Consider the following 57,671-nt stretch of genomic DNA (forward strand, 5'->3'; position numbering starts at 1 on the left):
TGAACTGACCGGCGTGATCCGTATGTCAGTCCCGACCATTTCAGGCGAATTGCTGCTAAGTGAGAGCGTGGCAGAATTCTGCGCCCGCCATCCCAACCTGAAGGTTGAGATGCGGCTCGAAAATCGCTTCGTCGATCTGGTCAATGAAGGGATTGATTTGGCAATCCGTACCGGTACCCTGCCAGACTCAAGCCTGATTGCCCGACCGATTCTGGATTCGCGCTGGGTGATCGTCTGCTCGCCAGGCTATTTGCAGCAACATCCCGAGCCTCACTCAGCCGATGACCTACTCCAGCATAATTGCCTGACCTACACCTATCAGGAAAGCGGTACCGACAACTGGTTGATGAAACAGCCAGGCAGCAGCAAAATTTATGAGTTGCAGGTTAATGGCAACCTGTCTGCCAATAATGCCAGAGCAATCCGTAAGGCCGTGATCGGCGGTTATGGTATTGCTATGGTGCCACGCTGCATGGTGTATGAGGATTTACAGGATGGAAAGCTGGTGGAAATTTTGGCTGGTCACTGCGGCAAAGTATTAGGCATTTACGCAGTCTATCCCTATACCCGTAATTTACCGCTAAAAACCCGACTGCTGATTGAACATATCATCGCGTCCTACCAAAGTATCAGCCACTATTTTTGAACCAGATCACATTATTATTCCGAACGGGCCCGTAGCGCCCGTCAGGGATTACGCCACTTTTGAATATAATCTATTGATGATTATTGTGTAATTAATGTGACCCAACACATTTATCATATAAAAAATAAAATTATCACTTTGATTTTTAATCAAATAATCAACCCATCAATACGAACACCGCCGCCAACAAAGTGACGATACCGCCCTACTTTTCAATACCGGATAATTGCCGAATGGAACATCGGCCAAGGTTGTGATTAGAATGAAAATGTTGCGGTAATTAACCTTTCGGCTACATACCTCTACAAATAACAATAATAACCCTGAGGCTTTTATGTCCCTGCTTTTCAGTATTGCGCCCATCGTCCTGCTGATCTGGATGATGACCAAAAAGAACGGTGTTCCTTCCTATATCGCGCTCCCGCTGACAGCGGCTGCCGTGTATGCCGTACAAATGTTTTGGTTCAATGGCCTGCCACTGTTGTTGCACGCCAATATCATTACCGCATTGGTTTCAGTTTTCACGCCAATTACCATCATCGCTGGCGCTATTTTGCTCAATAAACTGATGCAGATCAGCGGAGCAGAAAACGTTGTACGGAACTGGCTGGAAAATATCAGCCCTAACCCAGTCGCACAGTTGATGATCATCGGATGGGCATTTGCCTTTATGATTGAGGGAGCCAGTGGTTTTGGTACTCCCGCCGCCATTGCGGCCCCCATCCTCGTCGGGTTAGGTTTTAACCCACTGCGCGTGGCTCTGCTAACGCTGGTCATGAACTCTGTACCTGTGTCATTCGGTGCCGTCGGCACGCCCACCTGGTTCGGCTTCGCCAATCTGGGGCTTCCCGATGTCGACTTGCTGGACATTGGTCGTCAAACCGCGTTGATCCACTTTGTCGCTGGATTTGTTATTCCATTACTGGCACTCCGTTTTATCGTGTCCTGGCATGAGATTCGTCGCAACCTGCCCTTTATTTTGCTCAGCGTCTTGAGCTGCACTCTGCCTTACTTGCTGTTGGCACAGGTTAACTATGAATTTCCCGCTCTGGTTGGCGGTGCCATTGGCCTGATGCTGTCAGTACTCTTGGCACGCGCCGGAGTTGGTCTGACACGCAGCGAAAGCAAAACATCCTCTCAACCGGTGCCATTCGTTCACGTGATCAAAGCAATGACCCCAACTCTGCTGCTGATTGCTATTTTGATAGTAACGCGTATTCATCAACTGGGTATTAAAGCGCTGCTCAACAGCAATGCACCTTTATGGAATGGCAAACTCGGTGGTCTGGGCGAGCTGCGCATCAGTGATGCCCTGATCATTGAATTACAGCAGGTATTAGGCACGTCTGCTGCTGCGAGCTACAAAACGTTGTATGTGCCCGCACTGATCCCTTTTTTACTGGTGGTCTTGCTGTGTATTCCCCTGTTTCAGCTAAACCGCAAACAGGTAAAGCAGATGTTTACAGAAACCGGAGGGCGCATAGCTAAACCCTTTATCGCCCTTTTTGGCGCTTTAGTGATGGTCAATCTGATGATGCAAGGTGGCGACAATGCTCCGGTGATCCTCATTGGCAAAGCGCTGGCATCGCTCACCGGGGAAAGCTGGCTGCTGTTCTCTTCGTTCCTCGGTGCACTGGGTTCGTTCTTTTCAGGATCCAATACCGTTTCCAATCTGACATTTGGCGGCATTCAGCATTCTATCGCCTTGAGCAGCGGGCTAAACGTCAACCTGACGCTGGCTCTGCAATCCGTGGGCGGGGCCATGGGCAATATGGTGTGCCTGAATAATATTATCGCCGTCTGCTCAATCCTTGGGATCAGCAATGCTGAAGGAAAAATTATAAGAAAGACCGTGTTGCCCTTGCTGGTGTACGGGGGGATCGCCGCCGTTATGGCGCAGATCCTGACTTTATGAATGTAAAAGCACGTTATCGAAATAAGGTAAAAATATGATCATCTCCGCATCAACCGATTACCGGGCCGCAGCACAGGCTAAGCTTCCGCCTTTTCTGTTCCATTACATTGACGGCGGGGCCTACGCGGAGCATACGCTACGACGCAATACAGAAGATCTGGCAGGTATTGCCCTGCGCCAGCGCATACTGCGTAATATGTCAGACCTCAGCCTGGAAACCAGTCTGTTCGGTGAAAAACTGGCAATGCCAGTGATCCTCGGTCCCGTCGGTCTGACGGGGATGTACGCCCGCCGCGGTGAAGTGCAGGCAGCCAAAGCCGCTGCGCAGAAAGGCATCCCTTTTACCTTGTCTACGGTTTCAGTCTGCCCAATTGAAGAAGTGGCACCGGCAATCGATCGACCGATGTGGTTCCAGTTGTACGTACTGAAAGACCGGGGGTTTATGCGTAACGCGTTAGAACGCGCTAAAGCCGCTGGGGTAAAAACCTTGGTATTCACTGTCGATATGCCCGTGCCCGGTGCACGTTACCGTGATGCACACTCAGGTATGAGTGGCCCTAACGCTGCCGTGCGACGCATACTGCAAGCCGTGACACATCCACAATGGGCTTGGGACGTCGGGTTGTGCGGCAAACCGCATGATTTGGGCAATGTCTCGGCGTACCGTGGCAAACCGACCAACCTTGAAGATTATATTGGCTGGTTGGGCACCAACTTCGATCCCTCTATCTCTTGGAAAGATTTGGATTGGATCCGTGAATTCTGGCAAGGCCCAATGATCATCAAAGGCATTCTGGATCCGGAAGATGCCAAGGATGCGGTGCGATTCGGTGCCGATGGCATTGTGGTCTCCAACCACGGTGGCCGGCAACTCGACGGCGTGTTATCAACCGCCCATGCATTGCCGGCGATTGCCGACGCGGTGAAAGGTGACATTACCCTCCTCGCCGACTCTGGCATTCGCAATGGGCTGGACGTGGTGCGTATGATTGCGCTGGGTGCAGACGGTGTATTGCTGGGACGCGCCTTTGCCTATGCGCTCGCGGCAGCCGGGCAGGCTGGCGTCGCCAACCTGCTCGAACTGATTGATAAAGAAATGCGCGTCGCCATGACGCTGATCGGTGCGAAAACTATCGCGGACATCACCACCGACGCTCTGGTTAATAACCGCTGATTACAGGGGGTGTACCCCGTCGGGATAGGTGTTGTAACTCATCTTGTGAATGAAAGCGCCGGCGGGGGACACTAACACCTTGCCGGCAGCATCCAGTCCAAGAAATATCCCTGTACAGCGGCCAAGGGTAAAGTCGAAAAAGAACACCGAGCAAACCGGGATAATCTTTTCCCGGAAGGTGAATAAATACTGGTCCTCCGCAAATTTATAGTATGTGGCGTAATCCATATCACCGTGGCCAAACTGCTCACCGCGCAGGTTCTGCCAGGCATAACGTTCGGTATTAACGTAGAAATGTTCGTAATAATGATTAGGGCTGTAAATATTCAACGTGCGGTAGCCCAGCAGCTCACGGGTCAAGTGAGGAGCCAAGCCGCTCGGCGTAATACCCACCCTCTGACCAACATTGAATGTTTGCCCCAGGCGGGAGCCATTCGTCACCTGTTGTTCAGGCAACAGCGTGCTACGCACCATCAGTACTCGTCCGCTATCCACGTTGAGCACGAATGTCAGGCATTCATTGCCTGGTATCTGCAAAGGAATATTAAAGAAGTATTGTGAAGGAGAAGTACGGACCTCCTCGTACGCGTCTTCCCCCTGCTCTCCCTGCCAAGTCCAGTGCAGCCGTTGCTGATCAGCACTGAAACGCAACGTCATCTCTTCACCATGTTCAAACACCATCTGCAACGTTTTTCCGCGCCAGTCCTGGGTCGGCGGCAGGCGGTTAGTATCAATCCCCCTGGCAAAATCGTCATAGTTCTTCCACTCTGGCTCGGCGTTCTGATTCAATACTGACGGATTTAAAGACATGCTCGTTCTCCTTGAGTACATAGGGGTAAAAAACCGTTTCAGACGTCGGCGATACCCTGACTTTTCAACGTTTTTCGGCTAACCACTGCGGGGGCCGTTTCATCGAGAAAACAACTTAATACCACGGCACAAGCAGCTCCAATGGCTGCCAGCCACATCACACTGACCAAGCCGTAACGATCGGCGATAAAACCTGCGGTAAAAGGTGCCAGGCAGCCACCAATGACTTCACCAATGCCCATCACCAGTCCCAGCGCAGTGGCGATGCGGGCCTTCGATACGGTTTCTGAAGGAATTGTCGCCATAAACAATGTGAAACATCCCAAACCGGTATAAGACAGAAACACCAACCCGCCCAAAAGCCACAGGTTTTCGACGTAACTCAGAAACAGTGGGCAGCAAATCGCCAGCAGTGAGAAAAAAATCAATGTCGGTTTACGACCGATGCGATCTGAAATTGCCGGTACCGCAACCCCCCAGAAAACCCACGCCACACCTATAGCGCTCATGATGCCGCCCATTGACCGTTCGCTGAAGCCACGAGCGGTCACCAAAAAACTCGGTGTAAAGGTAATAATGACCATAAACCAGGTGACGAATACGCAAGAAATCAGGATGCAAAGCACCACATTTTTAATTTTGAATAGCTCGGTGTAAGCGGCCTTTTCCGACTGATTCTTTGCTGTTGGTTCCGCCGTAAAAGACGGATTCTTTTTGCCATCAACATATTTATAAATTAACCAGGCCAAAATAATCCCCGGTAAGGCTGTCAGATGGAAAGCCATGCTCCATCCCCACTTTTGTGCCAAGTAAATAATAAGCGGCGGCGCAATAATGCCCCCCAATAACCCTGGTGCGGCGCCTTGAATCAAGCCCATATTGAATCCACGCCGTTGTGGTTGCGATTTTTCCACCATTAATGACTGTGCAATCGGCAATACAGGCCCTTCAGCAATCCCCATCAACGCGCGGAATATCAGCAACATGGCGAAACCATTGACCCACCCCGACAAGGCAGAAAATAGAGAAAACACCACAATAGAGGCAATGAGCATGGGTTTACGGATATTAAAACGGTCGGCAATTGCCCCTAATCCTGCCCCCGACAATGCCCAGGTTAGCGCCAAGACGGCAGACAAGGTGCCAAGATGCACATTACTCAGTTGCAAATCGGCAGCTATCATGGGGAATAAGAAAGATATGGTTAAACGATCAACAAAAACGCAGCCAAAAACGAAAAAGAGAATCACCAGTAATCTGTTTTCCTCATTTACTGCCGAACCATATCCCGCCGATTTTTTCATAGTGTGATCTGCCTGTTAGTAAGCTCATCAATGACGATATCCTTGTTCACAACCCCTGGATGACAAGCCAAATTAGCGAGCCTTTCATTTCACCAGGATGTTATTAACATGTTAACGATTTAAATTTATCGTAAGCGAACAGGCTGTCAACTGGGCCGTAGCGGTCACCAGGAAATCTTGACATCGGGTACATTACAGGTGGGTTATTATTAACACTGCTTATTTTACTGCGCTGTTATTTATATATTAACTTCTTTCGCCAGGTACTCTTTACGCCATCAAATTGCTTTAATTTGTCATTTTCATAAATATATTAACGTTTCACATGTTAGATTTATTTATTATTGTATTTAACATATCGATATTTTGAAGCATTTTTATCCATTGAATTTATGCCATTTATCCAGAAATAACGTTACTTATTAACTCCATTGGGGAAGTCACTCTCTGACAATTACATTAACGCGACTGAATCGTAAAAATACGTGTAGCGTGATGTGAATCACAGCAATACACCAGACCACCCTGCTTTGAATAACGATCGGGACGGTTTATCGCGCCCTATAAATATTCAACCACCCGCAAAACCGCAAATCGTGGTTAGATTATCAACTCAGGAAAAGCCGTCGGCAAAAACACCACGCAAATAGTGACTGAACTCCGTCACCACGCGCGAAACCTGGGGCGCATAGGGCCTTACGACATAAAGACTGTCAGCAAAGGAATCGACCGGCCGCCAATCCGGCAGTACTTCGATCAACCTTCCGTCTGCAAGCGCCTGCTGTGCACTGAAGTCAGGCAGCAAGGCAATCCCCAAGCCTTCAGTAGCCGCATCCCTTATCGATTCACTGTTATTGGTCGCAAACGGGCCACTGACAGGCACGTGAACCTTTTCCCCGTTGCCTTGTTGCACATGTTTGGTGACAAAACTCCAGCCGGGCTGTTCCCCCTGACGAGGGTAGTAAAGGCATTGATGTTCTTGCAGATCGCTCGGCGATAGCGGCATCCCATGACGTTTCACATAGTCTGCCGACGCCACCGCCAGTGTTTCAGTCTGGCAAAGCCGCCAGGCGACATGTGTTTCGGGCAGGTTATCACTGTGGCGGATAGCCAAATCAAACCCTTCGGTGGTTAATGACACCAGCCGATCAGAAACCTCAAGCTGCACCCGCACCTCCGGATTCGCGCGTAGAAAACCGGTAATACGCGGTACCAGTTGCTGGCGAGAAAATGCCACGGGCGCTGTCACGCGTACAGTGCCACGCAGCGGCCCACCTGAATCACAAATACCAGAGAAACTCTGCTTTATTTGCGCAAAAGGCTGACGCAACTCCTCTACCAACCTCAATCCCGCCTCGGTCAGTCTGACACTGCGCGTGGTGCGCTGTACCAATGGCACCCCGGCTAACGTTTCGATCTCTTTAATTTTTTGGCTCATTGCGGCTTTGCTGACATCCAGCCGCTCTGCCGCACGTGTAAAGCTCCCCTGTTCAGCCAACACGGTGAGCCAGTGCAAATGGGTCCACAAGGTATCTATTCTGGGATTTTTCATCATGACTGTTCATTTATATAAACAATGAATTCAAGTATAGCGCTTCTTCCCACACGGGAGCATGGCTAAGATAGAACCTAAAAGGCGATGACAAAACGCTGCCCTGCACATCCATGAAATCATTAACTCACTGACAGGATTATGAAAATGCCATTACTTATCTTTGACGTTATCGAGGGTCGCAACGAAGCCGAACTGAAAACGCTGCTCGACGCAGCCCATCGTGCAGTACTCAGCGCCTTTAAGGTGCCGCAGCGTGATCGCTACCAGATTGTTCATGAAAACAAAGCCCACCATATGGTGATAGAAGACACTGGCCTTGATCTGATCCGCACTCGCAATCTGGTGGTCGTCCGGGTGATTACCAGCCCGCGGCCTGAAGAACAGAAACAGCAATTTTATGCTGAACTCAGCCGTGAGCTACAGGAAAGCTGCGGGATTGAAGGCAGTGATTTGATGGTGTCGATTATCACTAACGGTAAAGGTGACTGGAGTTTCGGTAACGGCGTGGCACAGTACCTGACCGGCGATCTTTAACTGCGTGACTCCCCAGGCGGGACCGCCTGGGGATGTGTATCGTCAGGACGGCTGTTCGTCGTTATATTGGTTTTGCCACATGGCAGCATAGCGGCCATTGCTGGCCAGCAAGGTCTCATGGCGCCCACGCTCCACGATTTCCCCCGCCTCTAACACGATAATTTCATCAGCATCGACGACCGTTGACAGGCGGTGCGCAATAACCAACGTCGTATGATCACGGCTCACCTCGCGCAAGTGCGACTGAATTTCGCGTTCGGTCTGGGTATCCAGTGCACTGGTTGCCTCATCAAACACCAGAATCGCCGGGTTTTTCAGGATAGTGCGTGCAATCGCCACCCGCTGCTTTTCACCACCCGACAGCTTAAGCCCACGCTCGCCCACGCGGGTTTCATACCCGTCAGGCAGACTGACGATAAAGTCGTGAATATGCGCTAACCTGGCTGCCCGTTCGATCTCTTCCTGGCTTGAGCCCGTTTTACCATACCCGATGTTGTAGCCCAGAGTATCGTTGAATAGCACAGTGTCCTGCGGCACGATACCAATCGCCCCACGTAGGCTGGCCTGCTTCAAACTGCGGATATCCTGACCGTCAATCGAGATAGTCCCGCTGTTCACATCATAGAAGCGAAACAGTAACCGGGACAGCGTAGACTTGCCGGCACCCGAGGCTCCCACGACGGCTACCGTGTTGCCCGCCGGAATGGTAAAGCTGACATTTTTCAGGATGGGTCGGCGCGCATCATAGCCAAAACTGACCGAATCAAAGCACACTTCACCGGCTTTCAATTGCAGCGTCACCGCATCTGGCTTATCGACAATTTCCTGCTCTTCCTGTAGCAAATCGAACATGTTTTCCATGTCGATCAACGCCTGCCTGACTTCAGCATAAATAAAGCCGAAGAAATTGAGCGGCTGGTAGAGTTGTAATAGATAGGCATTCACCAACACAAAGTCACCGACCGTCATCCGCCCCTGTACGATGCCCTGCGCTGCCATCGCCATCATCACGATCAACCCGATAGAGATAATGGCGGTTTGCCCGAGGTTGAGGGCGGTAAAACTGAACTGGTTCTTAATCGCGGCATATTCATACAAGCGGCGTGACATGTTGAAACGGTCAGCCTCAAAGTCTTCGTTACCGAAGTATTTAACCGTCTCATAATTCAACAGGCTGTCGATAGATTTGGTATTGGCGTCAGCATTGGCTTGGTTGAGTTCGCGTCTAAAGCGAGTACGCCAACTGACCGCCATCACGGTGAACAGAATATAGCAGCCGACCGTTGCTAAAATTGCCAGAGCAAACCAGCCGTTTAACAGATGCCACATAATCACCGACACCAAGGTGATTTCGAACAGGATGGGGAAAATAGAAAATAACAGCCGTGAAAGTACCGTCGCAACGGCCTGAGTACCACGCTCAATCGATAAAGATAACCCACCAGTCTGGCGCTCCAGATGGAAGCGTAGGCTCAGCGCATGTAATTGCCTAAACACACGCAGCCCTAACAACCGGGTAGCATTCTGGCTGACGTGCACAAACATCACGTTGCGCAGTTCTTCAAATAACGCCGCACCGACGCGCGCAACGCCATAAGCCAGGATCAAACCAATGGGTATCGCCAGCATTTTGGCTGTTTCACCGCTCAAAGCGTCGATCATAGCTTTGTACGCCAGCGGCACTAACGTCGTACTTACCTTAGATATCACCATGAAAATAAAGGCGATAACCAAGTAGTAACGTAACTTAGGGTTATCTTTGGGCCAGAGATAAGGCAGCAAAAATTTCAGTAAGCGGGAGCGGTCTATCATTGGGTATCTATTATCTCAGTCAACATAGCCGCATTGGCTTTTATCTATTCTGGCACGTCTGCCATGAAAAACCTTATGTAATCCACCTGCACAGCTCTTTTGGATACCGACAAAAAATACGCCGCATCGAAGCATCATCCCCAAAGTGGAGTGTTCCACTATAATAGTCAGTGAAACTGTACAGGACATTCAAAACAAGGGAGTTATATCATGCTAAATATGGGCCATCGTCATTCGTTGATTATCGACGAACAGAGCTTAAAGAAACAACGCACCCCGCTGTTAATCATCTCAATATTGTTGCTATTGGGCGGTCTTTTCTGTCTGTTCAGCCCCTTTGCCTCCGGCGCGGCAATCAGCATGGTCGTGGGCATTTTCTTGCTACTGAGCGGCGTCGCGCTTATTTTCGGTATGATTGCCAACCGAGTGCAAAATACCTGGCCAATGATCGGCGGTATTCTGCTCGGGGTGGCTTACCTTATTATCGGCTATGTATTTATCACCAACCCTGCAGTCGGCATTTTCGCCATGGCGGTTTATCTCGCGGTCTTGTTTGCACTGGGAGGGATTGTACGCCTGGTCGCCGGATATAAACTGCGCGATGTTCCAGGAAGCTGGTTGCAATTTGTGATTGGTATTTTGGATCTGGCCATTGCCTGGCTGTTGTTCAGCGCTGACCCAATGACATCCGTGGTGCTGGTGACCACCATCGTTGGTATCGAAATGCTGTTCAGCTCGTTCAGCTTATTCCAGGTTGCCCGTCAGCTGAAACGCGCATGACCTATCAGCGGAGCTACCCCGCTCCGCTTTCTCTGACATTTGGCTGCCAGGCCACACAATTAGGCCGGTACTTCGGCAGCCAACTGCCCTACTATAAGTAAAGTTTCACCCAATGTAGGCTCAACGATTTCCCCTGACGAAAAATTGAAGTGAGATGATAACGCTATGGAATTCAAGGACTACTATGCCATTTTAGGGGTTAAGCCGTCAGACGATCTTAAGGCAATCAAAACCGCCTATCGCCGGCTGGCGCGAAAGTATCACCCCGACGTCAGCACCGAATCAGATGCCGAAGAACAATTCAAACAGGTCGCCGAAGCCTATGAAGTTCTGAAAGACGACGAACGACGCGCTGAATACGATCAACTTCTGCAACACCGTAACGACCCCAACTTTGGCCGCCAGACACAACATAGTCATGGCAATGCCCATAGTGCTGAAGATTTTTCCGATATCTTTTCCTCTATGTTCGGTGAACATGCACGTGCTCAGCAACATCGCCAAAGGCGCCAAGGCATGCGCGGCCAAGATATTGAAATGGAAGTCGCCATCTTCCTGGAAGAAACACAAGCGGAGCAAACCCGTACTATTCGCTATAGCCTACCGGTGTATAACGCTTTCGGCATGGTAGAGCAGGAAATTCCTAAAACCCTTAATGTGAAAATCCCCGCCGGCGTTGGCGATGGTGAGCGTATTCGCCTGAAGGGCCAGGGTGCGCCAGGCACTGACGGCGGCGCTAACGGTGATCTCTACCTGATTATCCGCATTGCTCCCCATCCGCTGTTCGACATTGTCGGCCACAACCTTGAGATCGTTCTGCCAGTAACGCCTTGGGAAGCGGCGTTAGGTGCCAAGGTCCCCGTACCGACCCTGAAAGACAGTATTCTGTTGACCATCCCTGCCGGGAGCCAAACCGGACAGCGTTTACGCATCAAGGGAAAAGGCCTGGTCGGAAAAAAAGAAACCGGGGATTTATACGCAGTGATCAAAGTCATGATGCCACCAAAACCGGACGAGAAAAGCGCTGCACTGTGGCAACAGCTGGCAGAGGCGCAGAAGACCTTTGATCCACGTAAAGAGTGGAGTAAGCAAAATGGCTAACGTAAAAGTAACTTTCACCATTACCGAGTTTTGCCTGCATACCGGCGTTTCACAAGAAGAACTCACGGAAATCGTGGGGTTAGGCATGATTCAACCGCGTGATCTCACAACTGAAGAGTGGATCTTCGACGATCGCGCACTGATCACTTTCCATCGTGCAGAGCAATTGCATCGCGAGCTGGCGCTCGACTGGCCCGGTATTGCGGTTACGCTGACACTGTTGGAAGAGATCGAACATTTACGTAAAGATAACAACCAGTTGCATCAACGGCTGGCGCGGTTTATCACCAAGCCCTGATGTGGTGAAACAGCCCATTGCACCTGCAATGGGCTGCCTCAGGCACCAACAGCTTACGTCTTCGAAACATATCGCTCCCCAATGGCCCTCTCACTTCCACCGTCATCATTTTGCCTCACTAAGGAAACAGAAAAACGCCCCTACGACTGCCCCCTTCCGCACAGAAAACCAGCATAATAAATACCATCGGAACAGATACTATTGATAAAAAATATGCACTCAGCGACGCTTAACTGATGATTACTATAGATACTGTTAATAAAGACATGTCATTAAAAACATGTTATTAAAAACAGTATTGACACCCATTCGAAAACAAGTAGATTAGTAATCATCAGCAGCGAAACAATAGCTTGCTGTTAATAGTGAAAGTATTAAAGTTAAGTTGATAAAGTTATTTTTGCGATAAAGGCCACGAAGTGATTTTTGTATGGGCCATTAATGTAGAGAAAACAATACTCTCATTTTATGACGCTTTAAGGCCACGTAGTCAGTATCTACAATCGCAGGGTGTGAACCAAAACGCGATGATGTAAGGCCATGTTTTAATTGTTATTTGTTTGCGATCATTTTTCAAGTTAGTGCAACAGGATCGCAACGGAAGTGAGGCCACGCATCAAAGAGTCTATATCGCGAGGGGAGATGTACTTGTTTAATATGCCAAATCTTCGAGTATTGAGATTGGCCGAGAATCTAAACTGGTAAATAGAGGGAGGATTGAGTTAACCCAATATTATCTGTGTTAAACGTGTACATTTAACGATAGAACCTTAGCAGTAAGAAATTAGTAAGTTTATTAATGTTAAATTTGAAGTCAATAGTACCATAAAAGCCCTGGCAGCAATTGTCAGGGCTTTTATCTTTTATATCGATACACCAATCACATGGCGATGAAGGCCGTACCCTGAGCAGAGAACACCCCGTGCCCTCACCCCACGATCTCATCGACCGTGAGGTTCTCCCCACATAACCAATCGCTGCGACAGATCCGTTATAGGAACCCGTATGCAGCAGCCAAGACCCACCCCATTACGCACGATACAGACACCCCGATGAGGCCTACCATGATGAAACTGTGGTTAATCACAAACCGTCCGATATTTGTCGTTCCCGAACGGTCGAACTGAATGGCGGCCAGATCGCTTGGGTAGGTCGGTAAAATGTAGTAACCATAACAAGCCGGTGCAGAAGCAACGATGTAAGCAGGATCAACACCGATGGCCAGTGCTACAGGAACAATCGCAGCAAGTGCAGCAGCCTGCGAATTAACAAACTTGGAAACGATAAGTAAAACGATGGCATAGGCCCAAGGATATTCTTTGACGATGGTGCCCAGCACCGACTCAATTTCTTTCAAATGGGCGCCAAACATTGTTTCTGCCATCCAGGCGATACCATAAACAGCCACTATGGCAATCATCCCTGAACGGAAAACCTCGTTTTTAGAGATAGTCGCGGGGTTTGTTTTAGTAGCAATAATGATTACTGCACCTGAACACAACATAAACATCTGGATAACCAACACCATAGAGAGTGGTTTTCCATTAATTAATGGACGCAGTTCAGAGAAAGCACCTAATAGCGCGACAATAACGATGGTAGCCAAGAAAATCCACATCGCCACCCAGTTACTGGTCGGGAGTTTTTTATCCAATAAGGTTGCTGTATCACCGTATACGTATTTGTAGTTTTCCGGATCAGAAATGAAGCTCTGGAATTTCTCATCTTTATCCAGATCTTTACCCCGGAACCAACTGAAGATACCAATAGCAAGAATGCCGCACAGGGTAGATGGTATCGTAATCGCCAACAGATCAAGGAACTCCAGATGTTTACCATTAAAGGTAAAATTGCCCAACATGGCAACCAGCGATACAACGGCCACTGACACCGGGCTGGCAATAATCCCCATCTGCGCACCAATAGAACTGGCAGCCATCGGCCTTTCCGGGCGAATGTTGTTTTTGATTGCCACGTCATAGATGATGGGCAATATCGTGTATACCACGTGTCCTGTACCACAGAGAATGGTCAAAATGCAGGTAACAAACGGCGCAACAATGGAGACATACTTAGGGTTACGTCGCAGTAAACGCTCTGCAATTTGCAACATCACATCAAGTCCCCCTGATGCTTGTAGCGTCGCTGACGCAGCCACCACAGCGATGATAACCAGCATCACATCAACCGGTGGTTTCCCTGGGGGCAAATGAAAAAAGAAAACCAGTATGATTAATCCAATACCGCCGAGTAACCCCAGTGCAATCCCACCCTTTCTGGCTCCGTAAAAGAGGCAGATCAGTATGACAATAAGTTGAATCGTAAATAACATGTGAACCTCATTTTTATTGTTAAGATGATTAATAATTCACTTCTTTTCATTTTCATTGAGGGATTAGGATCACAGATAGTTAGTTTTTATAATTAAAAAAGCCCAACAAAATCAGGTGGAAACCAGATTGTTTTAATAAAGTTATCATTATGTTTACCATGTGAAAGAACGGATGCAAAAACCTATACCACTCTGTAAAAACACATCAGCATCAGGCCCGATAAAAGTATTAATGCAGCGTAACGTCGGTGATTGAATAAATAATAAAAATGACACCAGGCATGTATTTTACACACAATAATTTAAAAAATAGACAGCATTAATTTAACAGGTGCGATCACTCAGTGTGAACGAACATGGAGAAAAAGGTTTTCAATCTATTGAGACAAAAAGCACTACATTGATAATGCAACGATAATTATCGCAGCCTTATGTCGACATCTACCCTCGACTAGACCATTTTATCGTCACCCACCATTAGGATTTTTACCCAAAAAAGCAGATTCGATTCAATCACGTTAAGAATTATCTTAAAATAAATGCGAAGTGTTTATGGATGTAGGATCCCAAGGAATAGGATGAATAATAAGGATCGTAAACCCGGTTATCAGGTTGAGTATGGTGAGGAGTGGAAACCGGAAAAAACCTCTAAATGGTTTTGGGTCGTGATAATCAGCATCATCGGTATTCTGATCGCAATATCGTGAACGTTATACACTCACCGTACAAAGCGATGTCCGACCATAACGTCATAGATAAGATGTTAGCGAAAATAAGCATGGCGGATACTCAGAAGCTGATCAGTGGGAAGAAATAAAATCAGAAGGCGTAACCGGCGCAGGCAATGAAAAATTCTGTTTCATTCGCGCCACTTCACTGATCGGCGTTAGCCCGAACAAACGTTTAAATTCACGATTGAATTGCGAAACACTTTCATACCCAACCCGTGCACTTGCCGCTGAAGCGGTGAGGTTATTGCGCAGCATCAGCAATCTGGCCTGATGCAGTCGCGTGGATTTAAGGTACTGCATGGGCGACGTTTCCGTAATGGTTTTAAAGTGACTATGAAACGTGGCCAGGCTCATGCCCGCCTCTTTCGCCAATGCATTCACATCCAGATACGAGTCATACTCCGCATGCAACTTGCGCAACGCTTTTGCCACTTTCCCAAATTGCCCCTGCAAGGTCAGTGCACTGCGTAGCGTCTGTCCCTGTACGCCCGTCAGAACACGGTAATAGATTTCCCGCACCATTGCCTGCCCTAATATTTCCGCATCCAGCGGTGAAGCCATTATCTGCAAGAAACGTAAAACTGAATGGCTCATGGCATCATCCATCGGACTCGACACCATACTGCGTGGCGGTACACTGGCACTCTGCCCACGATCGGCAAGGTGCAACAGCAGATCAGCTGCGACAGTGAAGTCCAATCGCATATAAATTGCCAGCATAGGCTCTAAAGCGCTGGCATCCGTTTCCATCGTAAACGGCACCGGAATTGAGACCATCAGATAATGTTGCGCATCATATAAATAGACATCATTTCCCAAAAAACCGCGCTTTCTTCCCTGCACGACAATGACGATCCCCGGCTCATATAATACTGGCGTGCGCATCAACGGACGATTGGAACGCAAAAAACGCACGTCAGCCAACGCCGTGAGATTATAGCCTTCATGCGGTGTCAGCCTATCCAAGAGCTCGACCATCTGGTCGGTAACGACAGAAGAAGAGATTGTCATACACACCTATAAAGAGATGCAGAGGGTGATTTAAGTGTGACACTCAGTGTCGGGACCGTCCAGAGCACTCAGAGGAATAGGCAAACATCACAGAGGATCATGTCTACGGATTTTGTCCTGCCCGCCCTATGCTGCTTATCCCCCCTACTGAGGATAATGTCATGCACACATCAAAATTATTTTTTATCACCGGTGTCAGCAGCGGATTTGGCCGTGCGCTGGCAGAAGAGGCACTGAAAGCGGGTCACCGCGTGGTGGGAACACTGCGCAATCAGCAAGACAAGGATGAATTCGACGCTTTGGCACCAGGCCGTTGTTTCGGTCGTATTCTTGATGTCACAAATTTTACCGCAGTTGGGCCGCTGGTTGATGCCGTAGAACAAGAGATTGGCGCCATTGACGTGCTGGTAAATAATGCCGGTTATGGTCATGAAGGGATTATGGAAGAATCCCCCATGAGTGACGCCATCCACCAATTTGAAGTCAACGTGTTTGGTGCAGTGGCCGTCATTAAGGCTTTCCTGCCCTATTTCCGCGCACGTCGCGCCGGCCATATTCTCAATATCACCTCAATGGGTGGATTCATTACCTTACCGGGGATCAGCTACTATTGTGGCAGTAAATTCGCCTTGCAAGGTATATCCGAAACCCTAACCAAAGAGCTTAAACCCTTTAATATTGCAGTCACCGCTATTCAACCGGGCTCTTTCCGGACGGACTGGGCCGGGCGTTCAATGGTTCGCTCGCCACGCAGCATCAGTGATTACGATCAGAGTTTTGCGCCGATTCGTGAGACACGTGAGAAACGCAGTGGCTATCAACCTGGTAATCCGGTTAAGGCCGCCAGAGTCATTCTGCAACTCCTCGATAGCCCTGCGCCACCGGCATCATTACTGCTTGGCAGCGACGCCGTTATGTATGTCAGAGAAAAACTGCATCAGATGAATACCGATATCGATGCCTGGGAAGATGTCAGTCGCTCAACCGATGGATAACACCGCGATTCCCTACCTTATGAGAGCAACGTTGGTATCACTGCCGGTATCGCCGGCAGTAGGTACTAACTTGGTTGATTGATACTGCGGACGTCATCCGCGGCTCGTACGAGCGGTTTGAGGACACCTGATGGCAGAGCGCTAGATGCTTAGGCTGTAGTAATGTTCATCTTTGTCTATTTTGCCGGTAAAGGTGAACCCGAAAGTGAGATACATCTTTTTCGCAACCCGGTTGTGCTCATCAATCATCAGCGTTATCTGCTTTACGCCACTCTTTCTGAAGTAGCTCAGCATTGCCTCGAAGGAAGCGCGCCCCAGCCCCTGACCGATAAATTTGTGGTCGAGCATATAGCGACAGATCTCAACCTCGGCCAGTTGGTGCTCCCAGCGCTTGTACAGAAAAAAACCGATTAACTCCCCGTCACGGTATAACGCTCTGGGGTGACATTCAGGAAAATAAGCCGCCTCAGAAATGGAAATCGCATTGCAGCAAATAAACGCCTCAAATAGCGTACCGACACCATCTTTATTCGACGTCAGCTCACAGACATCAAAAACATTTTCACGATCTATCTCGCGTATCTCAATCATATGACCGTCTCAAATTTATCATTTTGTGAAGCTGAGCAAGCCACTCTGCCCCCACTCTTCCCTGATTATACCCATCTTGTGTTCACCGCTGTTTACAGCTGCAACAGTACGGCCACGATCAGCACCGCCTAAAAATTGCGCTAGCTATAGTGTCGACTACAATTCAATCGAAATACCTCCCTACAAAAACAATATTTATTCATATTAGAGGTGATTATGTTGCAGAAACACGAAAACGTAATAAGTATGACTATGCTTAGCCATCAAGCCACCCGACAATTAATGCCTTCGTTTTCCACATTGCCCCACACACAACACGCTGACGGCAAGTACCGCTTACGACGCTACTCCGTAGTCAAGCATGCCAATGGCCAGGTGAGCGAGATTGGGCCACGCAATTTCGTTCAGTCTGATGAGATCAACCATTTCCAGGGTAACGTTGTACGCCACTTCGAGCCGATTGACAGTGCCGTGCTGCAAAGCGCCGGGATGGAGGAAATGTGCAATCTGTTCGCAGAAAGCAACGATCTACCAGAAGGTGCCGAGATTGAAATTCATCAGATGCGTGTTGTTGCCATTCATAAGGAAACGCAGGTGGCGCCGGAAGGTATTCATCAGGATGGTTTTGATCATATCGCGATGATTGCTATCCACAGGCAGAATATTGTCGGCGGCGAAATCATGCTATACGCCGATAGTCACCAGCCCCCGTTCTTCAAAAAAGTCCTGGCAGATGGCGAAGCCGTTTTACTGGCGGACAGCAAACTATGGCATAACGCTACGCCGATCAGCGCTATTGTCCCGGACGAAGACGGATATCTTGATCTCTTTGTCCTGACAGCGCGGGGAGAAAAAGCATGACCTTTACGCCCGAACTCGCCCGAGCCCAGTTTAGTGCGCTATCCCAGCGTCATAATGATAAGCCCGTGATCTTTTTCGATGGGCCGGGAGGTTCCCAGGTTTCGCAAACCGTGCTGGAAAAAATGACGGATTATCTGGGGAAATATAACGCCAATCTGGGCGGGCACTATTTCTCCAGCCATAAGACAACCGAGGTGATGAACCAGGCGCGAGAATCAGTACGCGCTTTTTTAAATGCGCCCTCGCCTGACAATATCGTTTTTGGCATGAACATGACCTCGCTGACGTTTCACCTCAGCCGCATCATTAGCCGTAATTGGCAAGCCGGTGATGAAATTATCGTCACTGCGTTAGATCACTACGCCAACGTCTCTAGCTGGCAGCAGGCTGCCGCTGACAAACAGGTCATCGTGCATCAAATACCGCTGGAGAGCGCGGATTGTTCGTTGAGCGCTGCCCGGCTGTGTGAACGCATCACCGCCAAGACCAGGCTGGTAGCGGTCAGCTATGCGTCCAACGTGACCGGCAGCATCGCCGACATTAAAACCATCACCGAAGCCGCCCACCGTGTCGGCGCGCAGGTTTATGTCGACGCAGTGCACTACGCCCCGCATAACCTGATCGATGTGCAAGCGCTTGGCTGTGACTTTTTAGTCTGTTCCGCCTATAAATTCTTCGGCCCGCATATCGGCATGGCCTATATCGCACCGCAGTGGTTGCAGCACCTACAACCGTATAAAGTCGAGCCGGCTACCGACATCGGGCCTGGACGTTTTGAAACGGGGACACAGAGCTTCGAAGGGCTCGCCGGTGTGACGGCAGCCATTGACTACCTGGCACAATGGGGCACGTCGGGCGCGCCACTAAGGCAACGTTTACAGGAAAGCTTTGCCGGTTATCACCAACATGAAGAGAGTTTGTGCCGGTATTTTTTGCAGCGCTTACAACACATAGACACTATCCAACTCTATGGTTCACCTTTCGCTGATACCCAACGCCGCACGCCGACCTTTGCGTTAACCTTCAAGGAACACGCCCCGGAACAGGTTGCTCGCCGCTTAGGCCAACATAATATCTGCGTCGGCAGCGGGCACTTCTATGCTCTGGGTTTAATTCAACAGTTGGGGCTGCAGGACAGCGGCGGCGTGCTGCGCGTCGGGATGATGCATTACAATACTCAGCAAGAAATTGACATGCTGTTTGAAGTGCTCGCTAGCGCAGGGTAACGGAGAATCGCACACAAAGAGACTTCTGGGTTATAAGTACCTGAATATCCTAAATCCAGAAAATCAACGTATTGTCATCACAAGCCCCTGGAAACAGGGGCTTTTACGACGAGATGGATGCGTATAAAGGCTCAGGGCACTTACTGCACAGCACCTGCTGACCAAATATAAACCGAGTGGCTCATCATCAGGGCGTTAATAATTTAACCAGCGATTTGGCTAAATGTTCGCTTTTGGCGGTTAATAAATTACCGCTTTTTAATATCCCACGCTGATTGCCATTCAGATCCATAACGGTTAACCCCGCCTCTCTGGCACAGATAATGATAGCTGCGCTATCCCAAGGTTTCATTATCGTATCAATAGCCGCATCTGACGCCCCATTTAACACTGAGACGTGTTGAATACAATCGGCAGAGAATTTAAACAGCTTTGCTCTCTCGAGAACAGAAATAAGACTCCACGGCGTATCGCCATTTTCAATCCATGTAGAGGTACCATGCATCCCTGAAGCGGTTATGGTCGCTTGCTCTACACACATTGGTGCTGTTTGAACAGGCTTACTCAACAGCTGCCTACCATTATTTTTGCCAGAATGTATAAAACAGCCAAGGTCCTTTCCTGCATACACCAACGTATTTATTGCTGGAAGACCAATTGAACCCAGTATTGGCTCACCGTTTTGGATTAAAGCAATAAGGGACCCGTATACTGGCATACCTAATTTGTACCATGTAGTGCCATCAATGGGATCTATCAACCAGTATAATTGGCAATCATCAGCAATATCACAACCTAACTCTTCGCCATAAACAGGAATGTCAGGCGTCAGCGCCTGTAAACTATCCCTGATATATTTTTCAGTTTCAATATCGGCTTCACTAACAATGCTTAAGTCTTTTTTTTCAAAAAACGTTACTTCATTTTTTCTGCCCTCTATGATAGCGAAGGAAGATAACGCAATCTGTTTAACTTCCTGCAATAAACTACTTAATTCCATTTCGCTCATTGTTAATACCCGCATCAATTACACTAAATTTTCAAGATAAAAAATACCCCATAGATTTTATAACATCATATCTGTTGAAAACTCAGAGTATGTCACATCAATCAGTTAAAGGTACCGCATGCCCCTATGATATCCCTATGAAAATGGCCAAGCCGGGATCCAGTCAATGGTGCATTCCTTGGATAAGGTGTTCTAAACATGTACGATCCCCTCCCGTAGAGGCGTTAAAACGCCTCACGATCGTCTCCCTAACACCTGTATATCCATGACACGACGAAGAACCATTCTCTCGATAACGATAACAATTAAAATAATTGCAGCGTTTTCTCAGCCATGCGTATAACGGCAAGATCATCTGTGATATCTTTAACTTTATTGATTGGGATCCATTCCAATTTTTTTGATTCTTTAGACATGTTTATTTCGGCATTCTGACCGACGATAAAACACATTGTTATATCATAATGGAGATGTGCAGATGCTTTCGGATTTTCAGGTATTTTATGTATATCGACATCAATCACAAAAGAATTGTCTGCACTAATATTTTTGATACCGCTTTCCTCTTGTGCTTCTCTTAAGCAGGCATCTAAAAACGTCGCATCTGTCGGTTCAATGTGGCCTCCAAGTTGAAACCATCTATTTAATTTCGCATGAAGTGTCAGAAGCACTTTAGTTTTATCATAGTTCAGTACCCACGCGGATGCTGTGAAGTGCCCTTGCTTTGACTCCTCATAGAAAACACCGTCTTGCTCATAAAGGACATTCAACATATTGCATTTATGTTCTTCTTCTTTTTCATAGCTTGTTTTATAATTTTCTAACAAACTGGAAACTTCATTTTTCATGACGTCATACTCACTTTGCGTTATAAAATAGATCTTAAAATTAAAATATTAAATCGTATCACCAGGAGATATTTTAAATCATAAATATGATTCTGTGCACAAGTTCCAAAAATCCAACGACAGATACCATCCATATGCATGATGTATTTCATGAACTACATCGCTTCAACCCAGCTTTTTGCCGCTGAATAAGTTAATCCAAACAACTCATCATGATTTAGATCACTATGAGCAAGGCTCACGAAGGAGTTGTGCCCTTCCATAATCAACAAACCGTTTTTCAAAAGCTCAGCCTTAAGGCGGCTTCTTAACGTGTAATTATTGACAATCTCTTGGCTACAGACTAAATCAAATAAGGCATTATCAAAAAGCGATTTAGCATTCACATATTTATCAGCACCGGCTTCTTTAAATGCTAAGTTCAACGTCATTACAATAGCCTTCCCTGCCTGTGAAACCACGTTGTAACCATCACAATTGCCCATGATCTCTGCTACCGCAATGGCTGCGTGCGGGGAAAGTATTTCTTTAGTGTGAGTACCGCCAATGCGTGCTTCACGGTACACAGAAAGAATATCGGGTTTACCCATAAGGATAGCAAGCGGCAAACCATTACCGATGGCCTTGCCTAAAACCACATAGTCAGGATCGAAAGAGGTGTTATTTGCCAGATAGCCGCCAGGGTTAGTCCTCCCTGCAGTCTTAGTTTCATCTAAAAGTAGCTTCACCCCATAGGTCTTACACATGGCGACCGCCGCCTTAATCTTCTCTTCTGAGAAGAAAGCCAGCTGATATACGTCTAATGCGAATATAGCAATTTCATTCCCATGTTCTTGCAGAAGACTTTCTAGCTCAGATAAGTCACCATTTACCCAATTGAACACAGCTTCTTCACCGCTAACGCCTCGCATTCCGTTCAAATAACGCAAGTCGTTTCTTTTATCACTGCCTAATATTTCATGCCAGCTCGGTGACATATAGAGTTGAGCATCATGCCACCCCAAAAAACCACATCTTAAGATCTTTTTACGCTCGGTTTGCATCATCGCACATCTAAATGATGCTGTAACAGCCTCTGAGCTGGTTTTGAATAGAGAAACAACTTTATAGCCGGAATATATTTCTTCAAATATATCAGAAACCTGACTGTGCACTTCTCCAAAACCGGGGAACGACAGCCCCAAACTTAAGGCATCAGTCAACCGTTTATTAAACTCTGGATGACTGTGGCCTAGAATAACTGGCCCTATGCCCAAAACGAAATCCAGATACTGGTTTCCGTTACTATCCTCTATCCGATACCCCTGCCCCTTCCTAAATTGAATAGGTTGTCCATTTGCATCCAAAACTCTGTCGCTACCTACTAATGGTGAAAACATGTTTATCATCCTTGTTAATTAAGCCAAAACAATATGTTGTTTTTCTGGAAGGTGTTTTAATTTCTTCCAAGAGTTATGAGAAAAACCATACATTCTAATCAACCAGCGATCGTTGCCATCATAATTTGCAGAGCTTGAAAGATTATCTCTGCCATGCAAAGCAATCCTATTATTTATGATGAGAACATCGCCAGGCTGTAAAACAACTCTGTTGATATATTTCGGATCGGAAAGGTGTGCTTTTAGTTTTTCTAATGCTTCATTTGCTTCGTCATTGATCCCTGTCAGTTTAGAGTGGCTGTATCTTATGACTAGTCGGCCATTGATATCACCAATCACACTAACATTTTCTATTTTTGAATCAACATCAAAGCTGGATTGGCTGCTGGCAATATATTCTGGCTTCATCAGCTGCTCTATCGTTGAATAACTTAAATTATTCAAAATATCGTCCAATGACCAAACTGTTGTCGCTGCCTGAATCGGGTTTCTTAAACATGCCAGAGCAAAAACTTCTGGTGCAATGACTTGATTTCTTGTGTCATCAGGAAGCATTTCCGACCAATGACCATTAACGACTTCTGTATGCGGAGAAAGGGATTTTGTCGAGCGGGACCATGACTTTTCATTGTTCTTGGCGGGCATGACCATATGTGCCAATCGGCCTTGCATCTCATTTAGATAAGAGGAAACAGTGTGTCCTGTTACACCTAGCATAGCCATTAGCGTTGAAGCTGGTTCAATCCATAAACTCGCATCAGGTGCTTCATCATTGCAAGGCGTTGGCGGCAATCTATCAGTCGAAAAACAATTCCTCATTAATAGATAACCATATTTCTGTCTTTCTGAGAACCATGATAACTCAGAGTAAACGTCAACATCGTTGGCTAACAGCTTGCGAATATTTTCTTCCGCGATACTTTTAACGATATACGGGCTCACCTCTTGATTGTAAAGAGTGAATTTATTTCTAGTGATAATATCTTTAAGATTAAAGTCAGATAAGTCAATTGATAGTCCTAGTGATGACAACTTAACATTCCGTGATAAATGCCTCACACGTTATCTCCTTTGAGGTTAATTAATAACAAAATAATTTCGTATATTACTATTACGCTCCATATCAAGAATAATTTGATATAAGCTGTAAAAACCCAGGACACGTTATATTTAATTTCAATTTTTCATGCGGTGACGCATCATGATTGAGGATGCATGAAAGCTGTATCTTGAAGTGCACATGTCAAAATTTTAAAAACATGTACTTAGTGTGAACAATAGATGCACTGGGGGATAATGCTCCCTATCAACTTATTAAAGTCACTATCCGTGTTGTAATTACAAGATTTCATTCAATAACGGACAGTAAAAAACCAAACAACTCATCACATTACGTTACAAATTCCGAACAAAGTATACAAATACGCAACTTAATGTAAAGTTATTTTTTTATTTTATATTGAAACTATGATAATAATAATTATTTGCTTGTTATATATATTCATGATCACTTAAAAAAACCTTGATCTATCTATAAATTAGAACCATGCTCAGCGTCATTAAGCATTAATACGCAAAGAAAAAGGCTATTTTTGAAATTAATTAAGTAAATTATCTTATGTGACAATCGATAACCCCGGCGGCCTTCGTGCCGACGGATACATAAGGTATTCGCAAGCTTCTATGTGAATGATTTTTAAGCATGTAGTTTGTGTTAATTAGGCGTTTTTATCACTTTATGATCTGAACTCTGCAGGAAGCTCGTATGTTCAAATACCTCGCATGTTGCTTTATGTTAGTACTCATTTATCCCTTGGGAGTGGACTTATATCTTGTTGGCTTACCCGATATTGCCAAAGACTTAAATGCCACAGCCGTAGACCTTCATACTGCTTTTTCTATTTATTTGGCCGGCATGGCGTCGACCATGATTATCGCAGGACTTGTCTCTGACCGATTTGGCCGGAAGCCCATCGCATTATTAGGTGCATTAATTTTTGTTTGTGCTTCATATGGTGCCGCATTGACTGTTTCTGCCGAGCAATTTCTTTTTGCGCGGTTCTGGCAAGGTGTCGGCGCCGGCTTCTGCTATGTTGTTACCTTTGCCATTCTGAGGGATACTCTGGATGACGATAAACGCTCAAAAGTGTTATCAGTGATTAATGGTATTACCTGCATCGTTCCTGTTATTGCGCCAGTTCTTGGCTATTTACTATTAATGAAGTTTGAATGGCCAAGCCTCTTCACCGGCATGGCTATCTTCGCAGGAATTTCATGCTTAGTTTGTATATTCTGGCTTGATGAAACGTACCATAATAATAAAGAGACACATCCAAATAGAGAAATAAGCGACAATGAAAGTTTACTCTCACCATTATTCATCAGCCGCTTATTCATTACCTGTTTGTCTATCACAGCAATATTGACCTATGTAAATACCTCGCCAATCATCTTAATGAGTCAAATGGGGTTATCTACGGGACAGTATTCAATATCGATGACCGGTCTGGCTAGTTTTAGCATGATCACTTCATTTTTAACGCCCTACCTCCTGTCAAAACTTGGGCAAAAAACGGTTCTCCTGTTATCACAGATTCTATTTTTATCCTGCGCAATTATATTTGCACTCACACAAACACTGGGCCTAAATGCGTATTTAAACCTCGTAGGGTTCGCTATGATAGGTGTCGGTTTTGCTATGGGGTTCGGGATACTGATGAGCCAAGCCTTGAACCCGTTTAAGCAAAATGCCGGCTTGGCAAGTTCCGTGCTTGCCATTTGCCAGATCGCGTTCTCTGCCGGTTATATCTGGATAATGGGGATGCTCGGTGTGAGCGCAGTGAATATGCTGATTATCCTGCTGCTGTTTTCCAGCATCGCTAACACCATCGTGCTGGTCTCTGTGCCCAATCAGCGGGAATGTCTTCAGGAGTAAACGCCCCAACCCCTGCCAGGCAAACGTCACCTATCCCAGTAACCAAAACGCCTTCATAGCAGTATGAAGGCGAAAAAATACCAAACTGCAAGACGGACGGTCTTTCCCACAATGCTGTTGTCGGCATATACACGTTCAAATACGTCGTGACTTGTGATTTGTTAGCGAAAGGTACTTAAGGAACAGATTGGTTTGGTTTGGTTTGGTTTGGTTTGGTTTGGTTTGGTTTGGTTTGGTTTGGTTTGGTTTGGTTTGGTTTGGTTTGGTTTGGTTTGGTTTGGTTTGGTTTGGTTTGGTTTGGTTTGGTTTGGTTTGGTTTGGTTTGGTTTGGAACAGATTGGATTGGAGCGGGTGAAGGGAATCGAACCCTCGTATGCAGCTTGGGAAGCTGCCGTTCTACCATTGAACTACACCCGCATCGGTGTGCGGCTGTCATTATAACCGGTTATCCCCGCTGGGCAAGCGGAGATAACGTGTAACTGCTGATGTTTTAGGCAGTTAGCTATCGCTTTCCTCTCTGCTCACCCATCAGGCAAAAAAAAACCGGCACAGTGACCTGTGCCGGTTGATATGAATACCCTTTCTCTTTCAAGCCACAGGGGCGTTGGTTATGCCTTCCTGCGGTTGGAAGTTTCTTCGATATGTGATCTTATTTCTGCGGGCGCATTGCCGGGAACAGGATCACATCACGAATAGTATGGCTGTTGGTGAACAGCATGACCATACGGTCGATACCGATACCCAGACCTGCGGTCGGTGGCAGACCGTGTTCCAGTGCAGTCACGTAGTCTTCGTCGTAGAACATCGCTTCGTCATCGCCAGCGTCTTTCGCATTAGCCTGGTCAGCAAAGCGCTGTGCCTGGTCTTCTGCATCATTCAGCTCGGAGAAGCCGTTACCGATTTCGCGACCACCGATGAAGAACTCGAAGCGGTCAGTGATCTCTGGGTTAACGTCGTTGCGGCGCGCCAGTGGAGATACTTCCGCCGGATATTCAGTAATGAAGGTCGGCTGAATCAGATGACTTTCGGCCACTTCTTCGAAGATCTCGGTCACTACACGGCCCAGACCCCAGCTCTTCTCAATCTTGATACCGATGGATTCAGCGATCGCAACCGCTTTATCCATATCAGCCAGATCGGCCAGATCGGTTTCAGGACGATACTTTTTGATCGCCTCGGTCATGGTCAGCTTCACAAACGGCTTGCCGAAATCGAACACTTCATCACCGTACTGCACCTGAGTATTGCCCAGTACGTTCTGGGTCAGGGTGCGGAACAGTGACTCGGTCAGTTCAATCAGATCTTTGTAATCCGCGTAAGCCATATAGAGTTCCATCATGGTGAACTCTGGGTTATGACGCGGAGAAACGCCTTCGTTACGGAAGTTACGGTTGATTTCGAACACACGCTCGAACCCACCAACGACCAGACGCTTCAGGTACAGCTCTGGTGCAATACGCAGGTACATATCAATGTCCAGCGCATTGTGGTGAGTCACGAATGGACGCGCGGAAGCCCCACCCGGAATCACCTGCATCATTGGTGTTTCGACTTCCATGAAGCCGCGCTCTACCATGAAGTTACGCATTGCCGCCATGATCTGAGAACGCACTTTAAAAGTCTTGCGCGATTCTTCGTTAGCGATCAAATCCAGGTAGCGCTGACGATAACGGGTTTCCTGATCCGCCAGACCGTGGAACTTGTCCGGCAACGGGCGCAGAGCCTTAGTCAGCAGACGCAGTTCGGTACAGTGGATAGACAATTCGCCGGTCTTGGTTTTGAACAGCTTACCGCGTGCACCCAGGATGTCACCCAGGTCCCACTTCTTGAATTCTTCGTTATAAACGCCTTCCGCCAGATCGTCGCGCGCAACGTACAGCTGAATACGGCCGCCAACGTCCTGCAGCGTAACAAATGACGCTTTACCCATGATACGGCGGGTCATCATACGGCCGGCAACGGTGACTTCTACACCCAGCGCTTCCAGCTCTTCATTGTCTTTATCGCCGTATGCAGCGTGCAGCTTGTCGGACGTGGTGTCACGACGGAAATCATTCGGGAACGCAATACCGTTCTCGCGCAGCGCGGCCAATTTCTCACGGCGTGACTGCAACTCGTTATTGAGATCCAGCGCCTGATCGGCGCCTTGTGGTTGTTGCTCAGACATTTCTGTTCCTTATAACCCGGCTTTCAAACTTGCCTCAATGAATTTATCCAGGTCGCCATCTAATACGGCCTGCGTGTTGCGCGTTTCAACGTTAGTGCGCAAATCCTTGATACGGGAGTCATCCAGCACGTAAGAGCGGATTTGGCTGCCCCAACCGATATCGGACTTGTTGTCTTCCATCATCTGTTTATCAGCATTTTTCTTTTGCATCTCAAACTCGTACAGCTTGGCTCGCAGCTGTTTAAACGCTTGATCCTTGTTCTTATGCTGAGAACGGTCGTTCTGGCACTGCACTACGATGTTGGTCGGTAAGTGGGTAATACGCACCGCCGACTCAGTTTTGTTCACGTGCTGACCACCCGCACCCGAGGCGCGGTAAACGTCGATACGCAGGTCCGCCGGGTTGATATCGATATCAATATCATCGTCCACTTCCGGGTAGATAAACACCGAACTGAACGAAGTATGACGACGACCGCCGGAGTCGAATGGGCTCTTGCGCACCAGGCGATGTACGCCGGTTTCAGTACGCAACCAGCCAAACGCGTAGTCGCCGATGATCTTGATGGTGGCGGATTTCAGCCCAGCCACATCGCCGTCGGACTCTTCAATGACTTCGGTCTTGAAGCCTTTGGCTTCGGCCCAGCGCAGGTACATGCGCAGCAACATGCTCGCCCAGTCCTGTGCCTCTGTACCGCCGGAACCGGCCTGGATATCAAGGTAGCAATCAGCACTGTCGTATTCACCAGAGAACATACGACGAAATTCTAATTGCTCCAGCTTGGCAGACAGTTGATCAAGCTCAACGACCGCTTCGTTAAAGGTTTCTTCATCGTCGGCTTCAATCGCCAATTCCAATAGGCCAGTGACGTCTTCGCCGCCCTGTACCAGTTGGTCAATGGTTTCAACGATGGCTTCGAGCGCAGCGCGCTCTTTACCCAGCGCCTGTGCGCGCTCAGGTTCGTTCCAAACGTCAGGCTGTTCCAGCTCTGCGTTGACTTCTTCTAGGCGTTCTTTCTTGGCATCATAGTCAAAGATACCCCCTAAGAACGGCAGTCCGCGCGGACAGGTCCTGAATTCGGTTTTTTACCGGGTTAATTTCAAACATGTTTTTAGCGTTCTTTTTCGTTGATGGCGTCGATGGCAAAATGCCATTAGAACCGGTAATTCTAGCGGATCCAGCCGTCAGTTTATAGCGAGTTGGTTAGTTTTTGTGGGGGAAGAAAACATGCCGGGGTTTGGCAGAGCAAACCCCGGATTAGGACCGCCGTATATTAACGTGGCCAGAGGTGTTGGATCAGTAACTGCACGTTGCGGTTACCGCGGAACTCGTTAACGTCCAGTTTGTATGCCAGTTCCACTTCACGCACGCTGCTGTCGGGCCACAGAGTGGTATCTACATTGAAAGCGATGCCGTCCAACAGCGGGCCGCCACCGAGCGGTTCCACCATCAGCTTCAGGTGTTTCTCACCCACCAACCGCTGCTGTAAAATACGGAATGTTCCGTCAAACGTCGGCTCAGGGAATGCTTGTCCCCAGGGCCCGCCTTCCCGCAACAGTTCAGCCGTTTCCAATGAGAGTTCCTGCTGCGCCAATTCGCCGTCAGACCAGAGCACCCCTTCCAGCATCGCCGGATCGAGCCATTCGCCCACCAGTTCGCCAAAGCGCTGGCGAAACTCGTCGAATTTTGCCTCTTCCAGCGACAGGCCAGCGGCCATCGCATGGCCACCAAACTTCATCATCAACCCCGGATTCAGCGTATCCAGCCGTTCCAGCGCATCACGCATGTGCAAACCGGCTATCGAACGCCCGGAGCCTTTCAGTATGCCATCGCCCGCCGGCGCAAATGCGATCACCGGTCGGTGGAAACGTTCTTTAATACGCGACGCCAGAATACCCACGACCCCCTGATGCCACTCAGGGTGATACATTGCCAACCCATACGGCAACGTGGTGCTACTGCGTTCAAGCTCGTCACACAGTTGCAGCGCTTCAACCTGCATACCCTGTTCAATCTCACGTCGCGTCAGATTGAGCGCATCAAGATCATTGGCCAGCATACGTGCCTGCGCAATGTCATCGCTCAGCAATAACGCTACACCGATCGACATATCATCCAATCGTCCGGCAGCATTGAGGCGCGGTCCCAGCGCAAAGCCGAGATCGTTAGCCGCCAATTGACGCGCGTCGCGATTAGCCACTTCCAACAGTGCCCGGATGCCAGGCCGACACTTGCCGGCGCGAATACGGTTCAGGCCCTGATACACCAAAATGCGGTTGTTTGCGTCGAGCGGTACCACGTCAGCAACCGTACCGAGCGCCACCAGATCCAACAGCTCTGCCAAATTCGGCATCGCCAGTGCACGTTGTTCAAACCAGCCACTTTCACGTAGCCGTGCACGCAGTGCCAGCATCAAATAGAAAGCCACACCGACCCCCGCCAAAGACTTGGACGGGAATGCGCAGCCACGTAGGTTAGGGTTGACGATCGCTTCCGCCGCCGGCAGGGTTTCCCCTGGCAGGTGGTGATCGGTCACCAGCACCTGCATCCCCTTGGCGTGTGCCACATCGACGCCCGCATGAGAAGAGATGCCGTTATCCACGGTCAAGATCAATTCCGCACCACGTGCATCCGCCTGCTCCACGACTTCAGGGCTCAGGCCGTAGCCATCTTCGAAACGGTTCGGTACCAGGTAGTCGACCGCACTGCCACCCATACTGCGTAATGCCAGCACTGTCAGCGCGGTACTGGTGGCACCATCAGCATCGAAATCGCCTACCACCATGATGCGACGATGATCAGCCAGCGCTTGCTGCAGAATGCCAACAGCGTCATCAATGCCATCCAACTGCTGCCAGGGCAGCATACCTTTGACGCTGCGCTCCAACTCCTGCTCGGCCTGAACGCCGCGCAGCGCATATAAACGGCGCAGCAGCGGGTGCAGGCTGGCAGGCAAATGGCTATCGTCCGTCACCGCACGGCGGCGTAGTTGTGTTTTGATGCTCACCGGCGATTAACCACCGGTTTTGGTTGCAGTCTGATGTGCGTCCAGCATAGCGGCCATCTCTTTCGGCCCCTGATAGCCAGGGATCATCATGCCATTTTCCAGAATGATGGCGGGGGTGCCCTGAATACCGAACTGCACGCCAAGCGCATAGTGTTTGCTAATGTCGGTCTTACAGGTCGCAGGTGAAACTGCGTCGCCTTTCATTGCCAAGTCAAAGGCCTTGGCTTTGTCAGCGGTACACCAGATTGATTGCATGTCTTTCTCGGCCTGGGAATTCAGTCCCTGGCGCGGGAAGGCCAGATAACGAACGGTGATACCCAGATCGTTATACTCTTTAATCTGTTGATGCAGCTTGTGGCAGTAGCCGCAAGTGATGTCGGTAAACACGGTGATCACGTGTTTTTGCTTCGGCGCTTTGTAAACGATCATTTGATCTTTCAACGCTTCCAGCTTGGTGGTCAGCAGCTGGTTGGTGACGTTCACTGGCTCTTTGCCACTAACGTCGTACAGCGGGCCTTGCAGAATGTGTTTGCCGTCTTCTGTCACGTACAATACGCCGTTATCGGTCAGCACGGTTTTCAGGCCATTGACCGGTGAAGGCTGTACGTCTGCCTGCTGAATACCCAGGCTGCCGAGTGCTTTTTGGATTGCCGCATCGTCGGCATGGGCCGCGCCAGTCACAGACGCCACCAGCAGGGAGAGCAGCATTAAACCTTTCTTCATTCTTCCAATCCTTTTGAACCCGGCGTGTCAGGCACGCGGGTGGTGCTGTTGATGTAGCTGTTTCAGTCTTTCAGTCGCTACATGCGTATAAATTTGTGTTGTTGAGAGGTCGCTATGCCCCAATAACATCTGTACGACACGGAGATCGGCACCATGGTTCAGCAAATGGGTGGCAAACGCATGACGCAACACGTGCGGCGACAGTCTCTCGCTATCAATGCCCGCTAGGATCGCATAGTGTTTGATGCGATGCCAGAATGTCTGTCGAGTCATTTGCTGACAACGGTTGCTCGGGAACAAAACATCCAGTGCCTGGCCGTTTACCATCCACGGACGCCCATGTTCCAGGTAATTTTCTATCCAGTACACCGCCTCTTCGCCCAGTGGGACTAGTCGTTCCTTGTTACCTTTACCAATCACACGCACCACGCCTTGGCGCAGACTGACGTCACTGATGGTCAACCCAACCAACTCAGAAACACGAAGGCCAGTGGCATACAGCACTTCCAGCATCGCTTTGTCACGCAGTTCCAGCGGTTGATCAACACATGGCGCCTGCAGTAACGCATCAACCTGCGCTTCACTCAGATCTTTCGGCAGCCGTTGCGGTAACTTCGGCGAGGCGAGTAGCGCAGTGGGATCGTCGTTGCGTATATTTTCGCGGTACAGGTATTGGAACAAACGGCGCATGGCGCTCAGCAAACGCGCAGAACTGGTGGCCTTGTAGCCCCCCTCTACTCGCTCGGCGAGAAATGCCTGCAGATCCAACGCTTGCGCCTGTAGCAGAGGGATATTTTGTTGGTTCAGCCAGGCGACCAGCGCCTGCAGATCCAGCCGATAAGAGGCCAGCGTATTTTCTGCCAGATTGCGTTCGAGCCACAGCGCATCCAGGAATTGCTCAATCAATGCATGATCTTGCTGTTGCACGCGGTCCTCTCTTTGTTACGTTTATGCCACAGGCATTATGCCTTAAGCCGATACAAATCGGGTATACTCGCTGCAATTCTACCTACGGCTATATAAACGGTTTACACATGAAGATTGGTCTGTTTTACGGCTCCAGCACCTGCTACACAGAAATGGCGGCAGAAAAAATCCGTGAGATTCTGGGAGAAGACCTGGTCGATCTGCACAACCTGAAAGATGTCTCCCCCAAGCTAATGGAAGAGTATTCCATCCTGATCCTCGGCATGCCAACCTGGGACTTCGGTGAATTGCAGGAAGATTGGGAAGCGATCTGGCCGCAACTGACCACATTGGATTTGCAGGGGAAAATTGTCGCCATGTATGGCATGGGCGATCAACTCGGTTATGGCGAATGGTTCCTCGATGCGCTCGGTATGCTGCACGATCACATTGCCCCGCTCGGCGTACAGTTTATTGGTTTCTGGCCGATCGACGGTTTCGAATTTACCAGCCCGAAACCGCTTAGCGCTGACGGCAAACACTTTGTCGGTCTGGCACTGGATGATGTGAACCAATACGACATGAGTGAAGAGCGTCTGCAACAATGGTGTGAACAAATCCTATTGGAGATGGAACCACTGTTGTAATGCCAATGGGCGCGGTAACCGCGCCCACTCCACTGTTATTTCCACAACCGGAAGCGGCCTTCTCCCTCATCAGCCGGTGTTTCACCGTTCAACCGTGCCGGATCAGCCACCTGATACCAGTCTAATTTACGCGTCAGCAACATGATTCCCGCCAAAATAGCGAACAGCAACCCAGCCCCGAGTACCAATGCGTTATCTTCCGATTGCAGCAGCAGATACAGCACGCCGTACAACATCAACAAACTGACAGCAAATATCCCCCCTCGCAGCCTGCCGCGCAGCACCGCACTGAGGTAAAAGGCAATCAATCCACTGCAGGCGATACTGGCCAACAGATAGGCCATACCGAAACCGAAATGCTCGGAAAATGCCAACAAGATCAGATAGAAAAGTACCAACGCGGCACCAACCAGCAGATATTGGATGGGATGTACTCGCAGGCCGGTCAAAGTTTCGAATAAGAAGAACGCCATAAACGTCAGGCCGATAAACAACACTGCATATTTCACTGCGCGTTCGGTCAGTTGGTAGTGATCCACCGGTTCTATCAGGCTGGTACTAAAGGTCGGCAGTTTTTCTTCGCCGATGATTTCGTCATCGTAATGGAAAGCACTGTTGATATTGTTGGCAAACCAAGTGCTGCGCCAACGAGCGCTGAAGCCTCTCTCCGTCACTTTACGCTCATCCGGCAGGAAGTTGCCGAGGAAATTCGGATGCGGCCAATTGCTCTGCAATGTCAATTCACTGCTACGCCCAAGCGGTACCAATGACAAACTGCTGGTACCCGCCAGTGTGAGGGTAAATTCGGCATCCAGCCCCATTTTTTGCAGTGTGGGCAGCGTCAGCGGCGCATGAACCCCTTGATGCAGCACACTGACCTGAGTACCCGGCTCAAAGGTCGTCTGTGACTGTTCACTGATAAGAGGTGAGATACTTTTGATGCCGCGTGAATCGCTAAGTGATACCAGTAAGAATGGCTGACCAATAATCACATTGCTGCGCTGCAAGTCGGCCAGATCAGGCTGGCCAAACTTCACCTTAAAATTTAATGGCCCTTGATACACCTGAGTCTGATAGATGCCCAACTTACGCACGTCGACATTGGGTTTGCCACTGACCTGTAAAGTCTCCGGCAGGAGATAACGGTGGTGGCGAATCATTTGCACCACCTTCTGCCCCTTGTCATCCGTCTTCTCTTCCCGTTCGCTATAAGGAATGACAATCAGCGGCCCCAAGATGCGCTGTGCCCGGCTGGTGCTTTCGCTAACCTGCCCCACCACGCTCTGGCGGTAGCCGCTACGCTCCTCAATCACATTCATTAACTGTGTCACAGGAATGATCATTAAGATCATCAATCCCAGCAGAGTGGTTATCTTCCAAAACAATACCGATTTCATCATCGCCGCGCGCTCCTTGTAGGTTATTGCGCCACGATAAAGGCCTCTGGTGAAAACAGGATGTGGTTATGTGAAGGGACGGTGAAGTCAGAGAGATAAAGTGAAAATAGCCGCCACACCGTGCGGTTGACGGTTAAGCAAGCGAATGCCGCCACGGTGCAACCGCGCGACCTCCTGCACGAAACTCAACCCCAGACCGCTGCTTTTAGGCTTATCGGCCCGGGCCAGTGAATAAAAACGTTCGAACACCTTGTCCAGTGCATAATCGGGAATGCCCGTGCCGTCGTCACTGATGGTGATGCTATAGTGGTTGTCCTGCCGTTCGCCACGCACACTGATGGCACCGCCCGTAGGGGTGAAATCCAATGCATTGTCGAGCAAGTTGGTCAACGCCTGGCTGATCAGCAACCCATCGCCGGTCAAGGTAATCTCCTCAACCGCCTCAATCTGTAGCAAAACGCCACGCTGCGCTGCTTGCGCCTCTTTACCTGCCACGGCCTGACGTACCAACACCGCCATCGCCAAAGGTGCCAATTCCAAACCGGGCCGACTTTCCAGCCGCGCCTGCACCAACAGTTTATCCACCAGTTGTTGAATGCGTGCACTCTGCTGTTCGATATTGGTCAGAAAACGCTGAGCCGTGGCCGGCGGAGGCAATTCCTGAAGCAGCTCGGCTGCACCACGGATCGCCGCCAGTGGGCTCTTCAGCTCATGGGTTAGGGTATGCACATACTGTTCGATGTAAGCCTTGCCTTCCAGCTTCACGCGCATGCTTTCCAGCGATTGCGCTAATTGCTTTAGTTCATGGCCGCCCATTTTCGGCAGCGGCGTGCTTTCGCCCTGCGCCACGCCGTCAGCGTAACGCACCAACCGCCCAATCGAACGGTTTATCCACCAAACAAAACCCAGGCCAATCAGCAGTGCAATGCCCAATAACAGCGCGCCAGCCCATAGAATGCGCCGCTCGCTGCGCTTGATTACCGGTGCCATAGTGCTGTTTGGTTTGCCAACACTGAGCACACCGATAATTTTTCCTTGCTCCAACACCGGTGCGGCGACGTACATAACTGAACTGTTTTCATCTTGCGGATTACTGCGCGTACTGCGCGCACCGTATTGACCGCGCAACGTCAAATAGACGTCATTCCAGCGTGAGTAATCCTGCCCGAGCGCCTGCCCGCTGGAATCAAAAATGACCTTGCCCTGTTGATCCGTCAGATAGACATGGTATTCGCTGCGATCCTTACGGATACCGGCAATATTGGCGCCAATAGGCCGTTGATTAAGCTGGGCAAACGCCTGCGCCAGTTGCCCGTGCGCCACGTCGGCACGCTGCATGTCCAAACGTGCGATCTGCGCCAGCAGATTGGCGGTATCGACCAATGTGCCTTCGGTTGCTCGCCGCACACCGGGTTTCACTTCCTGTACAAAAATGCTCAACACGAAATAGCCCGCGACGGCCACAATCAGGAAATATCCCAACAGCAGACGCAAACCTATTCTCATGGCTGACGGCTCACGCTGTAACCCAACCCACGATGGGTGTGGATTGGTGGTTCACCGGGATCAACCGCGCGCAATTTGGCACGCAGCGTTTTGATATGAGTGTCGACGGTACGATCCAGACTTTCTTCCGCCTGAGCCCAGACACTTTCCATTAACTGCTGACGTGAAAATACCCGGCCAGGTGCCAGCAGTAAGGTTTTCAACAACAAAAATTCGTAGCGGGTTAGCGGCAGTGGTTGCTGATGGTAATAGATGGCCGCGGCCTGTTCATCCATCCCAAAAGGACCAAAGCTGTACAGTGCGGGCTGTTGCAGACGCTGTTGTTTTTGCAAGCGGCGTAGAATGGTGCGCACGCGGGCACTGACTTCTCGTGGTGAAAAGGGTTTGGCAACGTAATCGTCGGCACCAATTTCTAACCCAATCAGGCGATCAACTTCATCGCTGCGGGCTGTGAGAAACAGGATGGGTAAATCCGCCGACTGCGATAGCAACCGGCGGCACAGTTCAAAACCGTTGATATCTGGCAAGCCGACATCGAGGATAGCCAGCGCTGGAGGCCCCTGCGCCAACGCTTGCAATGCCGGCTCACCGCGCTCGAACCAGCGCACCTGAAAGCCTTCGCTTTCCAGGGTATAAATCAGCGTGTCGGCAATGCTGGGCTCATCTTCCACCAGCCAGAGCGTCGGCTTCATCAGGATTCCTCGTCATCACTGGCGGACGGATACAGCAGCGCCTGACGCAAATGCCGCCATTCGGCTTTGCCCATAGAATCCGAAGCCAGCCACAACCGACGACGTTTTTTCCCCTGCGTCGGCTGCAACGTCAACAAGATGCCATAACGCGGCATCCAAGGCTGTTTTACCAGTTGCCATTCCTGCCCGTGCCAACCCAAGCGTTGATTCGGCAGCAGCTGTAGCTCACCCTGCCGCGACGCAATGCGCTTCTGGCTACGAATACATTCAAACACCACCAGCGTTAGCAGGACCAGCCAGATTGGGCCGTAACCCTCCGGCCAGGGTGAAATCAGAATCAGTAGAATCAGTACGCCGTGTGTCAGCAGCGAAAGTAACTGGGTGCGCCAGGAAATACGGACGTCACATCGCCACTGGGCCACGGTCTTTATTTCGCGTCTGGATCAGTGTCACCATTCTCTGCAGTTCACTGTCCTGCGGAGCGCCATGATTCATCAGCCAATTGAAGAGATCGGGATCATCAGATTCCAGCAGGCGGATAAACAGCGCTTTGTCTGTGTCATTCAACTGGTCGTATTCATACTCGAAGAACGGCATGATGGAGATGTCCAGTTCGCGCATACCACGGCGACAAGCCCAGTGGATACGTGCTTTGTTATTAATATCCATGTTGTTATGACTAACCTCTTTTCAGCGTGGCAACGCCATCGCAGGGTTCAACTGACACACTGTATGGCAACACCGGCGCGATATAATTCCATCAGCCAAAGATCTGTCTGCAAGGGTTACCCTTGGCCGCAAGCCTATAGAGTAACAATTTGACATACTCGCCGGGAAGAAGGTTCTCTGCGTAAAACGCAATTAAGCGCTAAATGTCAAAAAAAGCGCTGCCGGGGAGGCAAGCGTGAATAACAGTTTGCAAAGCCCGCCGCCTCTTTTACCATGGAGTCAACACACCTGAGAACCTGTCCCAATAGGCATAATAGTTGTAGGCAGTTTGGGCACCGACTGCGCGCAAGAGCCGGACGTACACAGAGTACATGACGGTTACGAGCACCGCCCTGGCGTAAAAGGGCAAATAAAATAGCCTATTGGGATAGGTTCTAAGCCAAACGTTAAGCAGGAACTTATTATGGCGTATAAAATTCCATTTCCACCCCGTCAGCCTTCCGCTTCCTCCCATCTACCTCTGACTCTGATCTCACTGGAAGATTGGGCATTGGTGACGTTGAACGGGCCGGACACAGTGAAATACCTTCAAGGCCAGGTGACCGCCGATATCGAAGCGCTGCCCGCCGATCGGCACGTGTTGTGTGGCCATTGTGATGCCAAGGGCAAAATGTGGAGCAACCTGCGTCTATTCCATCGCGGTGAAGGCTTTGCCTATCTGGAACGCCGCAGCGTGCTGGACAGTCAATTGGCTGAAATCAAAAAATACGCGGTATTTTCCAAACTCACCATTGCCGCCGACAGCGAAGCAGTGTTGCTAGGCGTGGCCGGTTTTCAGGCACGCGCGGCGCTGGCGGACGTTTTCAGCACCCTACCGGATGCTGAACATCAAGTCGTGCAAGACGGGGAAACTACCCTGCTGCATTTCGCTCTGCCAGCAGAACGTTTTCTGTTGGTTACTACCGCTGCCATTGCTGAACAGCTCGTGAGTAAACTGCACGAACAAGCAGAACTGAACGACAGCCAACAGTGGCTAACGCTGGATATTGAAGCCGGCTATCCGGTCATTGACAGCGCCAACAGCGGGCAGCTAATTCCTCAGGCCACCAATCTACAGGCATTGGAAGGCATTAGCTTCAGCAAGGGCTGCTATACCGGCCAGGAAATGGTCGCACGTGCCAAGTTCCGCGGCGCCAATAAGCGAGCGCTGTACTGGTTAGAAGGCAAAGCCGGGCGAGTGCCGGAGGCCGCTGAGGACGTGGAATTACAACTGGGTGAGAACTGGCGTCGTACTGGCACGGTACTGAGCGCAGCCAAACTGACCGACGGTACACTGTGGGTACAGGTTGTCCTGAACAACGATCTGGACGCCGACAGCACATTGCGGGTGCGCGACGACGCCACCAGCCAACTGGTTATCAAACCGCTGCCATACTCATTGGCGGAAGAGAAGTAGTACCCAGGCAGCAGGCGTGAGCCTGCTGCCTGATGCCTTACTCGTCCAGTTCGCCGTCCCGCTGCACCAGATAGATCAGCACCAAAATGAGGGTGACAAAGAACCGGAAAGCATCAGGTACCCCGTTCCATTGCTTAGACATCCACATGCCGAACCACTCGCCGCCCACCGACATAAAACCCACCTGCCAGGTCAGAAAACCCAGTGTCAAACCAGCCACCGCCAATGTTTTCTTTCTATTGAAGGCCACCGCAGGCAGTTTCAAGCCGCACAGAAGACGCAACCCCCCCATCCAACACAACAGTGCAGTCAGACTTTCCAGCGTAATGATGCCAATGTAGCCGGCGTGATGCAGCCATGGAGTCTGTATTGAACGGTAGGTGATAGTGGCGTCAGGGAAAATAGTGTCCATCATAAATACATGACGCACAAAGGCGAAGTTGGAGCCGTAATCCGTGATATTGCCAAATGCCACCAACGTGGCGAATAGCGCCATCGCGCACACCAGCAACGCTTTGGATAAACGAACGATCATAGTGATGAGTCCTGAAAAAATTAACGTAGGCACCGAAGGTGCAGTTCGCGGGCTCAGGAATGAAAAAAATGGGCTTGCTGGATACCCGAAAGAAACAAGCGCTTCTTTTCTAACCTAAAAGAAACGCTTGATCAACATGATATTAACGCCCATCAGGCGGCAATCAGACGTACAGATAAATCGCCATAAAGTGACACAGGCTGCCACCGAGTACGAAACCATGCCAGATAGCATGGCCAAAGCGGAAACGCTTAGAGGCATAGAAAATCACCCCCAGGGTATAAACCACACCACCAACCGCCAGCAACGTCACACCGCCAATAGCCAGACGGGTCGCCAGTTGGTAAATCACAATCAGCGACAACCACCCCATCGTCAGATAAGTCACCAGCGATAAGGCTTCAAAACGGTGTGCAAACGCGAGTTTGAACAACACGCCCAGTAACGCCAAGCCCCAGATTACTGCCATCAGTCCCTTGGCGAGCGGTGAATCCAGCCCCACGAGCAGAAACGGCGTGTAGGTACCGGCAATCAAAAGGTAAATGGCACAGTGGTCAAATTTTTTCAGCCAGTGCTTGGCCTTTTGATGGGGGATTGCATGGTAGAGCGTGGAAGCAAGAAACAGCAGTATCATACTGCCGCCATAGAGACTGTAACTGGCGATGGCCGTTGCGCCAGCGCCGCTATCAACGGCCTGTACCAGCAGCAATACCAAGCCGACGATGCCGAAAACCAATCCGATACCGTGGCTGATACTGTTGGCGATTTCTTCCGCCCACGGATAGGCCGCAACGGCAACGTTGTCGGTACTGACTTTCACTACGCCCGTTTTTCCCATAAAGCACAACCCCTCAAAACGCCCAATATTGTTCGAAATTACCGCAAAGCAGCTTAACTGAGAATAATTTCAGTGTACACGTGTACGCCAAAATAAAACTGTGTACGCGTGTAACCATCGAAATCCCTCTCCCACTGGTCTACAATCGATCGGCTTCAACCCATCTACCTTGAGGTTTACACCATGTCATCCGCTGTACCCGCGTTAGATTTCGGCTCCATGACCCAGGTCATCCAGTTCCTGATGGAAATCGACAAGTTGAAAAGCGTGCAACGCCGCACTAAAGTGCTGGGCACCCAACGCCAGGAGAACTCCGCCGAACATAGCTGGCATTTTGCTATTGCCGCCCTGAGCCTGGCACCCTATGCCGGTGAAGGCGTAGATATCCAGCGGGTGATCCAGATGGCGCTGCTGCATGACATCGTTGAGATCGACGCCGGTGATGTACTGGTCTACGATCTGGCAGCACGTGCAGCAATCCATGATGTAGAAGTGGCTGCAGCGCGCCGGCTTTTCGGTATGCTGCCAGACACTCAGCGCGAGTATTTCACCGCTTTATGGCAGGAATATGAAGATGGCGAAAGCGCCGACGCGCGCTTTGCGCTGGTGCTGGACCGCACGATGCCGATGCTGATGAACCTGCACAATGGCGGCCAAAGCTGGGTCGAGAACGGCATCAGTCTTGAGCAAGTACTGGCGCGCAACACGACCATCGCTGATGTCCAACCGGAGTTGTGGAAATACCTGCTGCAGCACTTACAGGACGCACAACGTAAAGGCTGGCTGAAGTAACACGCTGGCTACCGTAGCAAGCCGGGTGGCTCCATCACCCGGCACGCCACTCATAACGGCTTGTGCGCTTCACTGAGAATACTATGAAACCTCAGCGGCCGCCGGACGCTTCGATAAAGCTGCCGGTGACGTAAGAAGCTGCATCAGACAGCAACCAAGTAATGGCTTCCGCGACCTCTTCCGGGGTGCCGCCACGCTGCATCGGCAGATTGCCCTTAACCCGATCAACACGTCCCGGCTCGCCGCCGCTGGCGTGCATTTCGGTGTAAATGCACCCCGGTCGCACAGAATTGACACGAATACCCTGAGCCGCCACTTCCAGCGCCAGTCCGGTGGTTAACGTGTCTACCGCCCCCTTCGATGCGGCATAGTCGACATACTCCCAGGGGGCTCCTAAACGGGCTGCGGCTGAAGAGACGTTGACGATTGAGCCGCCCTGCCCACCATGACGATGCGCCATCCGTTTCACCGCCTCACGACAGCAAAGGAAATAGCCGGTGACGTTGGTGCTCAGCACCTTGTTAATTCGCTCTGCCGTGAGGTGTTCAATGCTTGTCTGTTGAAACAGAATGCCGGCGTTGTTGACCAGCGCACTGATTGGGCCAAGGGTTGCGTCCAGTTCGATAAACATCGCTACCACCTGGCTTTCATCGGCAATATCCGCCCGCAGCGGCAGCGCCTGACCCCCCTGTGATTCAATCTCCGTCACAACCTGCTGTGCCGCGACCTCATCTTTCAAATAGTTAACGCCCACCGCATAGCCCTTCTGGGCCAAAAGCAGGGCTGTGGCGCGGCCAATACCCCGGCTGGCGCCGGTGACCAATGCAACTTTCGTCATGCTATTCCTTCTCTGGTTGGGAAATCAGAAACTGTAGCTGGCGCTCAGGAAAGCCACCCCAGCGGCCTCTTTCTCGACGATCGGGCTGTTCGCCGCATCACCCAACAGAGTATAGATACCGACGCCGCCCTGGAAGGCGATTTCCCGCGTCAATTGATAATTCAACGCGGTATTGAGCATCACCTGCTTAAAGCCGCTTCCTGGGCGATAGGCATCAAAAGCGCTATGCTGCGCTTGCTGCTGGGTGACACCGAAGTAGCCACGCTGATAACCCTTGTTGGCCCACGTGGTAGTCAGATCGGCTGAAAGACTAAGCGCATCGCTTAACGGGTACAACGCCGCCACCCCCACATCGATATAGGCAGTATGCCCCAAGTCTTCACCGCCATACTGACGCGCCTTGGTCGCCTGCATTCCCCTGATATAGGTGCGGAAGGGTTCGAATTTATAACTCAGTTCAATACCCGCCTCAAACGCGCCATCCAAATCCCCCATGCCTTTGAGCCGATTTTTACGCCCCCCCAACGTTTTGATGTTTTCGTCTCGTCCACCATCATAACCCGCCAATAAGGCGATACCGAATGGTCCCGACAACGGCAACTGCCAACTGGCCCCCCCCAGTCCCAGACTAAAATCTCCCCATGTCGGATTGTCATAACCTGCCTGAAGATCATACAGCGGTACCGCGCTATAAATAGACGCCCCTTGATATAACGGCGCCACCGCAATGCCCCCGCTAAGCGTCAACGACGCTTTTTCTTCCTCCTGCGCAGATCCCTGCAAGGGAAATATCATCAGCAGCGTCATCGCAGAATAACCCAGGGTATTTTTCACCGTATTTGCCTTATATTTAATGAGGTTTATAGCGCCACCAGGCGCCGCAATTGTTTTTTTATTCGCGGTTTGAAACGACTACAGACATCTGAAACCACCGTCTGCAATTGGGGCTGCAAGGTTGATGAATGTGCTATTGGATTATTTATACCCTGCGCGTCAGCGTGAAAATGCACCATGAACAGCACGACAAATAAGATCGCGCACAAGCGAATAAATCCGCCAGTGATAGCTAAATTTGAAGCATTGCTGATATGCATTGTGCTTACTCTGCGGTAATGACTGTGCTGTGAAGCCTACCCGAATCAAAGCGCTGCTCCCTTAACGTGAAATTAACGGCAGATTAAGGTTTGCTTAAGAAGGTATGAGCGAAAAGCCGTGCGGCGTTGTCTTCCCCCGACGGTTGTAGTTATATAGCCGCCAGCGTAGTGATATAAACCGGATACCACGTGAATATATTGTTAGTGGAAGACGATCTGCAATTGGGCAAAGCCCTGTGCCGTGCATTAGAGCTGGCTGGGTTTGAGCTGTGCTGGGTGCGGTTGGTCCATGATGCACAACATAAATTAACGCAAGGCAGTTTCGATTTAATGCTGTTGGATCTGACTCTGCCCGACGGTGACGGATTACAAAAGCTGATCGAATGGCGCGCCGCCGGACAAAACATTCCGATCATTATTCTGACTGCCCGAGATCGCATTGAAAGCCTGGTCAATAGTCTGGACTCCGGCGCGGATGACTTCCTGGCTAAGCCCTTTGCACTACCGGAATTAATCTCGCGCGTGAAGGCAGTGAACCGTCGCATGGCGGGGTTTGCCTCCCAAACCTGGAGCCTGGGCAATCTGTATCTGGATCCGATGAACCACCAGGTCACGCTGGATGACGAACTGCTGCTACTATCGAAAAAAGAGTACCGCTTACTGCATGAGCTCATGCGTTGTGCCGGTACAGTGGTACGTAAGGCCGCATTGGAACAGAGTTTATTCGGTAACGGCGACAGCGTGGAAAGCAACTCCCTCGAGGTGCATATGCATAATTTAAGACGCAAAATCGGTAAGGAAAGAATTATTACCGTGCGTGGCATCGGCTATTTATTAAAAAAAGAGAGCCAAGGATGATCAGTTTTAAATCCTTTTTTATGCGCACCATCATTTTTCAGGTATTGGCAATATTATTACTCTGGGGGATTTTGATTGGCTGGGTAAAATATCTCTATTACCCCGATGCAGAAAAATATCTGGATAATCAGCAACGCATTGTTGCACGTGGCATTGCCAATATTCTTGATAAATCCGACATTACCGATCTCAATTATCTTGATGTTATTAAAGATATCGAAGTCATGTATATCGACTCCATTAAAAACGGTATGCAGGATGAAATAGACTATCGCCCGTTACTTGTGGTTTACGACCACAATAATAAGATGCTTTACGCCTCCCCTTCCCAAGAAAAACCCTTGATTCTACCGCCTTCGGTGCTATCCGGCACCATCAGCTATGCCAACGTGAAGTGGCATATCGCCGGCAGTTGGAGCGATAAGCAGCAATTTAGGGTGATTGTCGGTGAATCCTTTGACAACCGCACCACTATTTTCGGCAATCCGGCTGAAAGCACGGCGATCCCGCTGCTGGTCATTCTGGCAGCAATCATTGTCGCCCTGCTGGTTACGGCCTATTTCAGCCTGCGACCACTGCGGCAAATCGCCAGAATGATCTCTGACCGCAAGCCGGGTAACTTATCGCCGATCAATGTGCGTGCGCAATATCAGGAAATTCGCCCGATCGTTTTAGAAATTAATAAGTTGATGGCTCGTATCGACGCCGCCAACCAGCGTGAAAAGCGCTTTATGGCCGATGCGGCGCATGAACTACGTACCCCAATCGCTGCCGTGCTGGCACAGTTGCACCTGCTGACCCAGGTAGCTGATAAATCCGAACGCCAGGAGATCATTGAAGACATGCAACACGGGCTGGACCGCGCCGCATCGCTGTCACGCCAACTGATTGACTTGGCCAAACTGGAATCGGAAGACTTCCCACTGAAGATTGAAGCGGTAAATATCCACGCAGAGATCAGCAAATGCATTGCCCAACATGTCCCCTATGCGCTGGAGAAGAACGTCGAACTCTCTCTGGATGGTAGTGAAAATGTGATGATTGAGACCGATCGCCATTCGCTGATTACGATATTCACCAACCTGCTGGAGAACGCCATTAAATATGCGCCAAACGGTGGGCGAATCGAAGCTAACATCCGGTCACTGTCGCCGCTGGGCTGCTATATTACATTGCGTGATAATGGCCCCGGTATCCGTCGGGAGTACCACAAACGACTGTTCGAGCGCTTTTATCGCGTACCCGGTACGCAACAGAGCGGCAGCGGTCTCGGGCTCGCCATTGCGAAAAACCTGGCCGATAAAATTGGCGCACAACTGCGGATAACCGAAGGGCTTGATGAGCACGGCATCGGTTTTATCATCGATCTGCCCGAAAATTACCTTGCACCACGAGAGAATTAACCGACGATGACTCAACCCATTTTGCTGCAACAACATCAACTTGATTTGCTATGGCAGATTGACCGCAGTGAAGTGATCGACACGTTCTACCGCATGCAGAATGGCAAATTACAGCCCTATACCGCCCATTACGATCTGCAGGGTTGGGATCCGCACGATCGCGAAACCTATAGCGCGATCCATGAACACTGCTTTGCGCGTGGGGGCCGCTTTCTCGCCCTGTTCGAAGAGAAGAAAATCCTTGCAGCTGCGGTGCTCGATACCCTGCCGCGCGGGCCGCGGCAGGACTTACATCAGTTGCTGTTTTTCTATGTCAGCGCCAGCCAGCGTGGCAAGGGGCTGGGCAAACGTCTGTTCAGCCATTGCCTACATCAAGCCAGCCAAGACGGTGCTCTCGGGCTGTATGTTTCTTCTATCCCAAGTAAAAACACCGTGGATTTTTATCTGTCTCAGGGTTGCCAGTTGATGACCCAACCCGATACCGAACTGTTTGTCCGTGAACCGGAAGATATTCATCTGGCCTGCTATTACCGCGAGTAGTTGGCTGTTTATCTGGCGATTCGGATCACCGAACGCACGTCGCTTTTCTTATTAAGATCCCACACGTCGGCGATCTCGGATAAATCGTGTTCCTGAGTCTCAACCGAGATCTCCCCGGCTGCTGCCAGCGCCAGGATCTCACTGGCATATCTCTGCATGTCAGCCACCGGAGGGAAATTGCCTGTACCGCTGCCCATAATCTGCAATTGATTACTGCGCAGGACCGCCGCGGGCAACCGAATGTCCGGCCCCGCCATCGAGCCAACATTGACCAAGCGAATGCCGCGTCCACCGGCGTAAGAGGACAAGTCGTGGTTGTTCAGTGTCGCAAGCAGTGCTTCTGTGGCCGCACCCCAGATGTAATCGACAATAACCTGATACCCATTTGGACCTGCCGCTGCGGCGAAAGCCTGCACCAGTTCCGCACCTTCCAGTGAAAGATCGACCGTGGCATCCACACCCAATGCATCCAGCACGCTCTGACGACGGCCGGCAGCGACAATACGACCCGCCCCTGCCTGACGCGCAGCAGCCACTGCCAGTTTGCCTGAAGTCCCTGTAGCACCAATGATCAGCACCGTTTCCCCTGCCTGAACCTCAGCGCGCCAGTGCAGCGGCAGCCAGGCAGCGAACGCCGGATTGATCAATGCGGCTGCGGTAGCGTCATCCACGCCCTTCGGCACAGGTACGGTCCAGGAAGCAACAGTGCGTTCGGCTAACGCACCGTGTGGCTGGCGGAAAGAGGCAAAATAAACCCGCTGACCGTCTGGCGCATAGCCCACACCGTCGGTACCCGGCACGATCGGCAAGCTCTTCGGACTGGAGTAATGGGTTCCTGCCACCATGGCACGATCCAGCTGTTTTATGCCAGCGACACTCACCGTAATCAGCGTTTCACCTTCGCGCGCGGTCGGTTCATCCACATTACCGGCCACAGGTGCCTGGCCCAGGACGTTTACAATAGCTGCTTTCATCATTGCTCCTTATTCCGTTCGAGTTATCCTGCGACGACAATAAAAAAGGGACACTGCATCATGCAGTGTCCCTTGATCATCCGCTTTGCCGAATGTGTTATTCGTATTCGCTCATCGGCACGCAAGAACAGAACAAGTTACGATCGCCGTACACGTCATCCAGACGCTTCACGCTCGGCCAGTATTTGTTCTCACGCACACCGGCGATAGGGAACACGGCCAGTTCGCGGCTATAGGCATGCTGCCAGTCGCTGACCAGCTCAGCCTGAATGTGTGGCGCGTTCACCAGTGGGTTGTCTTCCAATGGCCATTCACCTTTCGCTACACGATCGATTTCGCTGCGGATAGCCAGCATCGCGTCGATAAAGCGATCCAGTTCCACCTTGCTTTCTGATTCGGTTGGCTCAACCATCAACGTACCCGCAACCGGGAACGACATGGTCGGTGCATGGAAACCGTAGTCAATCAGACGTTTGGCAATATCCATTTCGCTGATGCCGGTCTCTTCCTTCAGTGGACGAATGTCGAGAATACATTCATGCGCCACACGGTGATCACGGCCGGTATACAGCACCGGATAAGCGTCTTTCAGGCGAGTCGCAATGTAGTTAGCATTCAGAATCGCGACCTGGCTTGCTTGCTTCAACCCTTCCGCGCCCATCATGCGGATATACATCCAGCTGATTGGCAGAATAGAGGCGCTGCCGAACGGTGCTGCAGAAACCGCGCCCTGTTGGGTTGTGACACCGTCAATTTGCACCACACTGTGGCCCGGAACAAACGGTGCCAGGTGTGCTTTAACGCCGATTGGCCCCATACCTGGGCCACCGCCGCCGTGCGGGATACAGAAGGTTTTATGCAGGTTAAGGTGAGAAACATCCGCACCGATATAACCAGGGGTAGTGATACCCACCTGAGCATTCATGTTGGCGCCGTCGAGGTAAACCTGGCCGCCAAACTGATGGACGATCTGGCACACTTCACGGATGGTTTCTTCATACACGCCGTGGGTCGACGGGTAAGTCACCATAATACAAGACAGCTCTTCACCCGCTTGTTCTGCCTTAATGCGCAGATCGTGCAGATCGATGTTGCCATTCTTGTCGCACGCCACCACGACCACACTCATGCCTGCCATCTGAGCAGAAGCCGGGTTGGTACCATGGGCAGAGCTTGGGATCAGACAGATATGACGGCCCGCTTCGTTACGGCTTTCATGGTAACGACGGATTGCCAGCAGACCGGCGTATTCACCCTGCGCACCTGAGTTCGGTTGCATGCAAACCGCATCGTAACCGGTTAATTGCACCAACCATTGTGACAGCTGACCGATCATCTGCTGATAACCTGCCGCCTGCTCTGGTGGGCAGAACGGATGCAGCTCGGAGAACTCAGGCCAGGTAATCGGGATCATTTCCGCAGCGGCATTCAGTTTCATGGTGCATGAACCCAATGGGATCATCGCCTGATTGAGTGCCAGATCTTTACGTTCCAGACGATGCATATAACGCATCATCTCGGTTTCGCTGTGGTAGCGGTTAAATACGGGGTGAGTCAGGATAGGTTCCTGACGCAGCATACCGGCAGGGATCGACTGGCTGTTTTTGCTCACTGCCGCGTCCAGTGCGTCAATGTTCAGACCGTGGTTGTCACCGGCCAGCAAGGCGAACAGGGTCTGTACGTCTTCACGTGAGGTGGCTTCGTCCAGCGTGATGCCCACTGCGCCATGAATATCGGTGCGCAGGTTGATACCGAAGCTCAACGCGCGTTCCAGTACCGCAGCCTTGTCTTTCACTTCCACCGTCAGGGTGTCAAACCAGGTTTTGTGGCGCAGTTGCAGGCCAGCCTGTTGCAACCCAGCGGCCAGAATGTCGGTCAGACGATGAATGCGCCCAGCGATACGCTGTAGGCCCTGTGGACCATGGTACACCGCATACAGGCTGGCGATATTGGCCAGCAGTACCTGCGAGGTACAGATATTCGAGTTAGCCTTTTCACGGCGAATATGTTGCTCACGGGTTTGCATCGCCATACGCAGTGCGGTGTTACCGGCAGCATCGCGAGAAACCCCAATGATACGGCCCGGCATTGAGCGTTTGAATTCATCACGGCAAGAGAAGAAGGCAGCATGCGGACCGCCGTAGCCCATCGGTACGCCAAAGCGCTGTGCGGAACCGAATACGACGTCTGCGCCCTGTTTGCCCGGTGCAGTCAGCAGCACCAACGCCATAATGTCAGCAGCCACGCTGGTGACAATTTTACGGTTTTTCAGTTCGGCCAGCAGTGCGCTGTAATCGTGCAGCTCACCCGTGGTGCCGACCTGTTGCAGCAGCACGCCAAACACGCCCTGCAGCTCCAATACTTTTTCAGCTTTATCGACGATGACTTCAAAGCCAAACGTTTCAGCACGGGTGCGTACAACGTCCAGCGTCTGAGGATGTACATCATCAGCGACGAAGAAACGGTTAGCATCTTTCAGCTTGCTGGCGCGCTTGGCCAACGCCATCGCTTCGGCTGCGGCTGTGGCTTCGTCCAGCAATGAAGCGGATGCCAGATCCAGACCGGTCAGATCAAGGGTCACTGTCTGGAAGTTCAACAGCGCCTCAAGACGGCCCTGTGATACTTCTGGCTGATAAGGGGTATAAGCGGTGTACCAGCCTGGGTTTTCCAGCATATTACGCAGGATCACCGGAGGCGTCAGCACCGCGCTGTAACCCATACCGATATAGGATTTGTAGCGCTGATTCTGCGAGGCAATCGCCTTCAGTTCGGCCAGCGCCTGATGTTCAGTAGCCGCATCGCCCACCGGCGGCGGCGCAGGCAGTTGAATATCTGCCGGCACAATCTGTTGGATCAGCGCGTTGAGCGAGCGTGCGCCCACCGCTTCCAGCAACTGCTGCTGTTGTTCTGCAGAAGAGCCGATGTGACGTTCGATAAACGCTTCGCTGTGTTCAAGTTGGCTGAGTGTCTGAGTCATTGCTACAAATTCCTGAATTCTTACGTGGTACGGGATTACGGGATATAGCTTGATCTATAACTAAAACGCCCCGGCCAAAAGGCCCGGGGCGTTGCAACGGTTACTCGTCGATCGAGGCCCGGTAAGCTGCGGCATCCAGCAGGTTGCCAAGCTCGGCAGGGTCGGAAGCCTTAATGCGGAACAACCAACCTTCGCCGTACGGATCGCTGTTGACCAGCTCCGGAGAGCTCTCCAGCGCATCGTTGGCCGCGATGATTTCACCGCTGATAGGGGCATAAATGTCGGAGGCGGCTTTCACCGACTCGGCAACCGCACAGTCTTCACCAGCGGAAACGGTCGCGCCCACATCTGGCAGGTCGACAAACACCATGTCACCCAGCAGTTCTTGCGCGTGTTCGGTAATGCCTACAACATATTCGCCATTGCCTGCGTCACGCACCCACTCATGGGATGTTGCATACTTCAATTCAGTTGGCACATTGCTCATCGCCCAATACTCCTTCGAAGAAATAATTTCCCTGCGTCTTTCACACCGTAGCGTTGTTGGCTACTGCACAAAATCCTTGGGGAATAACCAATAAAAAGTTAATTAGTCAGCGGCTTGCCGGCACGCACGAATCCAGGCTTGGTGACCTTAACCGGCATTTCGCGGTTGCGGATCTGTACGATAGCCTGTTCGCCAATACCAGCAGGCACGCGAGCCAGGGCAATGCTGAACCCCAGAGTCGGTGAGAATGAACCGCTGGTGATCACCCCTTCTTGCGTTTGGCCTGCTGCATCAGTGAAACGTACTGGCAGCTCATTACGTAATACGCCTTTTTCCGTCATGATCAAGCCGACCAGTTGCTCTGTGCCTAATTCACGCTGTTTTTCCAGCGCGTCGCGGCCAATGAACTGACGATCTTCCGGCTGCCAGGCAATAGTCCAGCCCATATTGGCAGCCAATGGCGAAATACCTTCATCCATCTCTTGCCCGTACAGATTCATGCCCGCTTCCAGACGCAATGTGTCGCGCGCGCCCAGGCCCGCAGGCTTAACGCCAGCAGCCAGCAGTTTCTGCCAGAAATCCACGACCTGCTCTTTTGGCAGCGCAATTTCATAACCCGCTTCGCCGGTATAACCGGTGGTCGCGATAAACAGATCTCCGGCCTGTACGCCGAAGAACGGCTTCATACCTTCAACCGCATTTTTTTGTTCTGGGGTAAATAAGGTACCGGCACGCTCTTTGGCCTGTGGGCCTTGCACCGCAACCAGCGCCAGATCGTCACGCACAGTCAGGGCTACGCCGTACGGAGCTGCATGCTCTTCGATCCAGGCCAGGTCTTTGTCACGCGTGGCGGAGTTCACCACCAGGCGGAAATAATCTTCAGTAAGGAAGTAAACGATCAGGTCGTCGATCACGCCGCCGGACGCATTCAACATGCCGGTATACAGCGCTTTACCCGGCTGAGTGAGCTTGGCGACATCGTTCGCCAGCAGGTAACGCAGGAACTCACGGGTACGGGCGCCGTGCAGATCCACAATGGTCATATGGGAGACATCGAACATACCGGCATCCTGACGCACGGCGTGGTGCTCATCGATCTGGGAGCCGTAATGCAGTGGCATCATCCAGCCATGAAAATCTACCATACGCGCACCGCACGCCACGTGCTGGTCGTACAATGGGGTTTGCTTTGCCATCTTTTCCCTCACTCCACAAATCCCCGTCATAATTCAAGCCGCCTCTTTGTTGGCTGCTCTTCTCACCCGAATCACTTACTTATATAAGCTCATCGTGCTCGATCGGTTGCCGCCGCGTTGCAACTCGAATTATTTAGGGTATTTAACATTACGATGATAGCGCCCAAAGACGGCTAACCGCCGCGACGCAAACGATACCTTTGTTCTGACGTTATCACCGAACGACCACATTAACCATAAGTTAAAATAGGCTTAACGCCGTTCAGGGCCAGTAAAAATCCGGGTTAGTGTGCAGAGTTTTTAACTGTAAAACTGCGCTTTAAGGCACAAAACCAACAATTAAAGCACCAAAAATCCGAAGTTATATAACAAATATACGGCCTGGTGCGGGATTTAGACTTTTGATAACTCATTATGGGATTAGAAAAAGTAATGGGAAAATTGACCTGAAATTAGATTATTTCAAATGAAGGGTTATATAGGAAAAAGCGATGAATATGAGGCGCAGGCCTGCACTGTTGGCGAGTGTGATCATACAAAGATAGGAGACAGAGAGGCCTGACGGCCTCTCTCAGGCTGTCGTCAGGCCAGCCACTCTGGCAGATCGTTCAGGCCCATCGCCTGACGTACCAATTTTGGCTTCACGCCAGGCAGGCTGTCAGCCAACCGTAGTCCAACATCACGCAGGAGTTTCTTCGCAGGATGGTTGCCATCGAACAGCTCGCGGAACCCCTGCATACTGGCCAGCATGACCGCGGCACCGTGCTTACGGCGGCGCTCATAGCGACGCAAATACAGATGCTGACCAATGTCTTTGCCCTGACGTTGCAAACGACGCAGCTCAGCAATCAACTCCGCGGCATCCATAAAGCCCAGGTTGACCCCTTGGCCAGCCAGCGGATGCACGGTATGTGCCGCATCCCCTACCAATGCCAAACGGTGTGCGGCAAAACTACGGGCGTAACGCCCGGTCAACGGGAAGGTCTGACGTTCACTTTCCACGGTACAGGTGCCAAGGCGTAAATCAAACGCCATCGCCAGCTCACGGTTGAACTGCTCTGGTTCCAATTGTTTCAGGCGTTCAGCCTCTTCCGGCGACACTGACCACACGATCGAGCTTAAATGCGGATCGTTGAACGGCAGAAACGCCAGAATGCCATCGCCATGAAACACCTGCCGCGCCGTCGCCAAATGTGGCTCTTCGGTACGGATGGTGGCAACTAACGCATGATGACGGTAGTCCCAGAAGGTCAATGGGATATCAGCATGCTGGCGCAACCAGGAATGGGCACCGTCGGCTCCAATCACTAACCGGGCGGTCAGCATACGGCCATCCTCCAGCGTGATAAAAGCGTCGTTTTCGCCCCAGGCGACTTGCTTAAGCTTCGCCGGAGTGATCAACGTGACATCACTCAAACTCTCCGCCCGCTTCCACAAGGCTTGCTGGATCACTGAGTTTTCAATGATATGGCCGAGGTGGCTGAAGCCACACTCGTCGCCGCGGAAGGCAATCTTGCCGAAGCTGTCGCGATCCCACACTTCCATCGCGTTATAGGCACTGGCACGCAGGTTGAGGATCTCGTCCCACACGCCAATGTGTTGCAGCAAACGCTCGCTCGCGGCGTTGATAGCGGATACACGCAGTGCTGGCTGTGGCTGCGGCGGCGTCATATCTGGCTGCTGATGCTCCAGCACGGCAACGCGCAGGCCACTGCCCTGCAAACCGCAGGCCATTGCCAGCCCCACCATACCGCCACCGGCGATAACCACGTCAAATGATTGCATGCTGCTTAATTTCCTTAAATGACTCGCTATGCAGCCATTGCACAGCAATTTGGGCGCAGCACGCTGCGCCCTGACTTAGAAACCGCTTAGCGATCTACCCAGCCCAAGGTTCGCTTGGCAAAGGCATCACGCACCGTCGGTAACTGGGCCATCGCCATCAGGCCCAGATTGCGGCCAACCACCAAGGGACCGTAACGATTGGCAAACAACCGGATCAAACCGTCCGTCACACCAATGGTCGCCTGCTGATCTTGCTGCCGCCGTTGCTGATAACGGCTCAGCAACGCATAACCGCCAGGGTCTTCCCCAGCATGCTGCGCTTCTGCCAACGTTTCTGCCAGCGACATCACGTCCCGCAGGCCAAGATTGAAGCCCTGACCGGCGATCGGATGCAACGTCTGTGCGGCGTTCCCCACCAGTGCCAGCCGATGGCTGACATGTTGGTTGGCCGTCAGCAGACTGAGCGGATAGCTGTGGCGTTTACCGGCACGAAGGATGCGTCCCAAGCGCCAGCCAAATGCCTGCTGTAATTCACCGATAAAACGCTCATCGTCCCACGCATCGACCTGTTCGCGATCTTCACGCGCGTGGCACCACACCAGAGAACTGCGCCCCTGCGACATGGGTAACAGCGCCAAAGGCCCGTAGCGGGTGAAACGTTCAAAGGCACGCCCCTGCGGATGCTCGGCGGTGGTGACATTGGCTATGGTAGCAAACTGCGGATAGTCACTTTGCTGCCACTGCACATTACAGGCCTGCGCCAGTGCCGAGCGCGACCCATCTGCCGCTACCAGCAGTTTCCCGCTGATACGCTGACCGTTATCCAGCAGCACCTCGGCTTGCTCTGCCGTGCGTACAACATCGACCACTCGGGCCGGACAGTGCAGCGTAACACCAGGCGCCTTGGCCAGCAGCGCAAACAGCCGTTGGCCTGCATCGTGCAGCTCAATCACCTGCCCCAACGCGTCGACCTGATAATCCTCCGCGTGCAAATTAACGAACCCGGCGTGGCCGCGATCGCTAACGTGCACCTGGGTGATGGCCGTCGCACAGTCACGCAACGCCGGCCAAACGCCGATGCGCGTCAACTGCTGACAAGTGCCCTGCGCCAAGGCAATGGCACGGGCGTCAAATCCCGGATGGCTGCGGTCGTCTGGCCGGGTCGCTTCGACCAAATCAACCGCCAATCGTCCCTGAGTAAGTGACGAGATAGCCAGCGCCAACGTTGCGCCCGCCATACCGCCACCAACGATGATTACACTCATGCTATTACCTTGCCGCCGCCATCAGTGCTTCTATGGCCTCAGCGTCTTTCACTACGCTGGCAGTCAGGTTCTCAATGCCGGTCGCGGTGATTAAAATGTCGTCTTCAATACGAATGCCCATGCCACGATATTCCTCTGGCACATCTGCGTCCGGCGCAATATACAGCCCCGGCTCAACAGTCAGCACCATGCCCGGCTCCAGCGTACGGTCACGGTCTGGCGTGCCATAATGGCCGACATCATGCACATCCAGCCCCAGCCAGTGCCCCAGACCATGCATATAGAATTGGCGATGCGCCTGCTCGGCAATCAACTGCTCCACTTCGCCTTTCAAGATCCCCAGCTCAACCAGCCCGGTAATCATGATACGTACCACTTCGTCGTTCACGACACGGATACTGATACCCGGCTTGAACATCTCCAATGCCCGCGTCAGTGACGCCAGCACGATGTCATACACCGCGCGCTGCGGTCGGCTGAATTTGCCGTTGACCGGGAAGGTACGGGTGATATCACCTGCATAACCTTTATACTCACAGCCTGCGTCGATCAGCACCAGGTCTCCATCGCGCAATTCACTTTCGTTCTCGGTGTAGTGCAGAATGCAGGCGTTCTCACCCCCACCGACGATGGTGTTGTAAGACGGATAGCGGGCGCCGGAGCGGGTGAATTCATGATGAATCTCCGCCTCAAGCTGATATTCGAACATACCGGGACGGCATTTCTGCATCGCACGGGTATGTGCCAATGCACTGATCTCACCAGCGCGGCGCATTATCACCATCTCTTCAGACGACTTGAACAGACGCATTTCATGCAGCCATGGACGCCAGTCCGTCATAGTCGCCGGTGCCTGCAGGTTTTGGCGGAACCCCTTGCGTAGCTTGTCTAGCGCCGAGAACAGGATCAGATCGGCATAAGCATATTGGCCCTGCGCGTGGTAAACCACGTCCAGACCGTTGAGCAGCAGGGGTAATTGCTCGTTGATTTCATCAAACGACAGCGCACGATCCACGCCCAGTTTCGCCGGGGCAGCATCTTGTCCCAGGCGGCGGCCAAACCAGATTTCTGCCGTCAGATCACGCACCCGGTTAAACAGTACGCTGTGGTTATGCGTCTCGTCGCTCTTCACCAGAATCAACACCGCTTCCGGCTCGTTGAAACCAGTCAGATACCAGAAATCGCTGTTCTGACGGTAAGGGTATTCTGTGTCTGCACTGCGCGTTGCTTCCGGCGCAGAGAAAATAATTGCCGCGCTGGCCGGAGCCATTTTCGCCAACAGCGCCTGACGGCGGCTGTTGAATTCCTGCTGAGTCATCACCTTCTCCTGAAATCAATCTGCCTGTGCTCACGGCCATCTAAGGACGTGAATTCGGATGTTTAGTGCAAGGTCGGCTTGGCATTTTCCGGCGCCGTTGGTTTGCGACGGGTAAATTCGGTATGGCATAAAATGGCGGCAACACGAACATACTCCACCACTTCCTCCAGAGAGTGCTCAAGCTCTTCCTGGTCTTCGTCTTCGTCATAACCGAGCTGGGCGATATTGCGCAAATCGTCGATCGCCTCACCCACTTCGTCTTTCACCTGAGCCAATTTCGGCTGCATCATGCCGAGCCCGAGGAGAAAATGATTCACCCAACCGGCCAGAGCATCCGCGCGGTCGAACACGCTGACCGTTTCGCCTTCCGGCATCATCAGTTGGAACATGAAATCGTCGTCTTCCAACGTTTCACGCGTAATCTCATGAAGTTGCTGCAATGGCAGGCTCAGCGCCTGCGGGAAGGCCACGCCTTCATTCGTCAGATCATAGACCAGCGATTGCCAGCCGGCGTCACGGCTGCCACCGCACAGCAGGCCGCTGATCAGGCCGTGCATTTCTGCTGCGGTTAATGCCACCGCTTGCTGGTTAAGGGCAACGGTCAAAGATTGGTAACTTGGAAATGTATTCTGTATAGACATGCGCATTCGTCATCGTTGGCAGGATAAGTTCGTGTTATGCTACCACCAAGGTCCGTCGCTGTACCAGATAAGCGCGACACCTCAGTGGCTAGTTATAATCGTGATGTGTCAGATCTCACACACTGCCGGCAAGGATCAAAATGACGCTAAATACGCATTTTGAAACCCTTTTTTGACTGGTAATGTCTGTCACAGTAGATTACAACCAGGTACTGAAAAAGGGGTTGTATCTTGGTACCTAGGTATATATAGTGGCGCCCGCTTTGGTTGGCCCGGTAAGGGTAGGCTGGGGCTGGCGCGAAATTTAGGCAGGAAGGTGGCATGTCTGCACAACCAGTAGATATTCAAATTTTTGGTCGCTCTTTAAGAGTCAATTGCCCGCCAGAACAACAAGATGCGTTGAACATGGCAGCGGTCGATCTTAACGAACGGTTGCAAGATCTTAAAGTTCGCACTAGAGTCACAAATACTGAGCAGCTCGTTTTCATCGCAGCATTGAACGTTTGTCACGAACTTGCTCAAGAACGGTTGAAAACCCGTGATTATGCGTCCAATATGGAACAACGCATTCGTATGCTGCAACAGACCATTGAACAAGCGTTGCTTGAACAAGGTCGCATCTCTGAACGTCAGGATGCACAATTCGAATAACTTAATTTGCTGAAATCCAAGGTTTCGGCAACGAGTAAAAAATTTCTCTGAGATGTTCGCCAGCGGGCCAGTCCCCTGAGCCGATATTTAGTACCAACAGAATGTGATGATCCGCGATCGGTGTGCATGCTCGGCCCGCCGAGAAGCCTTAAGATTGCGACAGCACGTTCACCTTGAACCATGGGTTCAAGGGTTACAGCCTGCGACGGCATCTCGGAGATTCCCCTTCCTCAGCGGTATGTGTGCTGACTATGTCTTTTCAAGCCCAATATGCCCAACAGCGGCAAGATATCCGACATCAAATCCGCCAGCGTCGACGCGCTTTAACGCCTGAACAACAACACACCTTTGCATTGCAGACGGCTGAACGCATTGCGGTACATCCACGTATTCTGGCAGCACAAAGCATTGCGGTATTTTTGTCGTTTGATGGCGAGCTAGACACCCGCCCGCTGATTGAA

At 50.8% G+C, this 57,671-nt stretch carries 54 protein-coding genes, 1 tRNA gene and 1 other RNA gene (2 of these 56 only partly in view); 21 read left to right on the forward strand and 35 right to left on the reverse strand.

The window, feature by feature from the left end:
• From SGBXF1_RS19645 to lldD, 3 genes are all read left to right on the forward strand, one after another.
• Window positions 1-646, forward strand: the 3' portion of a protein-coding gene (locus SGBXF1_RS19645) for a LysR family transcriptional regulator (protein ID WP_037418357.1). Its footprint begins 275 nt before the window's first position; the window shows 646 of its 921 coding nt (coding positions 276-921); its start codon lies beyond the left edge, outside the window; its stop codon occupies window positions 644-646.
• A 334-nt stretch (window positions 647-980) separates the two neighbouring features.
• Complete coding sequence (locus SGBXF1_RS19650; protein WP_037418354.1) at window positions 981-2,561, forward strand: L-lactate permease; 1,581 nt, start codon at window positions 981-983, stop codon at window positions 2,559-2,561.
• 34 nt (window positions 2,562-2,595) lie between these two features.
• The gene (gene lldD / locus SGBXF1_RS19655) at window positions 2,596-3,735 is read left to right on the forward strand and encodes an FMN-dependent L-lactate dehydrogenase LldD (RefSeq protein ID WP_186427406.1); all 1,140 of its coding nucleotides are present in this window, start codon (window positions 2,596-2,598) and stop codon (window positions 3,733-3,735) included.
• On the opposite strand, the gene SGBXF1_RS19660 is transcribed toward lldD, so the two are convergent.
• The 3 genes from SGBXF1_RS19660 to SGBXF1_RS19670 all read right to left on the reverse strand — a co-directional run bounded on the left by SGBXF1_RS19660 (window position 3,736) and on the right by SGBXF1_RS19670 (window position 7,401).
• Window positions 3,736-4,545, reverse strand: a complete 810-nt coding sequence (locus SGBXF1_RS19660; RefSeq protein ID WP_186427407.1) for a MoaF C-terminal domain-containing protein — start codon at window positions 4,543-4,545, stop codon at window positions 3,736-3,738. It abuts the gene before it with no gap.
• Between the two features lie 38 nt (window positions 4,546-4,583).
• Window positions 4,584-5,849, reverse strand: coding sequence for an MFS transporter (locus SGBXF1_RS19665; RefSeq protein ID WP_186427408.1), 1,266 nt, complete (start codon window positions 5,847-5,849; stop codon window positions 4,584-4,586).
• A 613-nt stretch (window positions 5,850-6,462) separates the two neighbouring features.
• Entirely contained in the window at window positions 6,463-7,401 is a 939-nt protein-coding gene (locus tag SGBXF1_RS19670) for a LysR family transcriptional regulator (protein ID WP_186428540.1), read from the reverse strand.
• 147 nt (window positions 7,402-7,548) lie between these two features.
• Between SGBXF1_RS19670 and SGBXF1_RS19675 the strand changes: the two genes are divergently transcribed.
• Entirely contained in the window at window positions 7,549-7,938 is a 390-nt protein-coding gene (locus tag SGBXF1_RS19675) for a tautomerase family protein (RefSeq protein WP_037418342.1), read from the forward strand.
• A gap of 42 nt (window positions 7,939-7,980) precedes the next feature.
• On the opposite strand, the gene SGBXF1_RS19680 is transcribed toward SGBXF1_RS19675, so the two are convergent.
• Complete coding sequence (locus tag SGBXF1_RS19680) at window positions 7,981-9,747, reverse strand: ABCB family ABC transporter ATP-binding protein/permease (protein WP_186428541.1); 1,767 nt, start codon at window positions 9,745-9,747, stop codon at window positions 7,981-7,983.
• 213 nt (window positions 9,748-9,960) lie between these two features.
• On the opposite strand from SGBXF1_RS19680, the gene SGBXF1_RS19685 reads away from it, so the two are divergent.
• The 3 genes from SGBXF1_RS19685 (at window position 9,961) to cbpM (ending at window position 11,929) form a co-directional block, all read left to right on the forward strand.
• Complete coding sequence (locus SGBXF1_RS19685) at window positions 9,961-10,530, forward strand: HdeD family acid-resistance protein (protein ID WP_037418340.1); 570 nt, start codon at window positions 9,961-9,963, stop codon at window positions 10,528-10,530.
• A gap of 165 nt (window positions 10,531-10,695) precedes the next feature.
• A complete protein-coding gene (gene cbpA, locus SGBXF1_RS19690) occupies window positions 10,696-11,631 on the forward strand; it encodes a curved DNA-binding protein (RefSeq protein ID WP_037418338.1) in 936 nt (311 codons plus the stop codon).
• Entirely contained in the window at window positions 11,624-11,929 is a 306-nt protein-coding gene (gene cbpM / locus SGBXF1_RS19695; RefSeq protein WP_186427409.1) for a chaperone modulator CbpM, read from the forward strand. Before cbpA ends, cbpM begins: the two co-directional genes overlap by 8 nt.
• A 991-nt stretch (window positions 11,930-12,920) precedes the next feature.
• On the opposite strand, the gene SGBXF1_RS19700 is transcribed toward cbpM, so the two are convergent.
• Complete coding sequence (locus tag SGBXF1_RS19700) at window positions 12,921-14,261, reverse strand: anaerobic C4-dicarboxylate transporter (RefSeq protein WP_186427410.1); 1,341 nt, start codon at window positions 14,259-14,261, stop codon at window positions 12,921-12,923.
• Between the two features lie 578 nt (window positions 14,262-14,839).
• Between SGBXF1_RS19700 and SGBXF1_RS23975 the strand changes: the two genes are divergently transcribed.
• Window positions 14,840-14,968 (forward strand): hypothetical protein, encoded by a 129-nt coding sequence (locus SGBXF1_RS23975; RefSeq protein WP_255212243.1) that lies wholly within the window; start codon window positions 14,840-14,842, stop codon window positions 14,966-14,968.
• A 93-nt stretch (window positions 14,969-15,061) separates the two neighbouring features.
• Here the strand turns inward: SGBXF1_RS23975 and SGBXF1_RS19705 are convergent, their stop codons facing one another.
• Window positions 15,062-16,003, reverse strand: a complete 942-nt coding sequence (locus SGBXF1_RS19705) for an AraC family transcriptional regulator (RefSeq protein ID WP_186427411.1) — start codon at window positions 16,001-16,003, stop codon at window positions 15,062-15,064.
• A gap of 161 nt (window positions 16,004-16,164) precedes the next feature.
• Here SGBXF1_RS19705 and SGBXF1_RS19710 point away from each other — a divergent pair, with 161 nt between their 5' ends.
• Complete coding sequence (locus SGBXF1_RS19710) at window positions 16,165-16,998, forward strand: oxidoreductase (RefSeq protein ID WP_061808425.1); 834 nt, start codon at window positions 16,165-16,167, stop codon at window positions 16,996-16,998.
• A 141-nt stretch (window positions 16,999-17,139) separates the two neighbouring features.
• On the opposite strand, the gene SGBXF1_RS19715 is transcribed toward SGBXF1_RS19710, so the two are convergent.
• Window positions 17,140-17,589: a GNAT family N-acetyltransferase gene (locus SGBXF1_RS19715; RefSeq protein ID WP_061808424.1), complete on the reverse strand. Its 450-nt coding sequence runs from the start codon at window positions 17,587-17,589 to the stop codon at window positions 17,140-17,142.
• 282 nt (window positions 17,590-17,871) lie between these two features.
• Here SGBXF1_RS19715 and SGBXF1_RS19720 point away from each other — a divergent pair, with 282 nt between their 5' ends.
• On the forward strand, window positions 17,872-18,450 hold the full coding sequence (locus tag SGBXF1_RS19720) for a 2OG-Fe dioxygenase family protein (RefSeq protein WP_152555876.1): 579 nt from the start codon (window positions 17,872-17,874) through the stop codon (window positions 18,448-18,450).
• Window positions 18,447-19,676: a cysteine desulfurase-like protein gene (locus SGBXF1_RS19725; RefSeq protein ID WP_186427412.1), complete on the forward strand. Its 1,230-nt coding sequence runs from the start codon at window positions 18,447-18,449 to the stop codon at window positions 19,674-19,676. The genes SGBXF1_RS19720 and SGBXF1_RS19725 overlap by 4 nt, the downstream gene beginning before the upstream one ends.
• Window positions 19,677-19,863: 187 nt before the next feature.
• Here the strand turns inward: SGBXF1_RS19725 and SGBXF1_RS19730 are convergent, their stop codons facing one another.
• The 4 genes from SGBXF1_RS19730 to SGBXF1_RS19745 form a co-directional block, all read right to left on the reverse strand.
• Window positions 19,864-20,685, reverse strand: a complete 822-nt coding sequence (locus SGBXF1_RS19730) for an inositol monophosphatase family protein (RefSeq protein ID WP_165392875.1) — start codon at window positions 20,683-20,685, stop codon at window positions 19,864-19,866.
• A gap of 305 nt (window positions 20,686-20,990) precedes the next feature.
• Window positions 20,991-21,533 (reverse strand): NUDIX hydrolase, encoded by a 543-nt coding sequence (locus SGBXF1_RS19735; RefSeq protein WP_186427413.1) that lies wholly within the window; start codon window positions 21,531-21,533, stop codon window positions 20,991-20,993.
• A 155-nt stretch (window positions 21,534-21,688) separates the two neighbouring features.
• A complete protein-coding gene (locus SGBXF1_RS19740) occupies window positions 21,689-22,912 on the reverse strand; it encodes an aminotransferase class III-fold pyridoxal phosphate-dependent enzyme (RefSeq protein ID WP_186427414.1) in 1,224 nt (407 codons plus the stop codon).
• A gap of 18 nt (window positions 22,913-22,930) precedes the next feature.
• Entirely contained in the window at window positions 22,931-23,944 is a 1,014-nt protein-coding gene (locus tag SGBXF1_RS19745; protein ID WP_186427415.1) for a TauD/TfdA family dioxygenase, read from the reverse strand.
• A gap of 733 nt (window positions 23,945-24,677) precedes the next feature.
• Here SGBXF1_RS19745 and SGBXF1_RS19750 point away from each other — a divergent pair.
• Window positions 24,678-25,847, forward strand: coding sequence for an MFS transporter (locus tag SGBXF1_RS19750; RefSeq protein WP_186427416.1), 1,170 nt, complete (start codon window positions 24,678-24,680; stop codon window positions 25,845-25,847).
• Between the two features lie 343 nt (window positions 25,848-26,190).
• Here SGBXF1_RS19750 and SGBXF1_RS19755 read toward each other — a convergent pair.
• The 6 genes from SGBXF1_RS19755 to xerD form a co-directional block, all read right to left on the reverse strand.
• Window positions 26,191-26,264, reverse strand: a tRNA-Gly gene (locus tag SGBXF1_RS19755).
• Window positions 26,265-26,496: 232 nt separating this feature from the next.
• Window positions 26,497-28,014, reverse strand: coding sequence for a lysine--tRNA ligase (gene lysS, locus SGBXF1_RS19760; protein ID WP_061808420.1), 1,518 nt, complete (start codon window positions 28,012-28,014; stop codon window positions 26,497-26,499).
• A 9-nt stretch (window positions 28,015-28,023) separates the two neighbouring features.
• Window positions 28,024-29,122 (reverse strand): peptide chain release factor 2 gene (prfB, locus tag SGBXF1_RS19765; RefSeq protein ID WP_115185178.1). Its coding sequence is split into 2 segments (ribosomal slippage): window positions 28,024-29,046 and window positions 29,048-29,122, totalling 1,098 coding nucleotides; the frame shifts between segments, so codons are not numbered across the junction.
• A gap of 166 nt (window positions 29,123-29,288) precedes the next feature.
• Entirely contained in the window at window positions 29,289-31,022 is a 1,734-nt protein-coding gene (gene recJ / locus SGBXF1_RS19770; RefSeq protein WP_186427417.1) for a single-stranded-DNA-specific exonuclease RecJ, read from the reverse strand.
• 6 nt (window positions 31,023-31,028) lie between these two features.
• Complete coding sequence (dsbC, locus tag SGBXF1_RS19775) at window positions 31,029-31,745, reverse strand: bifunctional protein-disulfide isomerase/oxidoreductase DsbC (protein WP_037418300.1); 717 nt, start codon at window positions 31,743-31,745, stop codon at window positions 31,029-31,031.
• A 27-nt stretch (window positions 31,746-31,772) separates the two neighbouring features.
• Window positions 31,773-32,672, reverse strand: coding sequence for a site-specific tyrosine recombinase XerD (gene xerD / locus SGBXF1_RS19780; protein ID WP_130381937.1), 900 nt, complete (start codon window positions 32,670-32,672; stop codon window positions 31,773-31,775).
• A 107-nt stretch (window positions 32,673-32,779) separates the two neighbouring features.
• On the opposite strand from xerD, the gene fldB reads away from it, so the two are divergent.
• Window positions 32,780-33,298 (forward strand): flavodoxin FldB, encoded by a 519-nt coding sequence (fldB, locus tag SGBXF1_RS19785; RefSeq protein ID WP_017893855.1) that lies wholly within the window; start codon window positions 32,780-32,782, stop codon window positions 33,296-33,298.
• Between the two features lie 35 nt (window positions 33,299-33,333).
• Here fldB and creD read toward each other — a convergent pair whose 3' ends face one another.
• The 5 genes from creD to sdhE form a co-directional block, all read right to left on the reverse strand.
• On the reverse strand, window positions 33,334-34,698 hold the full coding sequence (creD, locus tag SGBXF1_RS19790; protein WP_037418294.1) for a cell envelope integrity protein CreD: 1,365 nt from the start codon (window positions 34,696-34,698) through the stop codon (window positions 33,334-33,336).
• A gap of 84 nt (window positions 34,699-34,782) precedes the next feature.
• Window positions 34,783-36,201: a two-component system sensor histidine kinase CreC gene (creC, locus tag SGBXF1_RS19795; protein ID WP_186427418.1), complete on the reverse strand. Its 1,419-nt coding sequence runs from the start codon at window positions 36,199-36,201 to the stop codon at window positions 34,783-34,785.
• Window positions 36,198-36,893 (reverse strand): two-component system response regulator CreB, encoded by a 696-nt coding sequence (gene creB / locus SGBXF1_RS19800; RefSeq protein WP_037418288.1) that lies wholly within the window; start codon window positions 36,891-36,893, stop codon window positions 36,198-36,200. Before creB ends, creC begins: the two co-directional genes overlap by 4 nt.
• Window positions 36,893-37,315, reverse strand: a complete 423-nt coding sequence (locus SGBXF1_RS19805; RefSeq protein WP_037418286.1) for a protein YgfX — start codon at window positions 37,313-37,315, stop codon at window positions 36,893-36,895. The genes creB and SGBXF1_RS19805 overlap by 1 nt, the downstream gene beginning before the upstream one ends.
• Window positions 37,296-37,562 carry an FAD assembly factor SdhE gene (sdhE, locus tag SGBXF1_RS19810; RefSeq protein WP_037418284.1) on the reverse strand — a complete coding sequence of 89 codons (267 nt, stop codon included), beginning with the start codon at window positions 37,560-37,562 and terminating at the stop codon, window positions 37,296-37,298. Before sdhE ends, SGBXF1_RS19805 begins: the two co-directional genes overlap by 20 nt.
• A gap of 463 nt (window positions 37,563-38,025) precedes the next feature.
• Between sdhE and ygfZ the strand changes: the two genes are divergently transcribed.
• Window positions 38,026-39,018: a tRNA-modifying protein YgfZ gene (gene ygfZ / locus SGBXF1_RS19815; RefSeq protein ID WP_037418279.1), complete on the forward strand. Its 993-nt coding sequence runs from the start codon at window positions 38,026-38,028 to the stop codon at window positions 39,016-39,018.
• Window positions 39,019-39,055: 37 nt separating this feature from the next.
• Here the strand turns inward: ygfZ and SGBXF1_RS19820 are convergent, their stop codons facing one another.
• Both SGBXF1_RS19820 and trhA read right to left on the reverse strand, forming a co-directional pair.
• Complete coding sequence (locus SGBXF1_RS19820; RefSeq protein ID WP_037418276.1) at window positions 39,056-39,553, reverse strand: DUF2165 family protein; 498 nt, start codon at window positions 39,551-39,553, stop codon at window positions 39,056-39,058.
• A 163-nt stretch (window positions 39,554-39,716) separates the two neighbouring features.
• On the reverse strand, window positions 39,717-40,391 hold the full coding sequence (trhA, locus tag SGBXF1_RS19825; RefSeq protein WP_186427419.1) for a PAQR family membrane homeostasis protein TrhA: 675 nt from the start codon (window positions 40,389-40,391) through the stop codon (window positions 39,717-39,719).
• A gap of 183 nt (window positions 40,392-40,574) precedes the next feature.
• Between trhA and SGBXF1_RS19830 the strand changes: the two genes are divergently transcribed.
• Complete coding sequence (locus SGBXF1_RS19830) at window positions 40,575-41,183, forward strand: HD domain-containing protein (protein ID WP_037418270.1); 609 nt, start codon at window positions 40,575-40,577, stop codon at window positions 41,181-41,183.
• Window positions 41,184-41,274: 91 nt separating this feature from the next.
• Here the strand turns inward: SGBXF1_RS19830 and SGBXF1_RS19835 are convergent, their stop codons facing one another.
• From SGBXF1_RS19835 to SGBXF1_RS23910, 3 genes are read right to left on the reverse strand one after another with little or no spacing between them, the layout of a single operon-like run.
• The gene (locus tag SGBXF1_RS19835; protein WP_186427420.1) at window positions 41,275-42,021 is read right to left on the reverse strand and encodes an SDR family oxidoreductase; all 747 of its coding nucleotides are present in this window, start codon (window positions 42,019-42,021) and stop codon (window positions 41,275-41,277) included.
• Window positions 42,022-42,045: 24 nt separating this feature from the next.
• Window positions 42,046-42,855: a MipA/OmpV family protein gene (locus SGBXF1_RS19840; protein WP_186427421.1), complete on the reverse strand. Its 810-nt coding sequence runs from the start codon at window positions 42,853-42,855 to the stop codon at window positions 42,046-42,048.
• Between the two features lie 26 nt (window positions 42,856-42,881).
• A complete protein-coding gene (locus SGBXF1_RS23910; RefSeq protein WP_238320987.1) occupies window positions 42,882-43,115 on the reverse strand; it encodes a hypothetical protein in 234 nt (77 codons plus the stop codon).
• Window positions 43,116-43,304: 189 nt separating this feature from the next.
• On the opposite strand from SGBXF1_RS23910, the gene SGBXF1_RS19845 reads away from it, so the two are divergent.
• Genes SGBXF1_RS19845 through SGBXF1_RS19855 form a run of 3 tightly spaced genes read left to right on the forward strand, consistent with a single transcriptional unit; the run spans window position 43,305 to window position 45,916 of the window.
• Complete coding sequence (locus SGBXF1_RS19845; protein WP_037418263.1) at window positions 43,305-43,973, forward strand: response regulator; 669 nt, start codon at window positions 43,305-43,307, stop codon at window positions 43,971-43,973.
• Complete coding sequence (locus SGBXF1_RS19850) at window positions 43,970-45,376, forward strand: ATP-binding protein (protein ID WP_186427422.1); 1,407 nt, start codon at window positions 43,970-43,972, stop codon at window positions 45,374-45,376. The genes SGBXF1_RS19845 and SGBXF1_RS19850 overlap by 4 nt, the downstream gene beginning before the upstream one ends.
• 6 nt (window positions 45,377-45,382) lie before the next feature.
• Entirely contained in the window at window positions 45,383-45,916 is a 534-nt protein-coding gene (locus SGBXF1_RS19855; protein WP_186427423.1) for a GNAT family N-acetyltransferase, read from the forward strand.
• Between the two features lie 8 nt (window positions 45,917-45,924).
• Here SGBXF1_RS19855 and SGBXF1_RS19860 read toward each other — a convergent pair whose 3' ends face one another.
• From SGBXF1_RS19860 to SGBXF1_RS19895, 8 genes are all read right to left on the reverse strand, one after another.
• On the reverse strand, window positions 45,925-46,890 hold the full coding sequence (locus tag SGBXF1_RS19860) for a quinone oxidoreductase family protein (protein ID WP_186427424.1): 966 nt from the start codon (window positions 46,888-46,890) through the stop codon (window positions 45,925-45,927).
• A gap of 97 nt (window positions 46,891-46,987) precedes the next feature.
• Window positions 46,988-49,867, reverse strand: a complete 2,880-nt coding sequence (gene gcvP / locus SGBXF1_RS19865) for an aminomethyl-transferring glycine dehydrogenase (protein ID WP_037418250.1) — start codon at window positions 49,865-49,867, stop codon at window positions 46,988-46,990.
• 100 nt (window positions 49,868-49,967) lie between these two features.
• Entirely contained in the window at window positions 49,968-50,354 is a 387-nt protein-coding gene (gene gcvH, locus SGBXF1_RS19870) for a glycine cleavage system protein GcvH (RefSeq protein ID WP_061808409.1), read from the reverse strand.
• A 98-nt stretch (window positions 50,355-50,452) separates the two neighbouring features.
• Window positions 50,453-51,550, reverse strand: a complete 1,098-nt coding sequence (gene gcvT, locus SGBXF1_RS19875; RefSeq protein WP_037418244.1) for a glycine cleavage system aminomethyltransferase GcvT — start codon at window positions 51,548-51,550, stop codon at window positions 50,453-50,455.
• 582 nt (window positions 51,551-52,132) lie between these two features.
• Entirely contained in the window at window positions 52,133-53,335 is a 1,203-nt protein-coding gene (ubiI, locus tag SGBXF1_RS19880) for an FAD-dependent 2-octaprenylphenol hydroxylase (RefSeq protein ID WP_061808408.1), read from the reverse strand.
• A gap of 86 nt (window positions 53,336-53,421) precedes the next feature.
• Window positions 53,422-54,600 carry a 2-octaprenyl-6-methoxyphenyl hydroxylase gene (gene ubiH, locus SGBXF1_RS19885; RefSeq protein ID WP_186427425.1) on the reverse strand — a complete coding sequence of 393 codons (1,179 nt, stop codon included), beginning with the start codon at window positions 54,598-54,600 and terminating at the stop codon, window positions 53,422-53,424.
• Between the two features lie 4 nt (window positions 54,601-54,604).
• A complete protein-coding gene (gene pepP, locus SGBXF1_RS19890; RefSeq protein WP_186427426.1) occupies window positions 54,605-55,918 on the reverse strand; it encodes a Xaa-Pro aminopeptidase in 1,314 nt (437 codons plus the stop codon).
• Window positions 55,919-55,980: 62 nt separating this feature from the next.
• Complete coding sequence (locus SGBXF1_RS19895; RefSeq protein ID WP_082797647.1) at window positions 55,981-56,559, reverse strand: YecA/YgfB family protein; 579 nt, start codon at window positions 56,557-56,559, stop codon at window positions 55,981-55,983.
• Window positions 56,560-56,880: 321 nt separating this feature from the next.
• On the opposite strand from SGBXF1_RS19895, the gene zapA reads away from it, so the two are divergent.
• From zapA to SGBXF1_RS19910, 3 genes are all read left to right on the forward strand, one after another.
• Window positions 56,881-57,210, forward strand: coding sequence for a cell division protein ZapA (gene zapA / locus SGBXF1_RS19900; RefSeq protein WP_012146623.1), 330 nt, complete (start codon window positions 56,881-56,883; stop codon window positions 57,208-57,210).
• A gap of 41 nt (window positions 57,211-57,251) precedes the next feature.
• Window positions 57,252-57,434: non-coding RNA, 6S RNA (gene ssrS, locus SGBXF1_RS19905), on the forward strand.
• Between the two features lie 27 nt (window positions 57,435-57,461).
• Window positions 57,462-57,671, forward strand: partial view of a 5-formyltetrahydrofolate cyclo-ligase gene (locus tag SGBXF1_RS19910; protein WP_186427427.1) — the start only. It continues 399 nt past the right edge of the window; 210 of the gene's 609 nt are visible here — the first part of the coding sequence; the start codon lies at window positions 57,462-57,464; the stop codon falls past the right edge of the window.

Source organism: Serratia grimesii (genome assembly GCF_900186025.1).
GTDB lineage: Bacteria > Pseudomonadota > Gammaproteobacteria > Enterobacterales > Enterobacteriaceae > Serratia > Serratia grimesii.

What these genes read in the sequence shown, in the direction of transcription:
- SGBXF1_RS19650 (WP_037418354.1), top strand. Translation starts at nt 981, where the DNA reads ATGTCCCTGCTTTTCAGTATTGCGCCCATCGTCCTGCTGATCTGGATG.
- lldD (WP_186427406.1), top strand. Translation starts at nt 2,596, where the DNA reads ATGATCATCTCCGCATCAACCGATTACCGGGCCGCAGCACAGGCTAAG.
- SGBXF1_RS19660 (WP_186427407.1), bottom strand. Translation starts at nt 4,545, where the DNA reads ATGTCTTTAAATCCGTCAGTATTGAATCAGAACGCCGAGCCAGAGTGG.
- SGBXF1_RS19665 (WP_186427408.1), bottom strand. Translation starts at nt 5,849, where the DNA reads ATGAAAAAATCGGCGGGATATGGTTCGGCAGTAAATGAGGAAAACAGA.
- SGBXF1_RS19670 (WP_186428540.1), bottom strand. Translation starts at nt 7,401, where the DNA reads ATGAAAAATCCCAGAATAGATACCTTGTGGACCCATTTGCACTGGCTC.
- SGBXF1_RS19675 (WP_037418342.1), top strand. Translation starts at nt 7,549, where the DNA reads ATGCCATTACTTATCTTTGACGTTATCGAGGGTCGCAACGAAGCCGAA.
- SGBXF1_RS19685 (WP_037418340.1), top strand. Translation starts at nt 9,961, where the DNA reads ATGCTAAATATGGGCCATCGTCATTCGTTGATTATCGACGAACAGAGC.
- cbpA (WP_037418338.1), top strand. Translation starts at nt 10,696, where the DNA reads ATGGAATTCAAGGACTACTATGCCATTTTAGGGGTTAAGCCGTCAGAC.
- cbpM (WP_186427409.1), top strand. Translation starts at nt 11,624, where the DNA reads ATGGCTAACGTAAAAGTAACTTTCACCATTACCGAGTTTTGCCTGCAT.
- SGBXF1_RS19700 (WP_186427410.1), bottom strand. Translation starts at nt 14,261, where the DNA reads ATGTTATTTACGATTCAACTTATTGTCATACTGATCTGCCTCTTTTAC.
- SGBXF1_RS23975 (WP_255212243.1), top strand. Translation starts at nt 14,840, where the DNA reads ATGAATAATAAGGATCGTAAACCCGGTTATCAGGTTGAGTATGGTGAG.
- SGBXF1_RS19705 (WP_186427411.1), bottom strand. Translation starts at nt 16,003, where the DNA reads ATGACAATCTCTTCTTCTGTCGTTACCGACCAGATGGTCGAGCTCTTG.
- SGBXF1_RS19710 (WP_061808425.1), top strand. Translation starts at nt 16,165, where the DNA reads ATGCACACATCAAAATTATTTTTTATCACCGGTGTCAGCAGCGGATTT.
- SGBXF1_RS19715 (WP_061808424.1), bottom strand. Translation starts at nt 17,589, where the DNA reads ATGATTGAGATACGCGAGATAGATCGTGAAAATGTTTTTGATGTCTGT.
- SGBXF1_RS19720 (WP_152555876.1), top strand. Translation starts at nt 17,872, where the DNA reads ATGCCTTCGTTTTCCACATTGCCCCACACACAACACGCTGACGGCAAG.
- SGBXF1_RS19725 (WP_186427412.1), top strand. Translation starts at nt 18,447, where the DNA reads ATGACCTTTACGCCCGAACTCGCCCGAGCCCAGTTTAGTGCGCTATCC.
- SGBXF1_RS19730 (WP_165392875.1), bottom strand. Translation starts at nt 20,685, where the DNA reads ATGAGCGAAATGGAATTAAGTAGTTTATTGCAGGAAGTTAAACAGATT.
- SGBXF1_RS19735 (WP_186427413.1), bottom strand. Translation starts at nt 21,533, where the DNA reads ATGAAAAATGAAGTTTCCAGTTTGTTAGAAAATTATAAAACAAGCTAT.
- SGBXF1_RS19740 (WP_186427414.1), bottom strand. Translation starts at nt 22,912, where the DNA reads ATGTTTTCACCATTAGTAGGTAGCGACAGAGTTTTGGATGCAAATGGA.
- SGBXF1_RS19750 (WP_186427416.1), top strand. Translation starts at nt 24,678, where the DNA reads ATGTTCAAATACCTCGCATGTTGCTTTATGTTAGTACTCATTTATCCC.
- lysS (WP_061808420.1), bottom strand. Translation starts at nt 28,014, where the DNA reads ATGTCTGAGCAACAACCACAAGGCGCCGATCAGGCGCTGGATCTCAAT.
- dsbC (WP_037418300.1), bottom strand. Translation starts at nt 31,745, where the DNA reads ATGAAGAAAGGTTTAATGCTGCTCTCCCTGCTGGTGGCGTCTGTGACT.
- fldB (WP_017893855.1), top strand. Translation starts at nt 32,780, where the DNA reads ATGAAGATTGGTCTGTTTTACGGCTCCAGCACCTGCTACACAGAAATG.
- creD (WP_037418294.1), bottom strand. Translation starts at nt 34,698, where the DNA reads ATGATGAAATCGGTATTGTTTTGGAAGATAACCACTCTGCTGGGATTG.
- creC (WP_186427418.1), bottom strand. Translation starts at nt 36,201, where the DNA reads ATGAGAATAGGTTTGCGTCTGCTGTTGGGATATTTCCTGATTGTGGCC.
- creB (WP_037418288.1), bottom strand. Translation starts at nt 36,893, where the DNA reads ATGAAGCCGACGCTCTGGCTGGTGGAAGATGAGCCCAGCATTGCCGAC.
- sdhE (WP_037418284.1), bottom strand. Translation starts at nt 37,562, where the DNA reads ATGGATATTAATAACAAAGCACGTATCCACTGGGCTTGTCGCCGTGGT.
- ygfZ (WP_037418279.1), top strand. Translation starts at nt 38,026, where the DNA reads ATGGCGTATAAAATTCCATTTCCACCCCGTCAGCCTTCCGCTTCCTCC.
- SGBXF1_RS19820 (WP_037418276.1), bottom strand. Translation starts at nt 39,553, where the DNA reads ATGATCGTTCGTTTATCCAAAGCGTTGCTGGTGTGCGCGATGGCGCTA.
- trhA (WP_186427419.1), bottom strand. Translation starts at nt 40,391, where the DNA reads ATGGGAAAAACGGGCGTAGTGAAAGTCAGTACCGACAACGTTGCCGTT.
- SGBXF1_RS19830 (WP_037418270.1), top strand. Translation starts at nt 40,575, where the DNA reads ATGTCATCCGCTGTACCCGCGTTAGATTTCGGCTCCATGACCCAGGTC.
- SGBXF1_RS19835 (WP_186427420.1), bottom strand. Translation starts at nt 42,021, where the DNA reads ATGACGAAAGTTGCATTGGTCACCGGCGCCAGCCGGGGTATTGGCCGC.
- SGBXF1_RS23910 (WP_238320987.1), bottom strand. Translation starts at nt 43,115, where the DNA reads ATGCATATCAGCAATGCTTCAAATTTAGCTATCACTGGCGGATTTATT.
- SGBXF1_RS19850 (WP_186427422.1), top strand. Translation starts at nt 43,970, where the DNA reads ATGATCAGTTTTAAATCCTTTTTTATGCGCACCATCATTTTTCAGGTA.
- SGBXF1_RS19855 (WP_186427423.1), top strand. Translation starts at nt 45,383, where the DNA reads ATGACTCAACCCATTTTGCTGCAACAACATCAACTTGATTTGCTATGG.
- SGBXF1_RS19860 (WP_186427424.1), bottom strand. Translation starts at nt 46,890, where the DNA reads ATGAAAGCAGCTATTGTAAACGTCCTGGGCCAGGCACCTGTGGCCGGT.
- gcvP (WP_037418250.1), bottom strand. Translation starts at nt 49,867, where the DNA reads ATGACTCAGACACTCAGCCAACTTGAACACAGCGAAGCGTTTATCGAA.
- gcvH (WP_061808409.1), bottom strand. Translation starts at nt 50,354, where the DNA reads ATGAGCAATGTGCCAACTGAATTGAAGTATGCAACATCCCATGAGTGG.
- gcvT (WP_037418244.1), bottom strand. Translation starts at nt 51,550, where the DNA reads ATGGCAAAGCAAACCCCATTGTACGACCAGCACGTGGCGTGCGGTGCG.
- ubiI (WP_061808408.1), bottom strand. Translation starts at nt 53,335, where the DNA reads ATGCAATCATTTGACGTGGTTATCGCCGGTGGCGGTATGGTGGGGCTG.
- ubiH (WP_186427425.1), bottom strand. Translation starts at nt 54,600, where the DNA reads ATGAGTGTAATCATCGTTGGTGGCGGTATGGCGGGCGCAACGTTGGCG.
- pepP (WP_186427426.1), bottom strand. Translation starts at nt 55,918, where the DNA reads ATGACTCAGCAGGAATTCAACAGCCGCCGTCAGGCGCTGTTGGCGAAA.
- SGBXF1_RS19895 (WP_082797647.1), bottom strand. Translation starts at nt 56,559, where the DNA reads ATGTCTATACAGAATACATTTCCAAGTTACCAATCTTTGACCGTTGCC.
- zapA (WP_012146623.1), top strand. Translation starts at nt 56,881, where the DNA reads ATGTCTGCACAACCAGTAGATATTCAAATTTTTGGTCGCTCTTTAAGA.